Here is a 57671-nt window from a genome sequence, read left to right on the forward strand (position 1 = left end):
ATCGGCTACGGCTCGACGGCAGTGGTCACCGGCGACCTGTCGCAGATCGACCTGCCCAAGCACCAGAAATCGGGCCTGAAGGATGCGCTGGACGTGCTGCGCGGCGTCGAGGGCATCAGCTTCACGTTCTTCACCGCGCGCGACGTCGTGCGCCATCCGCTGGTCGCACGCATCGTCGAGGCCTACGACCTGCGCGACGGCCGCGCCGATCACGAGTCCTGAATGAGCGCGCTCGTCGTCTTCGATCTCGACGGCACCCTGATCCACGGCGACTGCGGCGGTGCGCTGGTCCGCCGGTTGATCGCGCGCCATTCGTGGCGACGGATCGCGGCGCTGCTGATCGCGCCGGTCGCAATGCCGATGATGATGTTTCCGCGAACCCGCCGGCGCGGCGTTTCCGCGTTCCTGTGGCTGGGCACGGTCGGCGTCGCGCCGGCCCTGCTCGACGCGACCATCGCGCGCTTCATCGCCGACTACCCGCTGCGCGAGCTGCCGAGCGCACGCGCCGCGCTCGAGAACGAGCTCGCGCAAGGCCATCGCGTGGTGGTCGCGACCGGCGCGCTGCGGGTGCTGGCCGAGGGCTTCCTGCAACGCCTCGGCGTCGGCGACCGCGTGCTCGTCGCTGCCTCGCGAATGACGCGCTTCGCCGGCGGCCAGATCGCTTCCGTGCAATGCAACGGCCACGAAAAACTGCGCGAGCTGCAACGCCTCGGCCTGCCGACCGATCTGTTGCGCGCCTACAGCGACACCTGGTCGGACTTTCCCCTGTTCGATGCCGCCGCCACGCCGATCGTGATCAACGCGTCGGCGCGCGATCTGCGTCGCCTGCAATCGCGCTATGGCGAACGCCTGCAGATGCTCGCGTCCTGACGCCCTACCCGGCGACGGTCTTCGGCGTTAGGATGCGCCGTCCCACCGACGATGCCCTCGCATGACCCGCGGACCGATCCAGCTCGATCTCAGCGTCAGTTACGGACTGCCGCGCACCGGCCTGCCGGCCGCCGTCAGCTTCAAGCGTTGGGCCGCAGCGGCCTGCGAAGGTCGCATCCGCAAGGCCGATCTCGCGATCCGTCTGGTCGACACCAAGGAAGGCCGATCGCTGAACCGGCACTACCGCGGCAAGGACTACGCAACGAACGTGCTGAGCTTTCCGGCGGAATTGCCCGAAGGCGTCACCCTGCCCCTGCTTGGCGACCTGGTGATCTGCGCGCCGGTCGTGGCCCGCGAGGCACGCGAACAGGGCAAGCAGCTCGCCGCGCACTATGCCCACCTGACCGTGCACGGCGTCTTGCACCTGCTGGGCCTGGACCACGAAAACGACCGCGAGGCCGAAGCCATGGAGTTGCTGGAACGCGAGATTCTCGCGGGCCTGGGCTTCGGCGACCCCTACGAGGACGAATGAATCCGGCGACAGACGGGTTCCGGCGAGGCGGCTGAAACATCGTTTGCGCTAGACTGGCGTCCCGCCGGCCCCCGGCGTCTGCCGCTAGATCATGTCCGAGGACACCGACAGTACCACCCCGCCCGAGCGCCGCTCCTGGCTCGAACGCCTGAGCCTGGCCTTTTCCGGCGAACCGCAAAGCCGCGAGGATCTGGTCGAGATCCTGCGCGACGCCCAGTCCAACGGCCTGGTCGGCGCCGATACCCTGAAGATGCTGGAAGGCGCCCTCGCGGTGTCCGAGCTGCAGGTCGGCGACATCATGATTCCGCGCTCGCAGATGGTTTCCCTGCCGGCCGACTACGCCTTCCTGGATCTGATGAAGCTCGTCGTCGAGACCGGCCATTCGCGCTTCCCGGTGCACGGCGACGACAAGGACGACATTCTCGGCATCCTGCTCGCGAAAGATCTGCTGCGCGGCATCGTCGCCGACGGCGGCCCCGGACAGGTGCGCGAGCTGCTGCGCCCGGCCGTGCTGATCCCCGAATCCAAGCGCCTGAACGTGCTGCTCAAGGAATTCCGCCTGTCGCGCAATCACATGGCGATCGTCGTGGACGAACACGGCGGCGTCGCCGGCCTGGTCACCATCGAGGACGTGCTCGAGCAGATCGTCGGCGAGATCGACGACGAGCACGATGAAGCCGACGAAGAAAAGATGATCGCCGCGCAGGCCGACGGTCAGTTCGCGGTCGACGCGCTGACGCCGATCAGCGATTTCAACGAACAGTTCGGCGCCCAGTTCCCCGACGACGAGTACGACACCATCGGCGGCCTGATCAATGCCGCGATCGGCCACCTGCCCGAGGCGGGCGAGGAACTGACGCTCGACCGCTTCCATTTCCGCGTCGGCCGCGCCGATCGCCGTCGCGTGCATTCCTTCGTCGTGAGCGTGCATGCGCCCGACTAGCGTTGTCGGCGCGCTGCTGATTGCCCTGATGCTGTGCCTGCCAGGCACCGGTCGCGCGCAGACCGGTGCGCCGGCCGACGCGCGCGTCGCCGTCGCCGCACCCTCGGCGCCGCGTATCGGCGTGATCACGATGGAGCCGGGCGAGGCCTTCTGGGAACGCTTCGGCCACGATGCGATCGTCGTCGTGGATGCGGTCACCGGCGAAGCGATCTCGTACAACTTCGGCTTTTTCGATATGTCCGAGCCCGGCTTCGTGGACAATTTCATCCACGGCCGCATGCGCTATCAGCTGGTCGCCTTGCCACTGGAAGACGACCTCGCGAATTACGAAGGCAAAGGCCGCGGCGTGACCATGCAGTGGCTCGACCTCACACCCGCGCAGGCGAATGCACTCGCGGCGGCCCTGGTCGAGAACGCGCGGCCGGAAAACTCCCGCTACACCTACGAATATTTCACCGCCAACTGCGCCACGCGCGTGCGCGACAACCTCGACGCCGTGCTCGGCGGTGCGCTCAAACAACAACTGACCACGCGCTCGCAGGGCAATAGCTATCGCAGCGAGTCGGTGCGCCTGGCCTGGCCGGCGAAATGGATGGCTTTTGGATTTCATCTGGGTCTGTCGGGGGCGGCGGATCGCTCGCTTTCGCGCTGGGAAGAATCCTTCATTCCGATGCGCCTGCGCGATGCGCTGCGCGTGGTGAAGCTCGCCGACGGCCGCCCGCTGGTCCGCGAAGAACTGACCTTGCTACCGCATCGCCTGTCGTCGCCGCCAACGGAAACGCCGCGCTGGCGCGTGCCCGCGCTGTTCGTCGGCATCGCATTCGCGGCCGGCATCCTGCTGCTCGGCCGCCGACATCCGCGCCTGCTCGCGGGCCTGGCTTTGCCGTTCTGGATCGTCGCGGCGGCGCTGGGCGCCCTGATGCTGTTCATCTGGTTCGGCAGCGCGCATGTGTTCGGCTATGCCAACGAGAACCTGCTGCTGCTCAGTCCGCTGTGCCTGGGTTTGCTGCCCGGCGCCTGGGGCGTGCTGCGCGGGCGACCGGCCAGCGTGTTGTTCCAGCGGATGCTGTGGCTGGTCGCCGGCAGTGCCGCGATCGCCGGTTTCCTGAAATTCCTGCCATTCCGGCCGCAGGAAAACGTCGAATGGGTGCTGTTGCTGCTGCCGATGCACTGGGCACTGGCGCGCACGTTCAGCCCGAAGAAGTCCTGAAACTTGCCGCCGATCGCCGCGCTGGCCGATGATGCCGGCATGGATACCGCCCTCGCTCCGCCCGCGTCCCCGATGGTCCGCAACGTTGTCGCCTATTGCAGCGCGGGTAAACGGCGCGCCGACATCAGCCTCGAACAGATCAGCGACGTGCTCGCAGTCGACGACGGCGGCTTCGTCTGGGTCGGGTTGTACGCCCCGGACGAACAGCTGCTGCTGAAGATGCAGGAAGAGTTTTCCCTGCATCCGCTCGCCGTCGAGGATGCGCTGAAGGCGCACCAGCGTCCGAAGATCGAGCTGTACGGCGATTCGCTGTTCATGGTGCTGCATACCGCGCAGGTGGTCGCCGGCCACATCGAGTTCGGCGAAACGCATATCTTCATCGGACCGCGCTATCTGCTGACCGTGCGCCACGGCGCGTCCCTGCCCTTCAGCCCGGCGCGCGAGCGCTGCGAGAAGAGCCCCGATCTCATGAAACTCGGCCCGAGCTACGGGCTGTATGCCGTGCTCGATGCCGTGGTCGACAATTATTTCCCGATCGTCGGCGAGTTCCAGGAGGAGCTCAACGAACTCGAGAAGGACATCTTCGCCGAAGACTACCGGCGCGAAACGGTGCGCCGCCTGTACGAACTCAAGCGCGACCTCACGCAACTGCGTCTGGCGGTCTCGCCGATGCAGGACATGCTCAACCAGCTCATGCAGTTCCACCCGACCCTGATCCGCAAGGAAGTGCGCGTGTACCTGCGCGATGTGCACGACCACGTCGTGCGGGTGAACGAAGCCGTGGACACGATGCGCGAAATGCTGACCGCCGCGATGTCGGTGAACCTGTCCCTGGTCACCGTCGCGCAGGGCGAGATCGTCAAACGCCTGGCCGGCTGGGCCGCCCTGCTCGCCGCCCCGACCCTGCTGACCAGCTGGTACGGCATGAACTTTCATCACATGCCTGAACTGGACGGCCGCTACAGCTACTGGATCATGATCGGCGTGACGGCCGCCGTCTGCGTAGGCCTGTATTTCGCCCTGCGTCGCGCCAAATGGCTGTAATAAAGCGGCCGCGTTGACAAGCGGCCCACGCATTGCGCAGATTAATCACCCCCCAGCGCCTTCGGGCAGACCACGGTTCCGGCCTCCATCGCCGCAGCTGACGATGAAAAGCAGGAAATCCCGATGCGGTTAGCGATTGGCCTGGTGACTTTCAACAACGCGTCCGACGAGTTGGCGACGTTCTTTCGCTCGCTCGCGGCGAGTACCGCCGGTCCCGCGTTCGCTCCCGACACCGTGAAGGTGCTGGTCATCCACAACGGCGATGCCGTGGCGATGCCGGCCGGTGCGCACGCGACCGAATTGCCGGGGCAGGGAAATGTCGGTTTCGCGCGGGCGGTGAATCGCCTGCTGCAGGCCGGGTTCGACGATCCTGCGATCGACGCGGTCGTCTGCGCCAATCCCGACGGCGCCTTCCATCCCGATTGCCTGCGCGAACTCGCCGACCAGGCCGCGCGCCATCCGGCCAGCCTGGTCGAAGCGCGGCAATTTCCCGAAGAACACCCCAAGAACTACGACCGGCGCACGCTCGATACGCCCTGGGCCTCGGGCGCCTGCCTGCTGGTGCCGCGGGCGGTGTACGCGTCGATCGGCGGCTTCGACGAAAATTTCTTCCTGTACATGGAAGACATCGACTATTCCTGGCGCGCCCGCGTGGCCGGCCACAAGGTCAAGCTCGCGCCGAAAGCGCTGTTCTCGCATGACGTTGCCGGACGCCCCGGGGACGCCTTGCGCCTGCGTTACAACCTGGTCAGCCAGCGCTATTTCGCGCACAAATGGGGCAATCCGAGCCAGCGCCAGCGCGTCGAAGCGGAGATGTTCCGCCAGGGCTTCGCTGGCAGCGCCGACGACCTGCCCGCGCTGCCGCCGGTCGCCGCAGTGGGCCAGACTGAATATCTGGTCAGCGATTTCGTCAACGCGGCGCACTACGCGCCCGGACGCTGGTGAGCGCCGCGATGACCGCCGCCCTGCTTGGTGACACGCTCAGCGTTGTGGTGCGCTCGGCCTCGGCCCAGCGCCTGCCCATGCTCGACGAGGCGCTGTTCTCGCTGGCCTGCCAGCGCTGGCAGAAGCTCGACGTGGTGCTCGCGTTGCAGGCGCCGGATGCGGACTTCCTCGCCGCGGCGCAGGCCGTGCTCGCCCGCCAGCCCTGGCGCGAGGGTGTCAGCCATCAGGTGCTCGCGGTCCCGGCCGCGGCGGGTTTCGATGCCCGCGCGCGCCTGCTGACCGAGGGCGCCCGCGTCGCCCGCGGTGAATTCCTGGCTTTCCTCGACGACGACGACATCGTCTACCAGCGCGGCTACGAACGCCTGATCGCCCGCTTGCGTGCGCGTCCCGACGCCGTGCTCGCGGTCGGCGGGACCCGCCTGGCCTTCCTCGACTCCGTCGGCGACTACTACTTCATCCGGCGCAAACAGGACGGCTTCTTCGCCTGGGGCTCGCGCCGTTTCGACCTGTTTCGCGACAATTTCATCCCGATCCACAGCTACGTGCTGGCGCGCACGCGCCTGCCGGCGGACCTGCTGCGTTTTTCCGACGAGCACGTGCCGCTGGAGGACTACGAGTTCCTGCTGCGCGCCGCCACCGTCGGCCCGTTCGAAACCAGCGACCGCCTGTTCCCGGTCGCCGAATACCGCATCCATGCCGGCAATACGATCTGGGACGGCGAGGCCACCCACGCTACCCACAACCCGAACCTGGCGCGCGCCCGAGAGCTCATCGCCCGCGACCAGAAGGCCTTGCGCATGACCATCACCAGCGCCGAATGGCAGGAATTGCAGGCGACCCTGGCACCCCCGCCGGCGCCGGCCGGCGAGCCGGTTATAATGGCCCCGCCCGGCGCGCACCGTTTCCTGCACCGGCGTGCCGACGCGGTCTATCGCCTTTTCGACCGCTTCCCGCGCCTGAGCAATGCCCTGGGCGCCCTGCTTGCCCGCCTTCGCGGCGCCTGACGCGTCCCCTTTCCCGACCGGTTGTCACGGATTCCCCCCATGCATGTTCTGATCACCGGCGGCGCCGGTTTCATCGGCTCCCACTTGCTCGATCGCCATGTCGCCGCGGGCGATACCGTCACCGTGCTCGACGACCTGTCGACCGGCCACCTGCGCAACATCCAGGGGCCGCTGGCCTCGGGGGCCGCCGATCTGGTCCAGGGCTGCGTCACCGATGCGCCCCTGGTCGCCCGCCTCGTCGCCCGCGCCGACTGCGTCTATCACCTCGCCTCCGCCGTCGGCGTGCAGCGCGTGATGACGCAGCGCATCCGCACACTCGATGTCGCCGTCAGCGGCACGCATGCCGTGCTCGACGCCGCCGCGCGCGACGGCACGCCGGTGCTGATCGCCTCGACCTCCGAGGTCTACGGCAAGATCACCAAGATGCCGCTGCGCGAAGACAACGATCCCTGCATCGGTCCGTCGGAAATCGATCGCTGGGGATACGCCTGCGCCAAGCTCGTCGACGAATTCATGGCGATCGCCTATTTCAAGGAACGCGCCCTGCCCGTCGTGGTGGCGCGCCTGTTCAACACCATCGGTCCCCGCCAGATCGGCCAGTACGGCATGGTCGTGCCGCGCTTCGTCGAAGCCGCGCTCGCCGGCCGCGACATCCACATCCACGGCAGCGGCGAGCAGTCGCGCTGCTTCACGCACGTGCACGACGTCGTGCGCAGTCTGTCGGCACTGATGGCGACGCCCGCGGCCTACGGCGCGGTGTTCAACATCGGCAGCAACGAAGAAATCAGCATCAACGCACTCGCGGCGCTGGTGAACGATGTCGTCGGCACGCAGGTGTCCGTGCAGCACATTCCGCATCGCGACGTATTCGGCGATTCCTTCCAGGACATCGAGCGCCGCGTGCCGGATTGCTCGCGTCTGACCAAGATGATCGGCTACGCGCCGTCGACGCCGCTGCGCCAGTCGATCGCCGATGTCGCCGCGGCGATGCGCCCCGCGCTTGCCCTCACCCCCGCCTGATCCCTTCCCGTTTCCGGAGCCCCGTCGTGACCCCGACCGCCCCCCGCTTCGCCTTGCCTGCCCTGTTCAGCCTGAGCCTGCTGATCGCCGCCTGCCAACCTGAGGCCGCGCCGGCACCGACGGTCACCGAACCCGCCCCGGTGGCCGATACCGCGCCCACACCGGCGCCGGCGCCGGCACCCGTGCAAAGCAGCGTCAGCGCGGCCTTCGCGGTCACTGGCGACCACATCAATGCCGGCACCGGCACCCTGCCCGCGGACATCAAGGAATTCGCCGCCGGCGATTCCGTCTATGCGCAGCTCATGCTCGATGGCCATGCCGCCAGCTCGACCGTCACCCTGCACTGGAAAGACGCCACCGGCGCCGAGATCCACACGGCCGAAAAAGCCACGGCGGTCGCAGGCCTGACGCCGGTGATCTTCGATTACCGCCCGGACGCCGGCTGGACGCCGGGCACGTACGCGCTGGTGTTCGACATCGACGGCAAGCCGTCGTGGGAACTGGCCTTCACGATTCGCTAGGCGCGCCGAACGCCGGTCCGGCGGTTGGCCCCGAGGCCGCTGCCGGCACCCCGGCTTGATCGACGTCAAGGCTCGTCCGCCCGGCGGCCGCTAGCCTTGGCGCATGAACAGCATTCCTCCCTTCGACGGCGACCTGTTGCGTCGCTACGACCGTCCCGGTCCGCGCTACACGTCGTATCCGACCGCGCCGCAGTTCAGCAGCGCCTTCGGCGAGGCGCAGCTGCGCGACGTCGCCAAGCTCAGCAACGGCGACCCGATCCCGCGCCGGCTGTCGCTGTATGCGCATATCCCCTTCTGTTTCAGCCCGTGTTTCTACTGCGGCTGCAACCGCATCATCACCCGCGACCATTCGCGCGCGGACGCCTACCTGGCCCGCCTCGTGCGTGAAATCGCCCTGGTCGCGCCGCTGTTCGACCGCGACCGCGATGTGATCCAGCTGCATCTGGGCGGCGGCACGCCCAACTTCCTCAACGCCGGCCAGCTCGGCGAACTCATGGAAAGTTTCAGCCGGCATTTTCATTTCAGCGCTTCCCGCGAGCGCGACTTCTCGATCGAACTCGATCCGCGTTTCGTCGGCGCCAGCGACATCGAGGCGCTGGCCTTCATGGGTTTCAATCGCGCCAGCCTGGGCGTGCAGGATTTCGATCCGACAGTGCAGGCGGCGGTGAACCGCATCCAATCGGTGGAAGAAACCCTCGCCGTCGTCGACGCCTGCCGCAAGCACGGGTTCCGGTCGGTCAACATCGACCTGATCTACGGCCTGCCGGGACAGAACCGCGCCGGCTTCGGCCGCACGCTCGATACCGTCGTCGCGGCGCGTCCCGATCGCTTGGCGATCTACAGCTATGCGCACATGCCGCAGCTGTTCCGCCCGCAGAAACAGATCGACGAGTCGCTGTTGCCCGATCCGGAAGCGAAATTGGGTCTGCTGCAGTTGGCGATCGAAAAACTGTCGGCAGCCGGCTACCGCTACATCGGTATGGACCATTTCGCGCTGCCCGACGACGAATTGTCGCGTGCGCAGGAACACGACGGCCTGCATCGCAATTTCATGGGCTACACCACCCATGCCGACTGCGACCTGATCGGCCTGGGCGTCAGCGCGATCAGCCATATCGGCGACAGCTACAGCCAAAACCCGCGCGACCTGCCCGGTTGGGAAGCGGCGATCGACAGCGGCCGCCTGCCGGTCTGGCGCGGCATCACGCTCGATGCCGACGACGTGCTGCGCGCCGACCTGATCCAGCAGCTGATGTGTCGCGGCGAGATCGACATCCCGGCCCTCGAGCAGCGCCACGGCATCGATTTCGCCGGCTATTTCCACGACGACCTGGCGCGTCTGCGCGAACTGGTCGCCGACGGCCTGGTCGCGATCGAACCGACCCGGATTCTGGCGACCTCGCGCGGCCGCCTGCTGCTGCGTATCATCGCCGCATGCTTCGATCGCTACCTGCATCAGCCGCGGACCGAACCGGTACGGTTCTCGAAAGCGATCTGACGATCTGCGCGAAGAGGGGGCCATGAGCGAACCTGCGCTGCGCCGGCCCCGCCCGGGCCCGATAGCCGACGACGGCGACGCGCTGCGTTTCTGCAGCACCTGCGCGTTTTCCCAGGCCTGCCTGTCGCAAGGCTTCGATAAGAGCTCGCTCAACGACCTGCATGTGCTGGTCGAACACGTCGGGCCGTTTCACGAAGGCGAGCATCTGTTCCGCGAGGGCGACGATTTCACCGCGATCGCGGCCGTGCGCGCCGGCACGGTCAAGACCTACGTGCTCGATCCGTCGGGCCAGGAGCAGGTCCTCGGATTTTTCCTGCCCGGCGAAGTCATCGGTCTCAACGCGATCCATCACGCCCGCTATCCCTGCAATGCCGTCGCGCTGGACACGGTGATGCTGTGCCGTTTTTCGTTTCCGAAAATGGCGCTGCTGGCCACGCGCCTGCCCGGACTGCAGGCGCAGTTGTTCCGCCTGCTCTCGCAGGACATCGGCAAGGCCGCCTTGCTGGCCGGCGACTATTCCTCGGACCAGCGCATGGCGGCGTTCCTGGTGTCGCTCTCGCGCCGGTATGCCGAGCGCGGTTTTTCCCCGAGTCGTTTCCACCTGACGATGGCGCGCACGGACATGGCCAACTACCTGCGCCTGGCGCCGGAAACCGTGAGCCGGGTACTGCGGCGCTTCCAGGACGAAGGCCTGGTGCAGGTCGAACGACGGGAGCTGGAAATCCTCGATGCGGCGCGCCTGGCCGCGCTGGCGCGGCCGGTCCTGCGCGAATAACCACGCGGCTTGCCCGGCACGCCCTGCCCGGTCGGGCCCGGGCGGCGCCGACGGGGTATCATGCGGCCCCCAAACCGGCTCGATTCGTCGCCCGATCCCCGCCAGCCCCGCCTGTGCCGGATCGCGGGACGCGGGACCTCCCCGCCGGGAACACAGGACTGCCCCTTGAATACCCAGGAAAAACCCGTCGCGCCCGCGCCGGACATCGACGACGAGCTGCTGGCGCGTCTGCACGCCGCCACCGATCTGTTGGAAACCGTCTCGCGCAACCGCGCGATGATTGAGGCCCTGCCCGAATTCGAACGCAAGCGCCTACTCGAGGCGATCACGCGCATCCACACGCCCGATCCGATCGCGCACCGGCAGAAACTGCGGCAGATGCGCCGCGAACGCGCGGCGGAAAAAAACCGCAAGGACGATACCGTTCTCAACCAGACGGGTATCCGCGAATTGCGCCGCAAGCCGGTGTTCACCACGCCAAACTATTTCCCGCCGCAGGATTTCGTCGCGCGCGACGGCGACGAGGGCGACTCGGCGCCGCGCGAATCGATCGAGCCGCAGCACTGCTACGTGTGCAAGCAGAAGTATTCGCAGATCCATCATTTCTACGACCAGATGTGCCCGTCCTGCGCGGACTTCAATTTCGCCAAACGTAGCGAAACGGCGGACCTCCGCGGTCGCGTCGCCCTGCTCACCGGCGGCCGCGTCAAGATCGGCTACCAGGCCGGCATCAAACTGCTGCGCGCCGGTGCCCAGCTGATCGTGACCACGCGCTTCCCGCGCGATTCCGCCGCGCGTTATGCCCAGGAACCGGATTTCGCCGAGTGGGGCCATCGCCTGGAAATCTTCGGCCTCGACCTGCGTCACACGCCGAGCGTGGAAGCCTTCTGCCAGACCCTGATCCAGACGCGGCCGCGCCTGGACTTCATCATCAACAACGCCTGCCAGACCGTGCGTCGTCCGCCGGAGTTCTATGCACACATGATGGAAGGCGAGACTGCCGCGCATCACGACATGCCCGAGGACATCCGCAAGCTGCTCGGCAGCTACGAAGGTCTGCGCGGCTACGATCTGCTGCCCGACGGCAATGTTCTGTCGACGCAGGAAAGCCAGCGCCTGGCGCAACAGGCGCCGGGCATGACGCGCGCCGCGGAACTGTCGCAGCTGCCCCTGCTCGCCGACGAACTGCTCGGCCAGAAGCACCTGTTCCCGGAAGGCCGACTCGACCAGGACCTGCAGCAGGTCGACCTGCGCGGACGCAATTCCTGGCGCCTGCTCATGGCCGAAGTGCCGTCGGTGGAATTGCTGGAAGTACAGCTGGTCAACGCCGTCGCGCCCTTCATCATCAATGCGCGCCTGAAGCCGCTAATGATGAAAACGCCCGAACGCGACAAGCACATCGTCAACGTGTCGGCGGTCGAGGGTCAGTTCTACCGCAACTTCAAGACCACGCGGCATCCGCATACGAACATGGCCAAGGCCGCGCTGAACATGATGACGCGCACCGCCGCGACCGACTATCACGGCGACGGCATCCACATGAACAGCGTGGACACCGGCTGGGTCACCGACGAGGATCCGATCGAGATCGCCGAGCGCAAGCAGAAGGAAGAACGCTTCCATCCGCCGCTCGACATCGTCGACGGTGCCGCGCGCATCGTCGATCCGATCATCGCCGGCATCAATACCGGCGAGCACGTCTGGGGCCAGTTCCTCAAGGACTACAAGCCCACCGATTGGTAAGGCTGGCGCCGCGCGGTCACGCCTGCTTAACCCCGATCGGACAACAGCGCACTACCATCGTCTGATGCGATCGAAAGCCCTGCGATGGTTCTGGATCACGAGCGGTCTGCTTGCGCTCGCGCTGGGCGCGATCGGCATCGTCCTGCCGGTGCTGCCGACCGTGCCCTTCGTGCTGCTCGCCGCCTACTGCTTTTCGCGCGGCAGCCAGCGTTGGGAAAACTGGCTGCTCAACCAGCCCACGCTCGGCCCGATGGTGCGCGACTGGCGCGAACACCGCGCCGTGCCGCTGCGCGCCAAGCAACTGGCCACCGTCATGATGACGATCAGCTCCGCGCTGTCGTGGTGGTTCCTGCCGACGAACATCGGCTGGATACCGGCGGCGACCTGCACGCTGGTCGCGATCTATCTGTGGCGGCTGCCGACGCGCTCGGCCCCGACGCGCCAGCCCTCGACCGAGCCCTGAGACCCCGCCCGCCACGCCCGCGCTTGACCTGAGTCAGGGCGGGCGTCGGTTTTTGCGCCGAGCATGACGCCATTCCTAGCGTGGAGAGGCGTCATGTCGCAAACCCGGAAACTGTGGCTCGCCCTCGCGGCCCTATTGGCGGTGTCCTTCACTGCCTTGTTGTGGATGGGCGGCGAGATTCACCGACAGGCGCCGCCGATGCCCGAACGCGTCGTCACGGCGCATGGCGTCACCCTCTACACCCGCGCAGACATCGAGACCGGACGCACGGTCTGGCAAAGCTTCGGCGGTCAGCAACTGGGGTCGATCTGGGGCCATGGCGCGCTCGTGGCGCCGGACTGGAGTGCCGACTGGTTGCACCGCGAAGCCGTCGCCTGGCTCGATCTGCGCGCGCAGCGACAGTTCGGTCAGGGCTACGCGCGCCTGGACGCCGGCACGCAGGCCAAGCTGCAGGCCGAGCTCAAACCCGACATCCGCCGCAACGGCTACGACGCGGGCACGGGCACGCTGACCATCGACGACGAACGCGCCCAGGCAATGGCGCAGGTCGCGGCCCACTACGAAAGCCTGTTCAGCAACGATCCGGCGACCGACAAGCTGCGCGAAACCTATGCGATGAAGGACAACACCGTCGACAGCCCGGAGCATCGCCGGCAACTGACAGCGTTCTTCTTCTGGACTGCCTGGGCCGCCGTTGCCAATCGGCCGGACGCCACGACCTCGTACACCAACAACTGGCCCTACGAGCCGCTGGTAGGCAATGCGCCGACCTCGAGCTCGTTCCTGTGGACGGTGTTCAGCGTGCTCTTCATGATCGCCGGCATCGGTCTGCTCGGCTGGCACTACGCGGTGTATCACGGCAAGGACATCGCACCGACGCCGCCCGCGACCGATCCCTTGCGCGGCATCACGATCACGCCGTCGATGAAAGCGACCGCGAAATATTTCTGGGTCGTGCTGGCCTTGTTCCTGGTGCAGATCCTGCTGGGCGCGACGACCGCACACTTCCAGGTCGAAGGCCGCGAGTTCTACGGATTCAAACTCGCGGAAATCCTGCCCTATGCGCTCACGCGCAGCTGGCACACGCAATTGGCCGTGTTGTGGATCGCCACGGCCTGGCTCGGCACCGGCCTGTACATCGCGCCGGCGATCTCCGGCCATGAACCGAAATTCCAGCGCGCCGGCGTGAACTTCCTGTTCGTCTGCCTGCTGCTGATCGTGGTCGGCGCGTTCACCGGCCAGTGGTTCGCGGTCATGCAGAAACTCGGCCTCGCGAACAATTTCTGGTTCGGCCACCAGGGCTGGGAATACGTCGATATCGGCCGCTTCTGGCAAGCTTTCCTGTTCGTCGGCCTGATGCTGTGGCTGCTGCTGATGGGCCGCGCGCTGTGGCCGGCGCTGGTGCGCAAGGACGAAATGTCCTCGATCGTGGGCCTGCTGTTCCTGTCGACGGTCGCGATCGGCCTGTTCTATGCCGCCGGCCTGATGTGGGGCGAGCACACGCATCTGTCGATGGTCGAATACTGGCGCTGGTGGGTCGTGCACCTGTGGGTGGAAGGCTTCTTCGAAGTCTTCGCCGTGGCAGTGATGTCCTTCCTGTTCGTCAAGCTGGGCCTGGTGCGCGGACGTACCGCGACGGTGAACGTACTGTTCGCGACGGTCGTGTTCATGGCCGGCGGCGTGCTCGGCACCTTCCACCATCTGTACTTCACCGGCACGACGACCGCCGTCGTCGCGCTCGGCGCCTCGTTCTCGGCGCTGGAAGTGGTGCCGCTCGCATTCATCGGCATGGAGGCCTACGAGACCTGGAGCCATAGCCAGGCGACGCCGTGGATGGCGCGCTATCGCTGGCCGATCATGTTCTTCATCGCGGTGTCGTTCTGGAATCTGGTGGGCGCGGGCCTGTTCGGTTTCCTGATCAACACGCCGCTGGCGCTGTACTACATGCAGGGCCTGAACCTGACCGCGCTGCACGGGCACACCGCGCTGTTCGGCGTCTACGGCATGCTCGGCATCGGCCTGCTGCTGTTCTGCGTGCGCGGCCTGCTGCCGGACGCGGACTGGAATGCCAAACCGCTGCGCATCAGCTTCTGGACGCTCAACATCGGTCTGTCGATGATGGCGGTGTTCACGCTGCTGCCGCTGGGTCTGCTGCAGTTGAACGCCGCGCTCGAACACGGCTACTGGTACGCGCGTTCTGCCGAATTCATGGGCCGGCCGATCATCGATGTACTGGTGTGGATGCGCGTGCCCGGCGACACCGTGTTCTCCGTCGGCGCGCTGGCCCTGGCCTGGTTCGTGCTGCGACTGTGGCTGGCACCGAAACGCGCGCCGGTCACGGCCGATGTGCCGGCCGCCCTCATCGAAGGCGGATGAGCATGGACATGCCGGCGCGGATCGACATCGCCACGTTTTCGCCGCGCCTGCTGGCGGCGGCACCGCACCGGCTGCTGTTCTTCGTCGGCGCCGCGAATGTGCTGCTGGCGATGGCCTGGTGGACGCTGTGGCTGGTCAATGCGCGCTGGCCGATGTTTGCGATGCCGCAGCCGTCGATTCCCGCAGGATGGATGCATGCGCTGGTGATGCAGTACCAGGTGCTGACGCCCTTCATCTTCGGCTTTCTGCTCACGGTGTTTCCGCGCTGGATGTCGCTGCCCGCACTGAGTCGCTGGCACTACGTGCCGGTGGGCCTGGGATTGTTCGGCGGCCAATTGCTCACGCTCGCGGGTCTTTGCGGCTTCGCGCCACTGCTGTATCTGGGATTCGTGTTCACGCTCGCCGGCTGGCTGGCGGGACTGAGTTTCCTGATCAAGCTGCTGTGGCAGGACACGCAGATGACCTGGCATGCGATCAGCTGCGCCAGCGCGCTGGTGCTGGGTCTGATCGGACTGGGACTGGTGTTCGGCTATCTGTTCACCGGCAATGCCCGCCTGATGTTCGCGGCGATCAAGTTCGGCAGTTTCGGCCTGCTGCTGCCGGTGTACTTCACGGTCAACCACCGCATGATTCCGTTCTTCGCCAGCGCGGCCCTGCCCGGCTACCGCATGTTCCGGCCGATGCTGTTGCTCGCTGCCTTCTGGGCCTTGACGATGCTGCACCTGGGCCTGGAGCTGGTGCACGGCTATGCCTTCCTGTGGCTCGCCGATGTGCCCCTGGTGGCGATCTGCAGCGTCCTGCTGTGGCGCTGGTGGCCACGCGCGCCGATGCCGGCGCTGCTGCGCGTGTTGCTGCTCGGGTTCGCGTGGTTGCCGATCGCCTTCGCGCTGTTCGCGTTGCAAAGCGCGTGGTTTGCCGCGACCGACCAGTTCGTGCTCGGCCGCGCGCCGGCACATGCGCTGTTCATCGGCTACTTCGGCAGCCTGCTGGTCGCGATGGTCACGCGGGTGACGCAGGGCCATTCCGGACGGCCGCTGGTACTCGGACGCATGGCCGCGTTCGCCTTTGTGCTCGTGCAGTGCGTCGCGGTCGTGCGCATCGTCGCCGAACTGCGTCCCGACGCCCTCGCCTGGCAGGCGGTCGCCGGTCTCGGCTGGCTGTTCGCGTTCACGCCCTGGGTGCTGCGCTCGCTGTCGATCTATGTGCGGCCGCGCGCAGACGGCAAACCTGACTGAGCGCATGATCGAGTTCTACCTGCCGATCAAATCGGTCCACATCGCGGCGGTGATCGCCAGCGGTAGCCTGTTCGCGCTGCGCGGCCTGTGCCTGCTGGCAGGCCGGCAGTGGCCGATGGCCCTGCCTTGGCGCCTGCTGAGCTACGGCATCGACACCGTGTTGCTGACTGCTGCGCTGATGCTCGCGACGATGCTGCACCAGGCTCCGTTTGTCGACGCCTGGCTGACGGTCAAGGTCGTGATGCTGGTCGTCTACATCGTGCTCGGCGCGCTCGCGTTCAAGCGCGGGCGCACGACGCGTGCGCGCTGGTTCGCCTTTGTCGCGGCGCTCGCGGTGTACGGCTTCATCATCAGCGTGGCGCGCGCCCACGATCCGGCCGGCCTGTTGCGCGGACTGCTTTCCGCCGGATAGTTGATTCAGGTCAAGGCAGTCGGGGCGGCCGGGGCGCAGCCTGAGCATCGAAACGGTTTCATTACCTCCGGGGATCCCATGAAACGCATGACGGCTGTCCTGTTGCTCGCCACCACCCTGTTTGCGCTGACCGGCTGCCAGCCCGGTAGCGACGACGCCCGCACCGCGAAAGACACCGGCGGCTCGGCCGCCGGCGATTTCGGCGCGCCGCAGGGCGAACCCATCCACGCCGTGCTGACCTCGCCGCCGCTGGTACCGCCGCCCACGCATCGCAATGCGCCGGCGAAAGTCATCGTCGAGCTGGAAGTGCGCGAGGTCGAGAAGGAAATTTCCGAGGGCGTCAAATACACGTTCTGGACCTTCGGCGGCACCGTGCCCGGCAGCTTCATCCGCGTACGCCAGGGCGACACGGTGGAATTCCACCTCAAGAATCACCCCGATTCGAAAATGCCGCACAACATCGACCTGCATGCGGTCACTGGTCCGGGCGGCGGCGCGGCGTCGAGCTTCACCGCGCCCGGCCACGAATCCCAGTTCACCTTCAAGGCGCTCAATGCCGGCCTGTTCGTCTACCACTGCGCGACCGCGCCGGTGGGCATGCACGTGGCCAACGGCATGTACGGCCTGATCCTGGTCGAGCCGCCGGAAGGCATGCCCTCGGTGGATCGCGAGTACTACGTGATGCAGGGCGACTTCTACACGGTCGGCAAGTATCGCGAGAAAGGCGTGCAGACTTTCGACATGCAGAAGGCGATCGACGAGAACCCGACCTATGTGCTGTTCAACGGCTCCGAAGGCGCGCTGCTCGGCGACCACGCCCTGCAGGCTAAGGTCGGCGAGCGGGTGCGGCTGTATGTCGGCAACGGTGGTCCGAATCTGACCTCGAGCTTCCACGTCATCGGCGAGATCTTCGACAAGGTCTGGTACGAGGGCGGCACGCACTATCAGGAAAACGTGCAGACGACCCTGGTGCCGGCGGGCGGTTCGGCGATCGTGGAATTCCACAGCGAGATTCCCGGCACCGGCGTCATCGTCGACCACTCCCTGTTCCGCGCCTTCAACAAGGGTGCGCTGGGCATGATCCGCACCGAGGGTCCGGAAAACAAAGCCGTGTACTCGGGCAAGGAAGTCGACAGCGTCTACCTCGGCGACAAGGCCGTCAGTGCCGCGCCCGTCGCGGCCGCCGCGAGCGCGCATGCTGCCGGATCGCTGACGCTCGAACAGCAGATCGAAGCGGGCGGCGCCCTGTTCAACGGTACCTGCTCGGTCTGCCACCAGCCCACGGGCACGGGCTTGCCGAACGTGTTCCCGCCGCTGGCCAAGTCCGACTTCCTCGCGCAGGACACCGATCGTGCGATCGGCATCGTGCTCAATGGTCTGAACGGACCGGTCACGGTCAACGGCGCGAGCTTCAATTCGGTGATGCCGCCGATGAGCCAGCTCAACGACGACGAGGTCGCGAACATCCTGACCTTCGTGCTCAACAGCTGGGGCAACAAGGGCGGTCGCGTCAGCGCCGCCGATGTCGCCCGCGTCCGCGCCGCGACCCCGCGACCGCAGGGCGCCGCGCACTGAAATGCGCGCCCTCCTAGTCGCGTTGATCCTGGTACCCGCCGCCGCGACTGCGAGCGGCGGGTATGTGCGCCTTCCGGCGGGCGAAATCAAATCGGTGATCCGCTACGAAGACCAGAAAGGTCCGCAAGCGGTCGCCGCGTTCGAGATGATGAAACAGCCGGTGACGAACGCGGAATTCCTCGCGTTCGTGCAAGGCCATCCCGAATGGCAGCGGGGCCGCGTCCCGCCGGTGTTCGCCGAGCGCAACCACTACCTGTCGCACTGGGCCGGCCCCTTGCAACCGGGCGCCAAGGCGCTGGCGACACAGCCGGTGACCCAGGTCAGCTGGTTCGCCGCCTCGGCATTCTGCGAAGCACAGGGCGCGCGCCTGCCGACCTGGGCGGAATGGGAATACAGCTCGGCCGCCGACACCACGCGCCGCGATGCGCGCGCCGATCCGCAATGGCGCGAATCGATCCTGGGCTGGTATGCCCGTCCGGCCAGCACGCCGATGTCGCCGGTCGGAAAATCGCCGGCCAATGTCTACGGCGTGCAGGACCTGCACGGACTGATCTGGGAATGGACCAAAGACTACGCCGCGATGCTGGTCTCGGGCGACAGCCGCACGCAATCGGACCCGGACCTGCGCCGCTTCTGCGGCGCCGGCGCGCTGTCGATGGACGACCGGGAAAACTACGCGGTCATGATGCGCGTGGCGATGCTGTCCTCGCTCGACGCCGTCAACAGCACGTCGAGCCTGGGCTTTCGCTGCGCGCGCGACGCACATTGAGGAAGACGCGATGAAATGGCCCACCCTGCTTTCCCTGCTGCTGGCACCGGCGCTCGCCTTCGCGGCCACGCAGCTGGCGCCCGATTCCGTGTGGCAGTCTCCCGGCCAGTACACCGCGCAGAACCAACAGGCCTTCCGCCTGGCCGATCGCCGCGGCAGCGCGCAGATCGTCGGCATGTTCTACAGCGCCTGTCCGTACATGTGCCCGCTGATCATCGACACCGGCCTGGGCATCGATCACGCGCTGACGCCAGCCGAACGCACGCGGTTGCGCGTCCTGCTGGTGAGCATCGATCCGGGCCGCGACACGCCCGCGGTGCTGTCGGCGCTGGCGAAAAAGCGCCGGCTCGATACGACGCGCTGGACGCTTGCGCGCACCGACGAGGACAGCGTGCGCAAGCTCGCCGCCGTGCTCGGCGTGCGCTACCGCCGGCTGGCGAGTGGCGACTACAACCACACCAGCGCACTGATCCTGCTCGATGCCGAAGGCCGCATCGTCGCGCGCACCGAACACATGGGCGCGACACCGGATCCGGCCTTCCTCGCCGCCGTGCATCGCACGCTCGCGGCCCGCAGCAAATAGGAAGGCCCGGCGGCACACCGCCGGGCCCGCGATTTCAGCGGCTGTATTCCAAACTGATCCAGGTCTTGCCGACATCGGCGCCGACGTCGTCCGCGCGATAGTCGGCGGCCTTCACGAGCGCATTCCAGTGCGGGGCGAACGCCCAGGCAACCGACGCATCCCATTCGCGACCGTAGTGCACGGCGCCGTGGTCGGCGCGGAAATCATGCCAGGCGAGGTTGGCGGTGACCTTGCCCCATTTGCGATTCCAGCCCAGGTAGCGATCCTGCAGACCGGCCGCCGGGGTGGTGAGAAACCGGTCGGCCCAGCCGTTGAATGCATGCAGTGTCGCCAAGGGTGTCTGGAACGCGGTCTTGCCATCGCCGCCGAGTTCTTCGACGCCGGCTTTCATGGTGTAGCCGTTCCAGACCAGGCCGCCTTCGAGCAGGCGATAGCTCGCGCCGATGCGGCGATCGCCGTCGGCATACGGCGACTGCCGCGCGAACTCCGCCGCCAGCGTCCAACCCAGGCCCGAGGCGACGCCTTGCTTGTCGAAGTCGGCCATGGCCGCATAGCGCAGACCCAGATTGCGATGCGAACTCAAAGGCAGGCTGCGGTTATCGATGAAATGCCCGTAGCCGGTCAGCGTGCCCGGACCACGATGGTAGGCGACGCTGAACAGATGGGCGTCAAGCAGCCAGCGCGCGAGATTGTCCTGACGATTGTCGGCGCCGAAGACCCGCTGCACGCGACCGAGCCAGCTGTAGCGCAGCGCGGTGTGCGTGCCGAGCTTGTGCTGCAGGTCGAGCGCATCGAAGGTCTGTTCGTTCTGACGCCAGCCGCTGTTGCCGATGAAACGCTGGTTGTCATAGACCAGGCGTTGCCGGCCTGCGCGCAGGTGCGTGGCCGGGTCGGGCGCGTAGTCGACATAGGCCTGGTTGATCTCAGCGTTGTCGGGATCGCTGATCGCGGGGAACTCCGTGCGGCCGTTGTCGCTGCTGTTGTAGCGATCGCCGAAAAGATGCGTCGTGCCTTCCGCTTCGATCAGGCTGCTCCAGCCCGAATGCACGGCGCTGCGATAGCCCAGGCGAAGACGCAGCGTGCTCGCGTCGGCGGGTCGGGCGAACAGATCGTCGTCGACGTGTTCGTGCCGCAGGCGGGCGTCGAAAATGGCCGCCGACGCGGTCTGCGCCTGTGCGGCCGGAGCAATGAGGCAGCCCCCGGCGAGGAGCCATGCCGGCCAGCCGGGCCGATGTCTGTTTTTCATGAGGTGCGCTCCCGTGTTGAGGATGGACGCATGATCGGCGCGCCCGGCAGGCGCCGCCTTGATCCAGGTCAGGGCCGGGCCCGAACGTGTCGCAGCGCACATCCCGGCGCGCCGTCGGCGGCGGCGGGCGCGCCGACTTGACCTCGGTCAAAGCCTGCTTCGGCGTCCGTCCCGATAATCGACGCCATGGCGACAAGGGGCATAACGATGGCGCAGACCGCAGTGGCGGAAACCTACAACGACAAGGTCGTGCTTCAGTTCTCGGTGATGACCGTGGTCTGGGGCATCGTCGGCATGCTGGTGGGCGTGTTCATCGCCGCGCAGCTGTACTGGCCGGAACTGGGCATGGGTGTGCCCTGGCTGAGCTACGGCCGGCTGCGGCCACTGCATACCAATGCGGTGATCTTCGCGTTCGGCGGCTCGGGCCTGATGGCCACCAGCCTGTACGTCGTGCAGCGCACCTGCCACGTGCGCCTGATCAGCGACAAACTCGCGGCTTTTGTGTTCTGGGGCTGGCAGGCGGTCATCGTGCTCGCCGCGATCACCCTGCCGATGGGCCTGACCCAGGGCAAGGAATACGCCGAGCTCGAATGGCCGATCGATCTGCTGATCACGGTGGTCTGGGTCGCGTACGCAATCGTCTTCTTCGGCACGATCGGCAAGCGCCGGGTCAGCCATATCTACGTGGCCAACTGGTTCTACGGCGCCTTCATCCTGGCGATTGCCCTGCTGCACATCGTCAACAACCTGGCGCTGCCGGTCAGCGCGGGCAAGTCCTACCAGGTCTACACCGGCGCCGTCGATGCGATGGTGCAATGGTGGTACGGGCACAACGCGGTGGGTTTTTTCCTGACCGCCGGCTTCCTCGGCATGATGTATTACTTCGTACCCAAGCAGGCCGGGCGCCCGGTGTATTCCTACCGCCTGTCGATCGTGCACTTCTGGGCGCTGATCGCCATCTACATGTGGGCCGGTCCGCACCATCTGCAATACACCGCCCTGCCCGACTGGGTGCAGTCGCTGGGCATGGTGTTCTCGCTGATCCTGCTCGCGCCCAGCTGGGGCGGCGCGATCAATGGCGTCATGACGCTGTCGGGCGCCTGGCACAAGCTGCGCACCGATCCGGTGCTGAAGTTCCTGATCGTTGCGATCTCGTTCTACATGATCGCCACCTTCGAGGGGCCGATGATGTCGATCAAGACGGTCAACTCGCTCAGCCACTACACCGACTGGACGGTCGGCCATGTGCATGCGGGTGCGCTGGGCTGGGTCGCGATGATCACGATCGGCTCGCTGTATTCGCTGTTCCCGCGCCTGCTGGGCGTGAACGCGATGTACTCCACACGATTGATCGACACGCATTTCTGGGTACACACGATCGGCGTGGTGTTCTACATCGCCGCGATGTGGATCGCCGGCGTCATGCAGGGCCTGATGTGGCGTGCGACCAACGAGGACGGCACGTTGACGTACACCTTCATCGAGTCGCTCAAGGCGACCTATCCCTACTATTTCGTGCGCATGGCCGGTGGCGTGTTCGTCGTCGCGGGCATGCTGATCATGGCCTGGAACGTCTGGCAGACCTTCCGCATCGCGCAGCGCACCGGCGAAACGCCCGTGCTGGCGCCCGCCGCCGACGCGCACGCCTGAGGACATCGCCATGGCCAATCATTCCCACGAAAAAGTCGAAACCAATATCAGCCTGATGGCGATCCTGATCGCGGTCGTGATCAGCTTCGGCGGCCTGGCCGAGATCGTGCCGCTGATGTACCAGGCCGAGGCGATCCAGCCGCTGCCCGGCGTGGTGCCGTATCCGGCGTTGCAGCTGGCCGGACGCGACGTGTACGTGCGCGAGGGTTGCTACAACTGCCATTCGCAGATGGTGCGCACCCTGCGTTTCGAAACCGAACGCTACGGCCACTATTCGCTGGCGGGCGAGTCGGTGTACGACCGGCCGTTCCAGTGGGGCAGCAAACGCACCGGCCCGGACCTGGCGCGCGTCGGCGGTCGCTATTCCGACGACTGGCACCGCGTGCACCTGAGCAATCCGCGCGATGTGGTGCCGGAGTCGAACATGCCAGCGTATTCCTGGCTGGCGGGAAGCCCGCTCGACGGCCAGAGCGTCACCGCGCACATGCGCGGCCTGCGCGCGCTCGGCGACCCCTATACCGATGCCGACATCGCTGGGGCTGCCGACGCGGTGGCCGGCAAGACCGAACTCGACGCCGTGATCGCCTATCTCCAGGGCCTCGGCAAACATGCACCGCGAGGTTGAACCGATGATCACCGGAATCGTCACCGCCCTGCTGCTCGCCGCGTTCCTGCTCGGCACGGCCTGGGTCTACAGCGGCCGCCAGTCGGCCGACTACGAACGCGCGGCCCGCGTGCCGCTGGAAGGCGACGCGGAGAATGCGCCATGACCTCGGGCTGGTCGGCTTTCATCATCGCGATCGTCGTGATCAACATCGTCGGTTCGGTCTGGCTGCTGTGGTGGACCGCGCGGCGGCGCAGCGGCGATCCCGCCGCCGACAGCACCAGTCACTACTGGGATGGCGACATCACCGAATACAACAACCCGATGCCGCGCTGGTGGATCAACCTGTTCTACCTGACCATCGTGTTCGGCATCGCCTACCTGGTCTGGTATCCGGGCATGGGCGCGTTTACCGGGCGCGGCGGCTGGAGTTCGGCCGGGCAGCTCAAGACCGACCAGGCCGCAGCGGAACGCCTGCTCGCCAGCCACTTCAAAAAATTCTCCGACCTGCCCATCGACCAGATCGCCCGCGATCCGCGCGCGATTGCCACTGGCCAGCGCATCTTCGCCAACACCTGCTCGACCTGCCATGGCTCGGATGCGCGCGGCGGTCGCGGTTTTCCCAATCTCACCGACGACAACTGGCAATGGGGCCACACGCCTGCCGACATCCTGCAGACCGTGCAGGAAGGCCGCCAGGCCGCGATGCCGCCGTTCGCGAGCGCGCTCGGCGATCCGTCCAATGTCGCGGCGACCGCCGTCTATGTGCAGAGCCTGTCGGGCATGAAGGTCGATCCCCTGCTCGCCAACATCGGCAAGCAGAGTTTTTCCGGCATCTGCGCGGCCTGCCATGGCGCCGACGGCAAGGGCAATCCGGCGATCGGCTCGGCCAACCTCACCGACGACTATTGGCTGTACGGCAATCGCATCGAAGACATCCGCGCAGCGATCGAGCAGGGCCACAATGGCCACATGCCCGCGCACAAGGAGATCCTCGGGGAAACCCGCACGCGCCTGGTCGCGGCCTACGTCTATTCTCTGTCGCATCCGAAAAAGTAGGCGGAGTCCGCACATGGCCAAGCTCGAAGCCGAACCCCGGTTCGACCACCCGCCCCGCCCGCTGGTGCAGCGGATCGGCGCGATCCTGTGGCCCTCGTTTTTCTCGGCCGGCGTCGGCACGGCGGTGTTCTTCGCCTTCGTCGACCCGCTGCAACTGCGCGACATCACTTTTCCGGAGGTCGCGATCAGTCGCGAAGCCGGCTACACGATCGCGTTCTTCCTGTTCTGGGCCGCGACCGCCGGATCGAGCCTGTTCACCTGGATCCTGCTGCGCCCTGCCAGCCGCTACAACCAGCCGTTGCCCTGATCGCCGTGGCCAAGGACATCGCCAGTGCGTTGATCGACGAGGGCTCGCTCTACGTCTCCGAACGCAAGGTCTACCCACGTGAAACCGGCGGCCGCTACCAGCGTCTGCGCGTGCTCGCAGTCGTCGTACTGCTGGGCATGTACTACGTGTTCCCGTGGCTGAACTGGAGCGGGCGGCAGGCGGTGCTGTTCGACCTGCCGGCGCGCAAGTTCTACATTTTCGCGCTCGCGTTCTGGCCGCAGGACTTTTTCTTCCTGGCCCTGCTGCTGATCATGGCCGGCCTGTCGCTGTTCTTCTTCACCGCGCTGGCCGGTCGGCTGTGGTGCGGGTATGCCTGCCCGCAGACGGTGTGGACGGAAGTGTTCCTGTGGATGGAGCAGTGGACCGAAGGCGACCGCCATCACCGCATGAAACTCGATGCCGCGCCCTGGTCGGCGAACAAGCTGCGGCGCAAGCTGGGCAAGCATTCCCTGTGGCTGGTGTTCGCCTTGTGGACGGGCTTCACCTTCGTCGGCTTTTTCACGCCGATCCGCGATCTCGCCGCCCGCGTGTCGCCGTTCGCGTGGAGCGGCTGGGAAATCTTCTGGGTGCTGTTCTACGCGCTCGCGACCTGGGGCAATGCCGGCGTCCTGCGCGAGCAGGTCTGCAAGTACATGTGCCCGTACGCGCGCTTCCAGAGCGCGATGTTTGACCGAAACACGCTGATCATCAGCTACGACCCGATGCGCGGCGAACCGCGCGGCCCGCGCAAGAAATCCCAGCTCGCCAGCGTGCTCGAACGCGCGCGCGGCCTGCTGCCGGTGGCGGCGGCAACCCGCGCGGTGATCGCCGCCGCGCAGCGCGGTCGCGCCTCCGATGCACGCGTCACGACCGGACTGATCGTCGATGCGCCGGTCGATCTCACGCCGGCGCCGGGCGTGTCCGCGCCCGAGGACCTCGGCGATTGCATCGACTGCACGATCTGCGTGCAGGTTTGCCCCACCGGCATCGACATCCGCAACGGTCTGCAATACGAATGCATCGCCTGCGCCGCCTGCGTGGACGCCTGCGATGCGGTCATGGACAAGATGGGCTATCCGCACGGGCTGATCCGGCACACCACGCAGAATGCGATCGACGGCAAACCGACCCGTGTGCTGCGTCCGCGCGTGTGGATCTATGGCCTGCTGCTGCTGGCCCTGGGCATCGGCACGATCGCCGGCATCGCCCTGCGCAAACCGCTGATCGTCGACGTGCTGCGCGACAAGCAGCTGTACCGGATCGGCGACGGCGGGCGCATCGAGAATGCCTATACGCTGCGCATCATCAACAAGGACGCCCGCGCCAAGACCTTCGTGCTGAGCATCGACAGCCAAGCGCCCCTGCAGTTGTCGACGGCGCGCGTCGTGCTGCCGGCCGCGTCGGAGGAAGTGCTGACGGTGCCGGTCATGGTCAGCGCGGCACCGGGCACCGTGCACGGCCGCGCCGACCTGCGTTTTGTCGTACGCGAACAGGACGGCAGTCTGCAGCAGGCCGAGGAAGCGCGTTTCTTCGGACCGGTCTCGCCATGAATGCGAGCCCGGCCAGTGCGTGGTACCGGCAGCCGATCCTGTGGCTGGCACTGTTGCTGCCTGCCGCGATCGTGGTCGCCGCGGCGGTCACCTTGGCCATCGCGATGCGCGATGGCAGCAGCGATGCCGCCCCGGACAGCGTTCGCCGCACCGCGCAGACACAAGTCACCGATCTCGCGCCGGATCTGGAAGCGCAGCGGCGCGGCCTGAGTGCCGTACTCGATCGCGATGCCGACGACCACGGCGTTCGGATCACGCTCACCGGTCCGGGCGGCGACCAGGCGTTGACCCTGCATCTGGTGCATCCGGCGCAGGCCTCGCGCGATGTCGAGATCCGCCTGATGCGCACGGGCACGGTCTGGCTGGGCCGCAGTTCCGAGCCGCTTGCCGGCCGCTGGCGATTGCGCCTGCAACCGACCGCGGGCGACTGGCGACTGGTCGGACATCTGCCGGACGACGGCCGCCGCGCCGAACTGCAACCGGCTTTCGCCACGCCATGAACACGATCGCCAGCGACGCCGTCTTCGCCCCGGTCAAAGCGGCCGCGACCTGCTTTCATTGCGGCGAGGACCTGCCTGCGCACGCGCTCGTGATCCGGATCGACGAACGCGAGCATCCGGTCTGCTGCGCCGGCTGCGCGGCGGCGGCGATCTGGATTCGTGATGCCGGCCTGGGCGACTACTACCGGCTGCGCGCGCGCGACGGCAACCGCGTCGATCGCGAGGCCGCCGACTACCGCAGTTGGGATCGCGAGGATGTGCAACGCGAACACGTGCTGAGCACGCCGGCCGGCTGCGAGATCACGCTCGCGGTCGAGGGCCTGCGCTGCGCGGCCTGTGCCTGGCTGATCGATCGCGCCTTGGCGCGCGAGCCCGGCGTCGATCAGGTCAGCGTCAATGCCGTCACCGGTCGCCTGCGCCTGGGCTGGCAACCGCAACGCGTGCGTCTGTCGCAACTGCTCGGGCTCGTCGCCAGCCTGGGTTATCGCCCGCACCTGGCCGGCGGCGCGGCGCGCGAAGCCGCGCGTCGTCGCGAGCGCAATACGCTGCTGCTGCGTCTGGGCCTGGCCCTGCTCGCGGCGACGCAGGCGATGATGTTTTCCGAAGCCCTGTATCTCGATAGCGCGCAGCAGATGTCGCTGGCCACGCGCGATCTTTTCCGCTGGCTGACTTTCCTGGTCTGCACGCCGGTCGTGGTCTATTCGGGCGCACCGTTTTTCACCGGCCTGTGGCGTGAATGGCGCCAGCGGCGCGTGGGCATGGACACGCTTGCGGCCGGCTCGATCGGCCTGGCCTACATCGCCAGCCTGATCGAAACCCTGCGCGGCGGCGCCACGGTCTGGTTCGACGCGGCGGCGATGTTCGTGTTGTTCCTGCTGACCGCACGCGTGCTCGAACGCTTCGCCCGCCAGCGCGCCACCGCGCAACTGGACTTGCTGGCGCGCGCGCAACCCGCGCTCGCGTGGCGACAGCAAGGCACGGACTACACCCAGGTGCCGATCGGCGATCTGCGCGCGGGCGACCTAGTCCGCGTTCCCGCTGATACCGCCGTGCCCGCCGACGGCGAACTGCTCGACGAGGCCGGCGCTTTCAACGAAGCGCTGTTGACCGGCGAAGCCGCACCAAGACCGAAACAGCGCGGCGATCGCGTGTATGCCGGCAGCGTCGCCGGCGGACAGGCGGCGCGTCTACGCATCACTGCGCTTGGCGCGGCAACGCGCCTGTCGCAGATCCAGCGCCTGGTCGAACGCGCCCAGGCGCAGCGTCCGGCGCTTGCCCGCTGGGCGGATCGGCTGGCGTCGCGTTTCGTGATCGGGATGATCGTGGTCGCTGTCGCGGCGTTCGCGCTGTGGTCGCAGCACGACACCTCGCGCGCGTTCGCGATCGCTTTGTCGGTGCTCGTGGCCGCCTGTCCCTGCGCCTTGTCGTTGGCCGTGCCCGCAGCGCTGTCGGCCGCGAACGACGCCCTGGCGCGCGATGGCGTGCTCGTCGTCGGCGATCAGGCACTGGAACGACTCGCCGACATCGACACGATCCTGCTCGACAAAACCGGCACCTTGACCCGCGGCGTCGCCCGCCTGGTTCGTGTCGAGGTCTTCGCCGATATCGATGCGGAAACCGCACGCGCCTGGGCGGCGGCGCTCGAACGCGACAATCGCCATCCCCTGGCGACGGCCTTCGGCCGCTCGACCCTGGACGTGGACGCGCAGCAGTTGCATCCGGGCCGCGGCGTCGAAGGCCGCGTCGCCGGTCGCCACTTGCGTCTGGGCCGTGCGGATTTCGCGGCGGCGCGCACCGACGATGCCGCGATCTGGCTGGGCGACGGCGTGCAGGCGATTGCACGATTCGACATCCGCGACGAAACGCGCGCCGATGCGCCGGACTGCCTGCAGGCGCTGCGCGCGCTGGGGCTGGACATCGCGGTGATCAGCGGCGATGCCGACGCGCGCGTGCGCGAGGTCTGTGCCTCGCTCGACATCGCTGACTACCGCGCGCGGCAGACACCGGAAGGAAAACTCGCGCACATCCGGGCCCTGCAGGCGCGCGGGCACCGCGTACTGATGCTCGGCGATGGCATCAACGATGCACCGGTGCTCGCCGGTGCCGACGTGTCGGTCGCGATGGGCGAAGGCTCGGCGCTCGCGCAAGGCTCCGCCGATCTGCTGCTGCTCGGCGATCAGCTGATGCGCCTGCCGCGGGCCATCGCGTTGGCGCGGCGCACGCGCGCGCTGATCCGGCAGAATCTGATCTGGGCCGGCGCCTACAACGTGCTCGCCGTCGCGGTCGCGGCCGCCGGCTGGATCCACCCCGGTCTCGCCGCCTTGGGCATGGCCGGCTCGTCCCTGCTCGTCACGCTCAATGCCTTGCGGCTGACGCGCCGCCGTGCGGTGACACCATGAATATCCTGCTCGTGCTCATTCCGATTTCGCTGGCCCTGCTGGGCCTGGCGATCGCGGCCTTCTTCTGGGCGGTGCGCCGCGACCAGTTCGAAGATCTCGACAGCGCCGCACTCGATATCCTGCGCGACGATCCCGCGCCGCCGTCGAATCCTCCGACGGACAAGCCCTCATGAAACCTCAGCCGCCATGCCCGTCGACCTGCTGACGCTCGCCGCCGCCTGGCTCAGTGGCCTGTTCGGCGGTGTGCATTGCCTGGCGATGTGCGGCGGCATCGCCACCGGACTGAGCGCGAGTGCGCCGTCGACACACGCGTTTCGCCAGGCCTTACTGCTCAATCTGGGACGCATCGGCGGCTATGCGCTCGCAGGCGCGATCGTCGGCGGCCTCGGTGGCGGCCTGCTGCGTCTGGCGCGTCTCGAGGGCCTCGCCGCGAGTCTGCGCATGCTGCTGGGACTGGTGCTGGTGGTGACGGCCTTGCGCTTGGTGTTTCCCACGCGGCTATCGGGATTGTCGTCATTGGGTCATCGCGTCTGGCAACACCTGCGGCCCTGGCGCGAGCGCGCGATTCCGGCCGGCGGCCTCGCCCGCCCGATCGTGATGGGCCTGTTCTGGGGCTGGCTGCCCTGCGGTCTGAGCACGACCTTGCTGATGGCCGCCTGGCTGGAGAGCAGCGCGCTGCATGGGGGCTTGCTGATGCTGGCGTTCGGCCTGGGCACCTTGCCGCTGATGACGGGACTGAGCTGGAGTGGCGCGCATTTCGCGCGACGCCTGGCGAATCCGCGCTGGCGATTCGCTGCCGCCGCCATGATCGCCGCCGCCGGCGTGGTCACGATCGCTGCCCCTTGGCTGGATCTGCAAGGTCATGCGCACGCCTGGCTGGAAGCACTGGGCTGCCGTTCGCTCGCGTGAGCCCGACCTGCGCTACTGCTGGGCGCGACCGCGTCCGCTGAATTCGTGCGCCAATCCGTTGAGCCGGTCGGCATCGAGGATTTTCACCTCGCGCGCGCGCACGGCGATGATGCCGTCGTCCTGCATCTTGCTCAGGGTGCGACTGACGGTTTCGATGACCAGGCCCAGATAGCTGGCGATGTCCTCGCGGCTCATCGGCAACAGGAAACTGTCGCCCGAGCGACCCAGCGCGCGATAGCGCTCGGCGAGCTGGTGCAGGAAGGTCGCGAGACGCTCCTGGGCATTGCGACGACCGAGAATCTCGATGTGCTGCTGATCGCGTCCCATGCTCTGGCCCATGATGCGCAGCAACTGGTGCTGCAGGCCGGGCACCTGCGACGCGATCGTCTCCAGCTGGGTCAGCGGCACTTCGCAGACATCGGCGCGCGTGAGCGCCTGCGCTTCGCAGGCATGGAAGCCGCTGCCGAGCGCATCGAGTCCCATCAGTTCGCCGGGCAATTGGAAACCGAGTACCTGCAAGTCGCCGTTCTCGTCGGCGGCGACGGTCTTGAACACGCCTTCGCGTGCGACGAACAGCGAACCCAAGGCCTGCCCGGCCCGGAACAGCACCTCACCGCGCGCCAGCGGACGCCGCGCCATCACGATGCGGTCGAGCCGCTCGATGTCTTCGCGGCCGATGCTCGCCGGCAGGCACAGGACCTTCAGCGAGCACAGCGAACAGCTGCGACGCAGCCGGGCGAGGTCGAAGATCGCTCCCGACCCCGCGGCCTCGTTGCCGGGTGCGCTGGACGCAGGCGCTTTGTCTTCAGTCACCGAGGTACTTCTTCAGCCAGGCATTGACCGTGTCGTGCCAGAGCACGCTGTTCTGCGGCTTGAGCACCCAGTGGTTCTCGTCAGGGAAGAACAGCAGCTGGCTGTCGATGCCCTTGCGCTGCAGCGCGGTGAAGGTGCCGATGCCCTGCTCGGCGGGAATGCGGTAGTCGAGCTGGCCTTGCACGACCATCATCGGCACGCGCCATTTCGCGACGTGATTGACCGGATTGAAGCGCTCGACCGCCGCCGGTGCGTCGAAAGGCGTGCCGCCGTTTTCCCAGTCGCTGAACCATTGTTCTTCGGTCGAATACGCCATCATGCGCGCGTCGAACACGCCGTCGTGATTGACCAGGCACTTCCAGGGCTGCGACCAGTTGCCGGCGATCCAGTTGATCATGTAGCCGCCGTAGCTCGCACCGAGGGCGCAGGCTTTGTTGCCGTCGAGGAAAGCGTATTTCTGCTGCGCCGCGGCCCAGCCCTTCTGCAGATCTTCCAGCGGACGATCGCCCCAGTGCTGCGAGATCGCATCGGTGAATGCCTGGCCATAGCCGGTCGAGCCGTGGAAATCGATCATGACGACGGCATAGCCCTGACCGGCATAGGTCTGCGGATTCCAGCGGAAGCTCCAGCCATTGCCAAAGCTGCCCTGCGGGCCACCGTGGATCAGGAACGCGACCGGATATTTCTTGCCCGCGACGTAGTTCGCCGGCTTGACCACGTAGCCATGCACGGTCTCGTTGTTCCAGCCGATGAAGGTGAACTGCTCGAAGTCGCCGAACGCGACATCTTTCAGCGCCTCGGCATTGTTGACGCTGACCTGGCGCGCGGCGCTGCCGTCGGCACGCGCGGCGAACACGTCGCCCGGCGACTTGAGGCTGTTGCGCACGAAGGCCAGGGTGTCGCCGGCCAGATCGAAGTCGGCGATGCTGCCGTCCTTGGCGACGGTCTCGACTTCGCCATTGGCGATGTTCACGCGGAACAGCGGATGCGCGCCCAGTTCCTGCGCCTGCGTGTAGATCCACTGGCCGTCGCCGGACAACGCGATCGTGTCGGCGGAGGCATCCCAACGCGCGGCGATCTCACGCGTTTTGCCGCTCGCCATGTCCATCGCGATCAGGGCGAAGCGGTCGGCTTCGAAACCCGGACGCTGCATCGCGCGGTAGTACAGCGTCTTGCCGTCGGCGCTGAAGACCGGACCGGTGTCCCAGGCTAGGTTTGCAGCGGTCAAATTCTTCGGCGTCGCCTGACCGTCGGCGGGAACGAGATACAGATCGAAATTGGTCGACCACGCTTCCGTGCGTCCGGCAATGCGTACGCCGAACACCAGCGACTTGCCGTCGGGCGCCCAGGTGAACTCGCCGGTGTCGCCGAAGGGCTTGGACGGGATGTCGCCGTCGATGCCGCGCGAGACTTTCACCGGCTCGCCGGCGAGCTTGCCGTCGGCCGCGAATTTTGCGACGTACAGCTGGTTGCGACGGCCATCGGCCCAGGTATCCCAGTGGCGGATGAAGGTCTGCGTGTACAGCTGTCCGCTCGCCTTCTTCGCTGCGGTGTCATCGACGCGTTTCTTGCTGCAGGCTAGGTCGGCGCAGTCGTTGAACACCTCGAACACCACCGCCACCGACTTGCCGTCCGGCGACAGGACGAATCCGCCGACATCGAGCGCGTAGTTGGACACCTGCACGGCATCGCCGCCGGCCACCGGCTGCGACCACAGCTGCATCGAACCGGACTTGGCCGACAGGAAATACACGGTCGCGCCGTCGGGCGAGAACGCGGGGCTGTTGACGTTGAAACCTTCGGCCGTGAAGCGCACCGGCGGCGCAGCGTCGCGCGCGAACAGGTCCTCGATCCACAGACTGGTCTTGCCGCGGTTGGCCTCGAAATCGGTCTGGCGCACGGCGAACACGAGCTTGCGGCCATCGGGCGACAGCACCGGGCTCGACACACGCTCGAGATTGACCATCGTGCGCACATCGAAGGGCTTGCCGGCCTGCGCAGGCGCGGCGGCGAAGCTCGAAAGGGTCGCGCAAAGCAGCGCGGGCAACAGGGCGGAACGGGCGTTCATGGGACTCTCCGACAGCGGACGAGGTAAGGGGTGGCGCCGGACAGACCGGCCGGCTTCCGCCATCGCCACGACCGGGCGATGACGGCGCCGTCAATCAGGGACTCAGGCGGACTTGCCGGACTCGGTCGCGGCGAGTTCGCTCTTGGTGGCGCTGCGATACAGCAGCCAGGCGACGAAGGCGAGCACGATCAGGCCGATCCACTGGCTGAAGTGCCAGGCGGTCGGCAGCGCGAGCACGTCGCCCTTGCCGCTGACCACGATCGGGATCGCGATGAGGATGCCGGTCAACGCCTCGCCGGTGATCAGGCCGGCCGAGAACAGCGTGCCCGGACGGTGAATGCGGTCCTTGGCTTCCTCGTCGTCGGCCTTGAGCTTGTGCGCGCGCTCGACGATGTGCGCGAGCAGACCGCCGAGGAAGATCGGCACCATCAGTTCCAGCGGCAGATAGATACCGATCGCCGCGGCGAGGACGGGCACGCGGAATTTCGAGCCGCGCGATTTCAGCCAGCCGTCGAACGCGATGACCAGGGCACCGACCACGGCGCCGGCGCCGATCATGTCCCAGGGCAATTCGCCGCCGAACATGCCCTTGGCGACCGAGGCCATCAGGGTCGCCTGCGGCGCCGCGAGCGAGTTGGGATGTTCCGCCGTCGGCGGACCGATGCCGTAGGCCGCGGACAACAGGTTCAACACCGGCGCCATGACCAGGGCGCAGGAGAATGCGCCGATGCCGAGCATCAGCTGCTGCTTCCACGGCGTCGCGCCGACGATATAGCCGGCCTTGAGATCCTGCAGATTGTCGCCGCCGACGGCCGCCGCGCAGCAGACCACCGCACCGATCATGATCGCGGCGACGGCGCCGATCGGCGAATCGCGGCCGAGCAGCAGGACCAGCACCACCGACGCGAACAGAATGGTTGCGATCGTGATGCCCGACACCGGATTGTTCGAGGAACCGACCAGACCGGCCAGATAGGCCGAGACCGACACGAACAGGAAGCCGGCGACGATCATGATGACGGTCATCGGAATGCTCACGCCCCACTGGCCGACGATGGTCTGGTACAGGCCCAGCAGCGGCAGGGTGAACAGCACGAGCGCGATCAGCATCCATTTCATGGGCAGGTCGCGTTCGGTTTCGGCGACGATCGCGCCGGTGCCCTTGCGCGCGGCGGCGATGCCGCTCTTGACGCCCGACAGCAGCGAATTGCGCAGCGAGAACAGCGTCCACACGCCGCCGATCAGCATCGCGCCCACGCCCATGTAGCGGATCTTTTCCGCGCGCAGGATGTTGGCCGCATCGACCGCGGTCTGGCCGGCGAGCTGCGCGGCGAGCGCGGGGTCGGAGTCGAGGAAGAACATGTGGTACAGCGGGATCGCGATGTTGTACGAGAAGATCGAGCCCGACACGACCACGATGCCGACATTCAGTCCGACGATGTAGCCCACGCCGAGCAGGGCCGGCGACAGATTCGTGCCCATATAGGCGAGGTACTTGCCGAAGAAACCGCCACTGACCGCGTTGTCGGGGATCAGGCGCAGACCGCTTTCGGCCGCGAACTTGACCACGGCGCCGACGACGGCAGACAGGCCGAGAATTTTCAGGCCCGGGCCGGGGTTCTCACCGGCCTTGAGCACTTCCGCCGCGGCCTTGCCTTCCGGGAACGGCAGCGGATCCTCGACGATCATCGAACGCCGCAGCGGCACCGAGAACAGCACGCCCAGCAGGCCGCCGAGGCCGGCGATGGCCATGACCCAGGAATAGCGGAAGTCCTGCCAGTAGCCGAGGATGATCAGCGCCGGCAGCGTGAAAATCACACCCGCGGCGATCGACGAGCCGGCCGATGCGCCGGTCTGGACGATGTTGTTCTCCAGGATCGTGCCGCCGCCGAGCAGGCGCAGCACGCCCATCGACACGACGGCCGCCGGGATCGCCGTGGCGATGGTCAGACCCGCGAACAGGCCCAGATAGGCATTGGCCGCGGCGAGGATCATCGCGAGGATGATCGCGAGCAATACCGCGCGGAAGGTCAGCTGCGGGGGGGATTGAGAGGTCATGCGGGCTCCGGTCCGGCGAAAACGTGCCCGATGGTGGCATGGGACGCGGTCTTAGCAAAGCCGGCCCGGGCCCCGCGGCTATACTCGGGACCTGCCCCGTTTTCCTGGAATGCGCGTGACCCCAGCCGCCGCCCTGCCCGCCCACGACGAATTCCTCGGCCATCCCAAGGGCGTCTTCGTCTGCTTCTTCACCGAAATGTGGGAGCGCTTCTCGTTCTACGGCATGAAGGCGCTGTTACTGCTGTACCTGCTCAAGTACCACCTGTTCAGCGACGAATCCGGCTACAGCGTCATCGGCGCCTACGGCGGCCTGGTCTACTGCCTGCCGGTCATCGGCGGCCTGCTCGCCGACCGCTACCTGGGCATGCGCAAAGCGGTGATCTTCGGCGGCGTGTTGCTGGTGCTCGGCCACCTGGGCATGGCGGTCGAAGGCGTGCAGGCGCACACGGCCGGCGGCGCGGTTGTGCGCGATGAGCGCGCGCTGTGGGTGTTCTACTTCTCGCTGTCGCTGATCATCATGGGCGTGGGTTTCCTCAAGCCCAATATCTCCACGATCGTCGGCAAGCTCTACAGCGACGACGACCCGCGCCGCGATTCCGGTTTCTCGCTGTTCTACGCCGGCATCAACCTGGGCGCGATGCTCGCGTCCCTGGTCTGCGGCTATCTGGGCGAGCGCTACGGCTGGCGTTACGGCTTCGGCGCGGCCGGTCTGGGCATGATCGCCGGCCTGGCGATGTTCCTGTGGGGCCAGAAATTCCTGCGCGGTCACGGCGCGCCGCCGGAACCGGCGCTGCTGCGCGAAAAATCGTTCGGCCTGCCGCGCGAAATCGCGATCTATCTCGGCGCGATCCTGGGCCTGGTGCCGGTCGCCCTGTTGATGTGGGCCACAGCGAATGGCGCGCTCAAGCTCGGCGGTCTGGAGCCAGCGCTCGCATTGATGCTCGTGGTCATGCTCGGCGTGATCGTGTGGTTCCTGTGGTTCATCCTCAAACAATGCACGCCCGTCGAACGCGGCCGCATGATCGCGCTGATGGCGATGATCGTCATGGCGCTGGTGTATTTCACCCTGTACGAGCAGACCTACGGCTCCTGGGTCACCTTCACCGACCGTCTGCTCACGCATGATTTTTTCCCCTCGCTGGTGCGCCAGGAAAAACTGCCGGTCAGCTACTACCTGGTCGCGCTGCTGATGATGCCGGTGAGCTTCGTGCTCGCCACGGCGATCGGCGAACGTTCGCCGCGCTCGCGCCTGCCCGGCCTGCTGTTCGGTCTCGCCGGTGTGGCGACGATCGTGATGACCTTCGGCATGGCCGTGCTGCAGGCGCAGAACGCCAGCTCGCTGACCTTCATCTCCGGCCCCTTCATTCTGCTGCTGGCGCCGGTGTTTTCCTGGCTGTGGGGTTTCCTGGCGCGTTTCAACGCCGACCCGAGCAAACCGTTCAAGAGTGCACTCGGCCTGGTGTTCGCGGGCCTGGCCTTCGTGCCGATGGCGATGGCAGCGGCACAGGTCGGCGAGAGCAATCAGCTCGCCAGCGTCTGGTGGCTGGTGCTGGCGTATTTCGTGCTCGAGGTCGGCGAGATGTGCCTGTCGCCGGTGGGCCTGTCGGCGGTGACCCAGTTGTCGGTCAAACGCGTGGTCAGCCTGATGATGGGCACCTGGTTCCTGGCGACCGCGTTCTCGGAAACGCTGGCGGCGGAATTCGGCAAGCGCGCGGCGCTGGACCGGTTCGAAGTCGGCAATCTGACCGACCTGTCGGTGGCTGCGGCGAAGTACGGCGAACTGTTCTGGCTGCTGACCAAGATCGGCCTGGGCTGCGGTGTGGTCGCCTTGCTGCTCGTGCCCTTGCTCAAACGCCTGATGCACGGACTCAAATAGTCGCGAACGAGCGCGGCCCGGCTAGCGCAGCAAATCCTTCGCGACGGCCTCGGCGATCTTGATGCCGTCCACGGCGGCCGACAGGATGCCGCCGGCGTACCCGGCGCCTTCGCCGGCCGGAAACAGGCCGCGCGTATTCAGGCTCTGCAGCGTGGCGTCGCGCTTGATGCAGATCGGCGAGGACGTGCGCGTCTCGACCGCCGTGAGCATCGCATCGGGCATCGCGAATCCGCGGATCTGCTTGTTGAACTCGGGGATCGCTTCGCGGATCGCCGCGGTCGCAAATGCCGGCAGCAGGCCGGCGAGATTGCACAGGGTCACGCCCGGTTTGTACGAGGGCTCGACGCTGCCGAGTTCGGTCGTCGGGCGATCGGCGAGGAAATCGCCGACGCGCTGCGCGGGTGCGAGGTAGTCGCCGCCGCCCATCTCGAAGGCGCGTGTTTCCAGTTGCCGTTGCAGCTCGATGCCGGCCAGCGGATGACCGGGATAGTCGGTCGCCGGATCGATGCCGACGACGATCGCGGCATTGGCATTGCGCTCGTTGCGCGAGTACTGGCTCATGCCATTGGTGACGACGCGGCCTTCTTCCGAGGTCGCCGCGACGACGGTGCCGCCGGGGCACATGCAGAAACTGTAGACGCTGCGACCGTTCTTGCCGTGGTGCACGAGTTTGTAGTCGGCCGCGCCGAGAATCTCATTGCCGGCAAAGCGGCCGAAGCGCGCCTCGTCGATGACCGACTGCGGATGTTCGATGCGGAAACCGATCGAGAAGGGCTTGGCCTCGATGTAAACGCCACGGTCGTACAGCATCTGGAAGGTGTCGCGCGCGCTGTGACCGATCGCGAGCACGATATGGCGGCTGGCCAGCGTTTCGCCCGACGCCAAGGTGACGCCGGTCGCGCGGCCGTCCTCGATCTGCAGGGATTCCACGCGCTGGCCGAAACGGATCTCGCCGCCGAGCGCGAGAATGTCCGCGCGCATCTTCTCGACCATGCTCACGAGCTTGAAGGTGCCGATATGCGGCTTGCTCACGAACAGGATTTCTTCCGGCGCGCCGGCTTTCACGAATTCGGCGAGCACCTTGCGGCCGTAGTGGAACTTGTCCTGAATCTGGCTGTAGAGCTTGCCGTCGGAAAACGTGCCGGCCCCGCCTTCGCCGAACTGCACATTGGATTCGGTATTGAGGGTTTTCTTGCGCCACAGACCCCAGGTGTCCTGCGTGCGCACGCGCACGTCCTGGCCACGTTCGAGCACGAGGGGCTTGAGCCCCATCTGCGCGAGCACGAGCGCGGCGAGAATGCCGCAAGGTCCAAAGCCGATGACGAGCGGCCGCTGCTGGTCACCCACCGGAAAATCCGGCCCCGCCTGCGCGACGAATTTGTAGGTCGAGTCGGGGCTGGCGAAGATCTTTGTCGAGCCTTCGTTCGCGGCCAGCACTCGCGCGCGCACGTCATCGGCGAGGCCCACATCGAGACTGTAGATCAGCGTGATCGCGGACTTGTTGCGTGCGTCGTAGCTGCGCTTGTAGACGGCGATGTCGCGGATGTCGCCGGCCTCGAGCCCCAGGGCCGCCGCCACCGCGGCCGGCAGCGCCTCGGGACCATGCTCCAGCGGCAGCTTGATGTCGTTGAGGCGCAGGGTGCTCGGGGCGGGCGGTGTCGTCGGCATCCGGCAATTTTAGCGCAGGCCGCTCTTGGAGGTGCGGGGGTGACCTTGAGACCGCTGCGCAGCCCGTTTTTTGTCCTGCCGCGTCAGTCGCTACCTTCAGCCGTCAATTCGGTTTCCGACTTGTAGGCACTATCCTCGTAGATATAGATCTTCAAGACGGACTTCTTGCTTGAGCCACTAGCTGTGAGGGAAACAAAGGGGATTTCAAGGCGATTTTCATAGCCCCCGTCAGCGCGCTGGCTGGAGACGAGCCGGACGTCGTTGAGCAATGGCCGGCCAACTCCTTCCCGCATCGAAACAGGAATTTCGATGGAACGTCCGCTATGCGATACCGCCAGCGAGCTGAGCTCATGCGCTTGGCTTTGCGCTATGTCGACGCAATAGCCGGTGGAATTGCAAAAAGACAGCTTCGCCCATTCGACCTCTCCCTCCTGGCTCGCATCTGCGAGGGACGGCAGAAAAAATAACGCAACCGCGATCATCTTCCTCAAAGCGAACATCGCATCTCCTCCGACACTCCGATCCACTGCGCCAGTTCCCATCGATGGACAGGCATTTTTGTCTAGAAGATCAGTCAAGCCAGCATTTCCAGCTTTTCATCCATTTTCATGTGCAATCGAAGTGCTTTCCTTCTTGCCCATTTTCCTGATGAGAAAATCCGTCGCCGTCGCCAGAAGAAGTCCGGTAAAAATCGTGACAACTTCGAGCTGTCCCGCCGTTAGTCCCAATCCTGGAATGGATCTGAGCGCTTCGCCCGCTGCCCAGAGGGTTGCACTGAGCAGGAGGCCCAGATAGAAAATCAGGCTCCGCCACCCGCCGACGTCGTAGTCCCATCCGACGAAGTCGATGCCCGTGCTCAAGATGAGACCAAGCAAGGTCACCATCAACACGGGATGTCGCTTGCACCAAGACGACATCATCGAATCCACTGGCTATCCCAACGCAGCTTCAGTTGCTCTTCCGGAATCTTCAATGGCAGGCAAAGCAGGGGCAGCAGCGCCAAGAGCGCTCCGAAACGGACGGGCAGATTCTTCTTCACGACTGGTTCTCCATCGATTCTGCAGCGCAATATCGGCTGCCCCCCCTTGGAGTGCAGGGGTTCCACGATACCAAGTCCCTTGACCGAACCACGAGTATTTTTCCGACTTCGCCGGAATGCCGCTCGCGGTACGGTCATAGTCATGACCAGATACATTCCAGCGATCCTCCTGTTCGTGTTCCTGCTGGCGGGCGTTCCTCTCGCACGGCCGGCTCCGAATGGCCCTGCTAGCAAAGGCGAAAGCGCGCCGAACGCAGGGTCGAACATACCCACGCACGCCACCGAACTGGTTCTGCACAAATGCATCGCACCCGACGGCACGGTCAGTTTCCAGGACAGACCCTGCGCCACGCAGTCGCGGACGGCCTGGTCGCGCGCCGTCCTTCCGGAACACGTCACTCCCGACACGCGTCGACCCACCGGCGAACGGCGTCAACGCGACCCGGGTGCTCGCATCATCGGACGCATGGCCGGATCCGATGGATCCACCGGCCTGACCCGATCCTCCCGCCCGGCAGGCGATCGCGACCCTCGTCTGGCGCGCTGCGCCCATGCCAAGGAACAACGGGACACCACTCTCGCCCGCATTGGGCTGAAGCGAACCTTCGACCTGCTGCGGGCGCTGGACCGGGAGGTCGAGATCGCCTGCCAATGCCTGTGAGCCTTGGGCGCCATGCGCTTTGCATGACGATCCAATGAATATGTGAGCTGCTTCACGGTTACTTACCGCCCAAACCGGTCCAATGCCGCCAGCACCAACGGAGATTTGGGATGAACCGCACACTTGCCGCGCTCGGCCTGTTTTTTGCTCTGGCCGCCGGTCCCGTGCTGGCCGAGGCTCCGCCGCGCTTTCCGCCCGGCAATGTCTGGAACAAGGACATCACCTACGCCCCTCTGCATCCGCAGTCGACGGCCATGATCAATGCCTGGGTTGGCCTGGGCGGTTTTGGCAATGGGCGCATGCAGATCGATTTCGCAATGCGCATCGTGCGTGCGCCGGGCGGCGCACCGACGCGCACGATCGTCGCCTACCCCGATGCCAGCGAATACTATTTCCCCGATTGCGAAGCGGCCGGCACGGCGATGCCGGTGCCCGCGAATGCGATGATCGAAGGGTCTACCAACCTGACCTGCGACAACGCCGGCGAGGATTGCCACCTGCTCGTCGTGCAGGGCAATCGCCTGTACGAGGCCTACCGCGCCAACGGGTCCGGCGCGACCGGGCTGCAGGCGCAGTGCCTGGCGATCTGGAAGCTCGATCGCGTGTATCCCGACAACAACCGCGGCGAACATTGCACGAGCGCCGATGCCGCCGGTTTCCCGATCGCGCCGCTGCTGTTCAATGCCGACGAAGTCTATGCCGCGATGCAGAACATCAACGGCGATCTCGGCCACGCGATCCGCTTCATCCTGCCGAACCCACGCATGGCCTCGACGGTCATCGACGGCGATCGCTACGGCTATTACGTGCACCCGGGCAGCCACGCCGGCGGTCCGACCGGCCCGGAATCGACCGTGCCCTATGGCTCGCGCCTGCGCCTGCGTGCGAATTTCCCGGTCAACAGCTACCCGCCGGCGGCGCAGGTGATCCTGCGCACGATGCAGCGCTACGGCATCGTGCTCGCTGACGGCGGCAACATCGCGCTGACGGCCGAAGACGATGTCTACACGACGCACAAATGGGCCGAGATCGGCATCAGCTCGCGCGTGTTCGACCAGGCCGTGCCGGCCAGTCCGGTGCGCGCGCAGGATTTCGCGATCATCGATACCGGCGCGCGCATCGTCGAAACCTGGGACTGCGTGCGCAATATCGAACCGACGGCGCCCAATCGCCTCGTCGGCACGGTCACCCGCCAGGCCGGCCTGCCGCGGCTGCCGCAGATCGTCGGTCTGACCTGGCAGGACGGCGCCGCGCAGGTCGATGTCTATCGCAACGGCGTGCTGCGCGCGACGCTGGCCAATACCCACGTGTGGTCCGACAAGGCCTTCGCCTTCAACGAGAACAGCGCGAGCTATCTGGTTTGCAATGCCGGTACGGCCGTGTGTTCGAACGCTGCCGTGCCCGCACCGACGCGGACCAACGATCCGCCGCCACCGCGCCCGCCCTCGGTGTACTGACGCGACTTATTCCAGGCACAAAAAAACAGGGCGGAATCCATTCCGCCCTGTCCATCCCCTTCGCCTGTCCGGTATCAGTGATTGATGCCGAAGCTCAGGAAGAAGCCGCGCATGGAGATGTCGGCATTGGCATCGCCAATCGCCGCGTAGTTGGGCACATAGGTCTGGCCGATCGTCGTGCCGCCGCTGGTGCTGGTGAACTGGGTCGTGTCGATGCCGCCGTGGCTCAGGTCCTGATAGCCCAGACTCAGGCTGCCGGTGCCGTTGCCCATCTTGAAGTTGCGGCCGACGGCGACGCGCATCATGCGCTGGGTCACGCCGAGACTGCGGTTGCCCGGGCTCGGTGCCGTGAACGTGCCCGATAGCACGCGGTTGCGGTCGCCATTGGCGCGCGCCTGCTGTACTTCGGCGTTGAAGAACCAGTTCGTTGCGAAGTTCTGCTTGAAGCGCAGGCCCGCGACCCAGCCCGTGTGGCTGAAGTCGGTCGTGATGACCTGGCCGAAGTTGCCGCCGCTGGAAATCGCGTCCACGCCCTGGCGGGTGTCCTGGAACTTCATGCGACGCATGCCGAGATAGGGACTGAAGGTCGAGCGCGTGCCCGGCTGCATGGTCCAACCGACGATCAGGTCGATGTTGCGGCTCTCGTAGTCGGATGAGAACCGGCTGTTGAGCGAGCAGATGTCGTCGTTGAAGTTGTTCGCCGCGATGCAGGGCGTGGACGCCGCACCGGCCAGCGCATTCGGTCCGCCGTCGGCATCGGCATTGTTGAACGCCAGCTCCACGAACAGATGTGCATCGAAGCGCAGACCCAGACGCAGCGCCCCGCTGTTGCCCGAATCGAAATCGGTGCCCGGCAGCGGCGCGAACTGCGTGCCGGTGGCATCGACGGAAAATTCATGCACGTATTCGGCATCGCTGGCGTCGTTATGGCCGTATTCGATGCTGCCGTAGAAGGTCGGCGAAGAAGCGAACGCGGCGGGCGCCATGAGGCAAAGGCCGAGGCCGGTCGCGAGAGGCAAAGCGAGGGTATTGCGATTCACGGAAGGCCTCCTGCACGTCGAAGGTGTTCGACATCGGCAGGATTAACGCAGCCGTCTGCCGGTCGAGGACAGACCGGCAAAAAAAACCGCCCGGGTCAGGAACCCGGGCGGCGTTCTCTTGCACAGCGAGGCGACTCAGCGCTGCGTGGTGATGCTCCGGACACCGGTCGTCGTGGCCGGTGTGCCGGCCTCGCTGCCGTCCGCGTCCGCGGCGTTCAGGGCCTGTGCGCCCGGAACCGGCACGGCATGGCCGAAGTCGTAGCTGATCTGGAAGCCGAAGGTCTTGTGGCTGCCGGTGCCCATCGCGGTTTCATGACGGAACAGCGTGGTCAGGGTCCAGCCGTTGGCCAGGTCCAGATCGACGCCGAACCCCGCCAGCCAGTTGCGCTGCGCGGCCGTGTCGAGGGCGAGGTGGTAGTTGGTCGCGGCCGGCAAGGTCACGTAGTTGATGTCGACATCGCTGCGACCACCGAGGTCCTGGCGATACTCGAGCATCCAGTACGGACGCACCGAGCCGGTCGACAGCGCGTGGAAATAGCTGCCTTCCACGCCGAGGGCGAGCATCGAGTTGTCGACATGCTGACGACCGTAGCGCAGGTTGTAGATGCCCGCGCCCGCTTCCTGATAGGCATCGAGCGTGGTGCGGCTGGCATCGAGGCGACCGTAGCTCGACAGGGACATCGCTTCGTTGCGATGTTCGTAGCCGAAGGTCAGCGAACCGAACTGCTGCTTGCCGTCGCGCTCGGCCAACGCCATCGTGCCGGCGACCGAACTCCAGCGACGCAGGTCGAAACCGATGTCGCCCACCCCGAGCATCGCATCGGCGAACAAGTGATCGCCATCGCGCCACAGGCCGTAGACGCTCAGCGAGCGGTACTGGCCATTCACTTCCGACCCGTTCACGCCGATGTTGCTGTCGCTCCAGCCCATGCCGGACGCAAAACCGATCAGCCAGGACTTGCCGACGCGGCGGTCGGCACCAAAGCTCAGGCCTTCGGCATGGAAGTCGAAGCCGCTGTTGCCCAGCGCGCCGTCACGATCGCCCAGCGAGACGCGGCCACCGCTCCACAGACCCCAGCCACCGAAGGTCGCCGCGTCGTCGCCGTTGAGCAGCGCGCCCGGGGCAAGATTGATGCTCGGACCGAAGCCCGAGAACAGGCTGACCTGCAGATTGTTGTCCGAACCATCGCCACTGCGGTTGCGCTGCTGACGCAGGCGCTCGCGGATGTTGTCCTGCTGCGCACGTGCGAAACGCACGCTGGCATCGACCTGCGCCTGCAGACTTCCGACCACTTCCGGATCCTTGGTCGGATCGGGACGTCCGGACACCGTCAGCGTCGCGGTCACGCTCGCCGACGCGTAGTTCGCGGTCGCGGCCTGCGTCGCCGTCAGCGTGGTCACGCCCGCGCCGGTCATCGTCACCGTGCGGCCGCTGATCGTCGCCACGGCGGCGTCGGAGCTGCTGAAGGTGAAAGCGCCGGTGCTGTTGCTGGTTGGGTCGACGAGATCGAAGGCCGCTTCGCCGTAAACCTTCACGAGGTTCGCGAAGCCGGTGATCGTCGGGATCGCCTGGTTGACGGTCAGCGTCGCGGTGATCGTGTCGCTGGTGTGATTGGCATCGGCCGCCTGGGTGGCGGTGATCGTGGTCGCGCCCGCACCAACGATGGTGACGACATCGCCGCTGACCGTGGCTACCGTCGGATCGGAACTCATGTAGGTGAACGCGCCGGTGCTGCTCGTGCTCGGCGGCGTCAGGGTGAACGCGGCATCGCCAAAGGTTTTCACCATGTCGGAGAAACCCGACAAGCCCGGCGCGGCCTGCGCGACGGTGAGGTCGGCGGTGATCGTGCCGCTGGTGAACGCCGCTGTTGCGGCCTGCGTGGCGGTGATCGTGGTGGTGCCGGTGCCGACGATCGTGACGACATCGCCGCTGATCGTGGCAACCGTGGTATCCGAGCTCTGGTACGAGAACGCACCCGGGCTGTCGCTGGTCGGCGGCGTCAACGTGAAGTCGGCATCGCCATAGGTCGCGTTCAAGTTCGGGAAATTCGACAGCGTCGGCGGACCGACCGGAACGACGGCATTCGACGGACCCGAGGGCAGACTGTCGCCCACGGCATTGGTGGCGACGACGGTGAAGGTATAGCTGACGCCATTGGTCAGGCCGTTCACGGCGATCGGAGTACCCGCGCCGGTGGCGACGATGTTGCCGGGCGTGGAGGTCACGGTGTAGCTGAGGATCGGGCTACCGCCATCGTTGAGCGGCGCGGAGAACGTCACGGTCGCGGTCGTGTTGCCCGCAGTGGCGGTGCCGATGGTCGGCGCGTCCGGCACCGTGGTCACGGGCAACGCGTCGGCCATGTACACGATGCGTTCGAAGCCGTTGTTGCCATTGAGGGAGTCGTTGGTGCCGCACCGCCAGCCGCCGTTGAGCACGCCGCCGCCGGTGTGGATGCACAGGCGCAGCGGTCCGGAGGTGCCGGGTCCGCCATACGCACCGAAGGAGGAGTCCATGATGTCGCAGGAGTTCTTGCTGGCACCCACGCCGCCCGGTCCAAAGCCCCAGGACCAGCTGCTGTTGTAGTACCAATCCGAGCCGTTCGCGGTGTGCACCGTCGCCGAATCCGTACCGGTATCGAACAGGACATCGGCACGCGGGGCCTGCGCGAGCAGGGTCAGGGTCGGGTTGCCCGTCGGACGGCAGGCCAGCATCAACCGGCCGCCGTTGCAGGCGGCCTGGATGCTCGCCAGCGACGCGCCGCTCGAGCCGTAGGTATCGCGATGGCACTCGGTCCAGCCACCGGCGGTGACGGTCGCGACGGCGACATTGGTCTGCGGACCGACCGGTACATAGGTCGGCGGTGCAGCGATCGCGGACTGACAGGCGATCAGCACGAAGGCCAGCGCGAGCAGCGACTGCCAGATCAGGCGAAGAGACGGGGCCAGTGGCCGGGAAGGTGTAGTGACGTGCAGATTCGCGCGCACAGGCGCGAGTCCGGCACCAGATACCGATTCAGACCACATAGCGATGTCCCCTGTTTATGTCGTCGCCCGGGCCGGCATGGCCTGGGGACAGTCGATCAAGCGTCCTTGCGATCCCTCTCGCGACGACACTGCACACGCGCCTGCCAGCAATGCTGTCCTGGACAGCGCGAGTAACAGCAGTCTAGGGGTTAGGACAAGTCGCGGGCAAGCGCCGCGATGTGACGGAGCGTGCAGAACGACATCGCCGACACGCGTTCGCGCGTGATTTCCAGCAAAAAGAACGGCGCCCGCAGGCGCCGTTCTTGGCAAGCATCGCGACCCTCAATGACGCGCGGCGGCGTCGCCCGAGGTCGGCTGGCCGACGTCGACCTTGCCCGCGCCGGCGCCGATGTACTTGTCGAAGAAGGCCAGCATCTTCGTGTACAGCGCCAGGTTGTTGGCCTCGTTGTAGAAGCCGTGGCCCTCGCCCGCCTGGATGATGACCACTTCCGGCGGATGGCCCGCGGCGACCAGCGCATCGCGCATCGCCTCGGTGTGCTCGCGCGGCGCGCGGCGATCCTTCTCGCCGGCGATGAGGAAGACCGGGATCTTGATCTTCGCGGCCAGGTGCACCGGCGAACGCCGCTGCAGGTCGGCCTTGTCGCTGCCGATCGTGCGCTCGAGGAAACGCCGGCCGCTCTCGGTTTCGGGGATGTCGCCTTTCTTGTACATCATCTCCAGGTCGTACACGCCGACATAGCCGACGGCGCATCGGTACAGATCGGGCTCCTTCGCCGCACCCATCAGCGAGGCATAACCGCCATAACTGCCGCCGTAGATGCAGATGCGACTGGCGTCGGCATAGCCTTTCTTGATCGCCCACTGGGTCACGTCGGTGAGGTCGTCCTGCATTTTCTCGCCCCACTGGCGATGACCGGCGTCCTGGAAACCGCTGCCGAAGCCGCCGGAGCCGCGGAAATTCAGCTGCAACACGAGATAGCCGCGACTGGCGAGCAGCTGCGTCTCCCAGTTGAAACCCCAGTCGTCGCGCGGACCGATCGGACCGCCATGCGGGTTGACGATCATCGGCAGGTTTTCGAGCTTCGCGCCGTTCGGCACGGTCAGGTAGCCGTGCAGGGTCAGGCCGTCGCGCGTGGTGAACGAGAACGGACGCACGCTCGCCATCTTCTCGCTGTCGAGCCAGTCGCGGTCGCGGATCAGGAAACGCGCCTTGCCGGTGTCGCGATCATAGAGATACAGCTCTTCGGGCTGCCGGTCGCTGCCCACGGCGACGACGATCTGCTTGCCGTCCGTGGTGGCCGTGGAGAAGTTGACGAATTTGCCGGGAAACGCATTCGCGAGCGAGGCGTAGATCGCGGTATCGGGCGAATCCTTCTCGATCAGCTCCACACGCGGCGCACCGGTACGGCTGACGATGCCGAGGATCGTCGCGCCGTCCGATCCGACAATGTATTCGGACGGTGCCGACACCGGATCCTGGAACAGCGGCTTGAACTCGCCAGTCGCCTGATCGAGCAAGCCGAAAGCCGCCGGGGCCTTGCCGTCGTCGGACTGCGCGTAGATGCGTCCGTCCTTCGCCGAACCGACCACCACGATGCGGCGGCCGTTGGCCTTGGAGCGATTGACGAGGGTCCATTCGCCGTTCGCCTCGCGGCGATACAGGTCGGTGAGTTCGGCGTAGTTGCCGGCATCGTCCTTGCTCACGAAACAGTCGGCGAAGCGCGGCTCCTTGTTGGCATCCAACGCGATCGAGCAGTTTTTAGCGGGCGCGCGCGTGATCACGCGGCGCTGGCCGGTCAGCGTATTGATCGACACGATCTCGGTATCGACCCCCTCGCCGCCGCCGCTGCTGTTGACCATCATCAGCGCGCGCGTTTCGTCCTCAGGCAGGGTTTCCATCATGTTGAATGTTTCGGAGTAAGACACCGCCTTGCTGCTTTGCGTCGCGTCCTTGGTGCCGTAGGAGATCAGGGTGCGCGAGCGCGAACCGTCGGCATCCATCGCGAACCACTCGCCGGTGTTGAACGGCGCGGCGAAGCGACCGAAATTACGCACGGCGGTGAACATCAGGCGCTTGGCGCCGACCCAATTGAACGCGCCAACGCTCTTGTCGTCGGGCAGCACGGTCTGCTTGAGCAGGCTCATGTCCTTGAGGTCGAGCACGGCCAACGCGAACTGGTCGCCGCGCTGCACGGTGATCGCGAGGTAGCGGCCGTCCGGAGAAATCTTCGCGGCACTGAACTCGGCGTGGCGCACGAAATCCTGGATCGGGATCGGACCAGCTGCGGGCGCGGCGGCCTCGGCGGCCTGCGCGACAGGCGCCAGTGCCACGGAGACGAGCATGGAAGACGCCAACATCAAGCTGCAAACAAGGTCACGGGAGGTCATCGGATTTCCTTCGAAAAAGCCTGTTGTGGGGGCTTGCAGAACAGCAAAGATTGAACGGTCGGACTCAGGCGCGCGCCTCGGCGAGTTCGCCGATGACTTCGCGCAGCCCGATGCGCCAGTCGGGCAGCGCCAGGCCGAAGTCGGCGGCGAACTTGCTGCAATCCAGGCGCGAATACGCGGGACGTTTGGCTTTGGCCGGATATTCGCTGCTCGGGATGCCGACCAGGCGCGGCGCACGTTCGATGATCTTCGCTGCCAGCGCTTCGGAATAGATCGCCGCGGCGAACTGGAACCAGCTGCATTCGCCGCCGGACACGACATGCCAGGTGCCGTCGGAGGCTTTCTCGCGCGCCAGCGCCAGGGCCGTGCTCGTGGCCAGCCAGCGCGCGGGCGTGGGCGAACCTATCTGGTCGTGCACGATGCGCAATTCGTCGCGTTCCTTCGCCAGCCGCAGCGCGGTGCGCAGGAAGTTCTGTCCACGCGAGGCATACACCCAAGCCGTACGCAGGATCATGTGCCGACAACCGCTGGCGCGCACGGCGTCCTCGCCGGCGAGTTTGCTGCGGCCGTACACCGCCAGCGGCGCGGTCGCATCGTCTTCGCGCCACGGGCGCGTGCCGTCGCCACCGAACACATAGTCGGTCGAATAGTGCACCAGGCGCGCGTCGATCTGCCGGCAGGCCTGCGCGAGTTCGCCGACGGCTTCGGCATTGATGCGCTGCGCGAGCGCGGGCTCGTCCTCGGCGCGATCCACAGCTGTATGCGCGACGGCGTTGAGCACCAGTTGCGGGCGCTGCGCGTCGATGAGTGCAGCCAGGGCGCCGGGCACGGCGAAGTCGATCTGTCCGCAGCGCTGGTTGCCGGGCAAGGCGCCGGTGTAGGTGTACGGCAGGATCTCGCCCAGGGGGGCGCAAGCACGGTGCAATTCATAGCCCAACTGACCATCGGCACCGAGCAGCAGGATCTTCATGCGGAAAACTCCGGCAGGCGCTCGGGGGAGATATCGGCGAGGAAAGGCGCGCGTTCGTCCTTGTCCGACAATGCCGGCGCGCTGACCGGCCAATCGATCGCGAGCTGACCGTCGTTCCAGCGGATGCCGGCGTCGGCCTCGCGCACGTACGGCGCGGTGCACAGATAGTGGAACACCACGCGTTCGGACAGCACGACGAACCCGTGCGCGAAGCCCTCGGGAATCCACAGTTCGCGTTTGTTCTGCGCACTGAGCACCGCAGCCGTCCAGCGCCCGAAATGCGGCGAGCCGCGACGGATATCGACGGCGACGTCATACACCTCGCCTTCGAGCACGCTGACCAGCTTTCCCTGCGGCTGCGGCCACTGATAGTGCAGGCCGCGCAACACGCCACGTTCGGAAATCGAGACGTTGCTCTGCACGAAGTTCAGGTCGAGGCCGGCCTGCGCCCAGCGCGGCTTGTTCCAGGATTCGTAGAACGCACCGCGGCTGTCGCCGAACACCTGCGGTTCGATGAGCTTGCAGCCCGGCAGGTCGGTGTCGTGGATTTTCATTCGACGCGCGCGTGCTCGAGCAGACTCAGCAGGTATTCGCCGTAGCCGTTCTTGGCCAGCGGCCGGGCCAGCTCGCGCAGCTGCGCGGCATCGATCCAACCGTTGAACAGCGCGATCTCTTCCGGACAGCACACGCGCAGCCCCTGACGCGCCTCGATGGTCTCGATGAAATTCGAGGCCTGCAGCAGCGATTCATGCGTACCGGTGTCGAGCCAGGCATAACCGCGCCCGAGCCGCTCCAGATGCAAGGCCTCTTCAGCCAAATAGGCACGATTGAGATCGGTGATCTCAAGCTCGCCACGCGGCGACGGCGTGAGCTTCGCCGCGAACGCCGGCGCGCGGCCGTCGTAGAAATACAGGCCGGTGACGGCGTACTGGGATTTCGGTTTCGCCGGTTTTTCTTCCAGACCGATCACGCGGCCGGCCGCGTCGAATTCGGCGACGCCGTAGCGCTCGGGATCCTTGACCCAGTACCCGAACACCGTCGCGCCTTCGGTGCGCGCATCGGCGCGTTGCAGCAATTCGGTCAGGCCCTGGCCATGGAAGATGTTGTCGCCGAGCACCAGACAACTCGGCGCGCCGGCGAGAAACTCGCGGCCGATCAGGAAGGCCTGCGCAAGCCCGTCGGGACTGGGCTGCACGGCGTACTCGATCTTCATGCCCCACTGCGACCCATCGCCGAGCAGGCGCTGGAACAGGGCCTGCTCATGCGGCGTGTTGATGATCAGCACCTCGCGGATGCCGGCCAGCATCAGCACGCTGAGCGGGTAATAGATCATCGGCTTGTCGTACACCGGCAACAGCTGCTTGCTGATGCACTGGGTGATGGGATACAGGCGCGTGCCGGAACCGCCGGCGAGAACGATGCCCTTGCGCTTCATGCCGCGACTCCCTGGCCGATGCGTTCGAGCCGATAACTGCCATCCAGGACGCGCTGCGTCCAGTCTTCATGCGCGAGATACCAGTCGACGGTGCGCGCGATGCCCTCTTCGAAGGCGACCTCGGGTGCCCAGCCCAGCTCGCGCTTGAGCTTGCTCGCGTCGATCGCGTAACGGCGGTCATGACCGGGTCGATCGGCGACAAAACGGATCTGCGCCTCACGCGGCTGGCCGTCGCCGCGCGGGCGGCGCGCATCGAGCAGGGCGCAGATGGTTTTCACCACGTCGATGTTCATGCGCTCGGCATCGCCGCCGACGTTGTAGGTTTCGCCGATGCGGCCGGCTTCCAGCACACGCCGGATCGCCGCGCAGTGGTCGCTGACGTACAGCCAGTCGCGCACGTTGCGGCCGTCGCCGTAGACCGGCAAGGCGTCGCCGGCGAGCGCCTTGAGGATGATCAGCGGAATGAGTTTTTCCGGAAACTGGTACGGCCCGTAGTTGTTCGAGCAGTTCGTCGTCAGCACCGGCAGACCGTAGGTGTGATGAAAGGCGCGCACCAGATGATCGGAAGCCGCCTTGCTGGCCGAGTACGGCGAGTTGGGTGCGTAGGGCGTTTCTTCGGTGAAAGCGCCGGACTCGCCGAGCGAGCCGTAGACCTCGTCGGTCGAGACATGCAGGAAGCGGAAGGCGTCGCGCTCGCCGTCGGGCAGCGTGCGCCAGTGGTCGCGCACGGCCTCGAGCAGGGCCAGCGTGCCGACGACATTGGTCTGCACGAAGGCCGCAGGTCCGTCGATGGAGCGGTCGACATGGCTTTCGGCGGCGAAGTTCACGATCGCGGCCGGGCGGTGTTCGGCGAGCAGGCGCGCGACCAGGGCCGCATCGCCGATGTCGCCGCGCACGAAGACATGCTGCGCATGACCATCGAGGGCCTTGAGCGTGTCGGGATTGCCGGCATAGGTCAGGGCATCGAGGTTGACGATGCGCACGCCCGCCGCGACCGCCGACAGCACGAAATTGCCGCCGATGAAGCCGGCGCCGCCGGTGACCAGCCAGGTCTGCATGTCGATCCTTCGAATTCCCTTGCCCGCAAGGATATCGGATGCGGCAGAGGCTGCGAACCCGGCGCGGGCGGGGGTGTCGGAGGCGGCGCTTGCCGCAATGCAACAGGCCCGCGCAAGGCGGGCCTGTTGGTACGGCGAAACGCGGTAACGAATCAGAACGGAATATCGTCGTCCGGGAACGGTTCGTCGTTGCGGCTGGGTGGCATCGGCGCGTTGCCGCCGCTGCTGCCGCCACCGCGCGGTGCACCGCCACGGGAACCGCCGCCGTAGCTGTCGCCGCCCGATTCACGCGGGGCGCGCTCGCCGCCGCCTTCCGACTTGCCGCCGAGCATCTGCATGTCGCTGGCGATGATATCGGTGCTGTATTTCTCCACACCCGACTTGTCGGTGTACTTCTCGGTGCGCAGCGAGCCTTCGATGTAGACCTGGCCGCCTTTCTTGAGATATTCGCCAGCGATGTCGGCCAACTTGCCGAAGAACTTCACCCGGTGCCACTCGGTGCGTTCCTGTTTTTCGCCGTTCTTGTCCTTCCACGATTCGTTGGTCGCGACCGAGACGGTGGTCAGCGTCGTGCCGCTCTGCGAGTACCGCACTTCCGGGTCGCGGCCGAGCGTGCCGACCAGAATCACCTTGTTGATGCCACGTGCCATGTCGTTTCCTTCCTGAACTTTCCGAGCCGGGGTCGAGCAATCCTGAAGTATACGCAGGGGCCGGGGGCAGCCGGAATCCGCCGCTGGCCCGGGTCAGGCAAGGCCGCGTTCCGGCCCCCGGAGCGCCTCATGCCGCACCAGCATGAGCACATGGCGAAACGCCATAACCAATTGTTTTATATGGGATTGACGGTCAATCCAGGGGAACTCTATAAGTTCAGTGTGATTTTCGTCCCCGGCCCGCCATGCTGACCATGAAAGCCAAATACGCCCTGCGCGCCCTGTGCGCCCTGACCCGGTCCGATCCCGACCGGCGCATGGCGCGCGAGATCGCCCGCGACGCCGCCGTGCCGGAGAAATTCCTCGAAGCCATCCTGGTCGAGCTGCGCAACGGCGGGCTCGTCGAGAGCAAGCGCGGACTGTCCGGCGGCCACCGGTTGGCGCGCCCGGCCGACCGGATCAGCGTGGGCGACATCGTGCGCCTCATCGACGGCCCGATCGCACCGATCCGCTGCGCCTCGGTCACCGCCTACAAGCCCTGCGAGGATTGCCCCGATCCGGACCGCTGCGCCCTGCGCGCGCTCATGGGCGAAGTGCGCACGGCGATATCCTCGGTGATCGATCAACGCACGCTGCGCCAACTTAGCGACGACGTCCGCCGGCAGACCCCGTCCCCGTCCGAGGAGGTCTCATGGACCCGCGCCCGTCTTTGAACGACCGCGTCGCGCGGACACCGCATCCCTGCCAACCCGACGACGGGAGGCGTCCCATGAAATCCGCCACTTCCGGAGCTCCGATGTCACGCCCTTCGCTCTCCCTCGCGGCCCTGCTTGCCGCCCTGCCCCTGCAGACCTTCGCCGCGCCGGCATCGCTGGCCACCGCCGCCCCCAGCGCAGCCGAAGAACCCGCCGATGCCGCCACGCTGCGCGCGCTGTCCGAGCGACTGCGCGCACTCGAACAACGCCTGGGCAATCCCGTCACGACTGCCGACACCACCGCCAGCAACGATGGCCTGGCGACGCTGGACCAGCGCCTGCGCGTGCTCGAACGCAAACTCGAACTGCAGCAGGATGACGCGACCGCGAAGGCGCAGTCGGCGCCCGTAATCAGCCTCGGCGAAAAAGGCTTGGCGGTGCGTAGCGCCGACACCCAGTTCGAGATCAAGCTGCGCGGCACCGTGCAGGCCGACCTGCGCCAGTATTCGGGCGACGACGGCGCGGCGGTGAACGACACCTTCCTGTTCCGGCGCATCCGTCCGACGCTGGAAGGCTCGCTCGGTCCCTTGCTCGGATTCCGCCTGACACCGGAGTTCGCCGGCGACAGCGCCACCGTCATCGATGCCTACATCGATGTGCGCTTCAATCCCGCGTACACGCTGCGCGTGGGCAAGCTCAAGGGACCGATCGGTCTCGAACGCCTGCAATCGGCGAACGCGATCGCGCTGATCGAACGCGGCTTCCCGACCGAGCTCGCGCCCAACCGCGATATCGGCGCGCAGTTGCAGGGCGAGCTCGCGGCGGGTCGCGTCAACTACGCGATCGGCGTGTTCAACGGCGCCCCCGATGGCCGCGACAGCCCCACCGTCGATGCCGACGACAACGTCGAATACGCCGGTCGTGTGTTCTTCGAGCCGTGGAAAAACAGCGCGAGCGGCTTGTCCGGCCTGGGCTTCGGCCTGGCCGCGAGCAGCGGCGTCAAGGAAGGCAGCGGCAACAACTTCCTGCCGCGTTATCGCACGCCGGGACAGAACACCTTCTTCAACTACCGCGCCGCGGTGACGGCCGACGGCAAGCACACCCGCCTGTCTCCGCAGGCCTACTACTACCGCAACGCGTTCGGCCTGCTCGGCGAATACATCCGTTCCGAACAGGAAGTGTGGCTGCCGGGCAATGCCGCCTCGCGCATCGACCTCGAGAACACCGCCTGGCAACTCACCGGCAGCTGGGTGCTGACCGGCGAAGACGCCAGCTACAAAGGCGTGGTTCGCCCAGCGCATCCCTTCGTGCCCGGCGGCGACGGCTTCGGCGCGCTGGAACTGGTGGCGCGCTACGGCGAACTCGATGTCGACGACGACGCGTTCCCGCGCTATGCCGACCGTTCGCTGTCCGCAACGCGCTCGCGCGCCTGGGGCGTGGGCCTGAACTGGTATCTGAGCGCGAATCTCAAGCTCGTCTTCAACCACACGCGTGCCAGTTTCGACGGCGGCGCGCCGCTTAGTGCCGATCGCCCCGACGAGAAGACCTTCTTCTCGCGCGTCCAGGTCTCGTTCTGATTCTGTGCCCCACGGAGCCAAAAAATGAATCGCCTTTCCAGCTTTTTCCTCGCCACAGCCCTCACGCTCGGCACCGGTCTGGCCGCCGCCAAGGGCGGCACCTTGCTCAACGTGTCCTACGATCCCACACGCGAGTTCTATCGCGAGGTCAACACCGCCTTCGCCGCGCAATGGCAGGCGCAGACGAAACAGACGCTCGACATCCAGACCTCGCATGGCGGCTCGGGCAAACAAGCCCGCGCCGTCATCGACGGTCTCGAAGCCGACGTGGTCACGCTGGCACTCGCCGCCGACATCGATTCGATTTCCGACAAGGCCAAATTGCTGCCGCCGAACTGGCAGACGCGCCTGCCCAACAACAGCACACCGTACCGGTCGACGATCGTGTTCCTGGTGCGCAAGGGCAATCCCAAGGCGATCAAGGACTGGGACGATCTCGTACGCCCCGGCATATCGGTGATCACGCCCAATCCCAAGACCTCCGGCGGCGCACGCTGGAACTATCTCGCGGCTTGGGCGTTCGCGGCCAAGCGCTTCGATGGCGACGGCGGCAAGACCAAGGACTTCCTTGCACGCCTGTACGGCAATGTGCCGGTGCTCGATACCGGCGCGCGCGGCTCGACCACGACCTTCATGAACCGCGGCATCGGCGATGTGCTGATCGCCTGGGAAAACGAGGCGTTTCTCGCGCTCGACGAGCCCGAAGGCAAGGATTTGCAGATCATCGTGCCCAGCCTGAGCATCCTCGCCGAGCCGCCGGTCGCGGTTGTCGACAAGAACGTCGATCGCCATGGCACGCGCAAGGCCGCCGAAGCCTATCTGGCCTTCCTGTATTCCGCGCAGGGCCAGCAGCTCGCGGCCAAGCATCACTTCCGTCCCTCGCGTCCGGACCTCGTGCCGGCGGCGGCGCTGGCGAAGTTCCCGACAGTCACCACGGTCACGATCGACGGCGCGTTCGGCGGTTGGAAAAGAGCGCAGGCGTTGCACTTCGCCGATGGCGGCCTGTTCGACCAGATCTACAAGCCTGCGCGTTGATGACGTCCACCCTCGCCCATTGGCAGCACCGATGGCGCCAGGCCGGGCCACTGCCCGGCCTGGGCCTCACGCTGGGATTGAGCCTGACCTGGCTCAGCCTGATCGTGCTCATTCCTCTCGCCGCGCTGTTGCTCAAGGCGGCGGGCGTGGGTCCGGCGGGCTGGTGGGCGATCATCAGCGATGCGCGCGTGTTCGCCGCGCTCAAACTCAGTTTCGGCACCGCCCTGCTCGCCGCATTCATCGATACCTTCATCGGCGCGCTGATCGCGTGGGTGCTGGTGCGTTATCGCTTTCCGGGCCGCCGCGTGTTCGATGCTTTCATCGACCTGCCGTTCGCCCTGCCGACCGCCGTGGCCGGCATCGCGCTTACCGCTATTTATGCAGGCAACGGCTGGATCGGCCAATGGCTGGCTCTGGTCGGCATCAAAGTCGCGTATGCGCCGGCCGGCATCGTCATGGCCCTGCTGTTCATCGGCCTGCCCTTCACCGTGCGCACGGTGCAGCCCGTGCTGGAAACCCTGCATGTCGAGCACGAGGAAGCCGCAGCCTCGCTTGGTGCAAGCCGCTTCACCACGCTCTGGCGCGTGCTGCTGCCGCAGGTACTGCCGGCGATGCTCACCGGCTTCGCGCTCGCGTTCGCGCGCGGCGTCGGCGAATACGGCTCGGTGATCTTCATCGCCGGCAACCTGCCCTATGTCTCCGAGATCGCGCCGCTGCTGGTGGTGATCAAGCTCGAGGAGTTCGACTACGGCGGCGCCACGGTGATCGCGACGCTGATGCTGGCGACCTCGTTCCTGATCCTGTTCCTGATCAACCTGCTGCAGCGGAGGCTCGCCCGTGGCCAATCGCACTGAACCCCGGCTCGCGGCCACGACCGAACCGGCCTGGCTGCGCTGGTTGCTGACGCTCGCGGCGATTGCACTGATCGCGTTCGTGGTGCTGTTGCCACTGGCCGTGGTGATCGTCGAAGCCGCGGCGGAGGGCTGGCAGGCTTATGTCGCTGCCATCGCTGACGGCGAAACGCGATCCGCAATCGGACTGACCCTGCTCGTTGCCACGCTGTGCGTGCCCGCGAACGTGGTGTTCGGCGTCGCGACGGCCTGGGCGATCACGAAATTCCGCTTCCCGGGCAAACAACTATTGTTGACCTTCATCGATCTGCCGTTCTCCGTCTCACCCGTGGTCGCGGGCCTGGTGTTCGTGCTGATTTTCGGTGCGCAGGGCTGGTTCGGCCCCTGGCTGCGCGAGCACGAAATCAAGATCATTTTCGCGACGCCCGGCATCGTGCTGGCGACGTTCTTCGTCACGTTCCCCTTCGTCGCGCGCGAACTCATCCCGCTGATGCAGCAGCAAGGTCAGGATCAGGAAGAAGCCGCCGCGTCGCTCGGCGCGGGCGGCTGGCAGGTGTTCTGGCGCGTGACCTTTCCGAACGTGCGCTGGGCGCTGCTGTACGGCGTGCTCCTGTGCAATGCCCGCGCGATGGGCGAGTTCGGCGCTGTATCGGTGGTCTCCGGGCACATCCGCGGACTGACCAACACGCTGCCGCTGCAGGTGGAAATCCTGCACAACGAATTCAACACGGCGGCCGCGTTTTCAGTCGCCTCCCTGCTGACCCTCTTGGCCCTGGTGACCTTGGGCCTGAAACTTTGGCTCGAACGCCGGCATGGCCACGAGCTCGCGCGCACCGCGCGTTCCCACTGACGGAGACCCATGGACATCCTGATTGAAGGCGTCGGCAAGCAGTTCGAAGGCTTTGCCGCGCTCAACCCGATCGACCTGGCGATTCCCTCGGGACAGCTGGTCGCCCTGCTCGGCCCCTCGGGCTCGGGCAAGACAACCCTGCTGCGCCTGATCGCGGGCCTGCTGCCGGTCGATGGCGGTCGCATCGTGTTCGGCGGTCGCGATGCGACGCGCCTGAGCCTGCGCGAACGTCGCGTCGGTTTCGTGTTCCAGCACTACGCGCTGTTTCCGCACATGAGCGTATTCGAGAACGTCGCGTTCGGCCTGCGCTCCAAGCCGCGACGGGAGAGACCGGCCGAGCCGGCGATACGTGCGAGCGTCGACAAGCTGCTCGAACTCGTACAGATGGCCGCGCTGCGCGACCGGTTGCCGGCACAACTGTCCGGCGGCCAGCGCCAGCGCGTGGCCCTGGCGCGCGCGATGGCGATCGACCCGACCGTACTGCTGCTCGACGAACCCTTCGGCGCGCTCGACGCGAAAGTGCGCGTCGAGCTGCGCCGTTGGCTGCGCACCCTGCACGACGAAACCGGCCTGACGACGGTGTTCGTCACCCACGATCAGGAAGAGGCGCTCGACCTGGCCGATCGCGTGGTGGTGATGAATCGCGGCGCGATCGAACAGGACGACGTGCCCGACCGCGTCTATGGTCATCCGGCCTCGCCCTTCGTGTTCGACTTCATCGGTCGTTCCAATCAGATCGAGGGCGAGGTGCGCGA

General features: G+C 66.3%; 55 protein-coding genes (2 of these 55 only partly in view). 39 read left to right on the forward strand and 16 right to left on the reverse strand.

Features of this window, described 5'->3' with window-relative positions:
- The 20 genes from G467_RS0107695 to G467_RS0107790 form a co-directional block, all read left to right on the forward strand.
- Positions 1-222 carry the final stretch of a PhoH family protein gene (locus tag G467_RS0107695; RefSeq protein WP_022969156.1) on the forward strand. It extends 759 nt beyond the left edge of the window, so 222 of the gene's 981 nt are visible here — the last part of the coding sequence; its start codon lies off the left edge, out of view; the stop codon is at positions 220-222.
- Positions 223-870 (forward strand): HAD-IB family phosphatase, encoded by a 648-nt coding sequence (locus tag G467_RS15925; protein ID WP_022969157.1) that lies wholly within the window; start codon positions 223-225, stop codon positions 868-870.
- A 61-nt stretch (positions 871-931) separates the two neighbouring features.
- Positions 932-1402 carry an rRNA maturation RNase YbeY gene (gene ybeY, locus G467_RS0107705; protein ID WP_022969158.1) on the forward strand — a complete coding sequence of 157 codons (471 nt, stop codon included), beginning with the start codon at positions 932-934 and terminating at the stop codon, positions 1400-1402.
- Between the two features lie 91 nt (positions 1403-1493).
- Entirely contained in the window at positions 1494-2345 is an 852-nt protein-coding gene (locus G467_RS0107710; RefSeq protein ID WP_022969159.1) for a CorC family transporter, read from the forward strand.
- The gene (locus G467_RS0107715; RefSeq protein WP_022969160.1) at positions 2332-3555 is read left to right on the forward strand and encodes a lipoprotein N-acyltransferase Lnb domain-containing protein; all 1224 of its coding nucleotides are present in this window, start codon (positions 2332-2334) and stop codon (positions 3553-3555) included. The genes G467_RS0107710 and G467_RS0107715 overlap by 14 nt, the downstream gene beginning before the upstream one ends.
- 39 nt (positions 3556-3594) lie before the next feature.
- Positions 3595-4599, forward strand: coding sequence for a magnesium/cobalt transporter CorA (gene corA / locus G467_RS0107720; protein WP_026802477.1), 1005 nt, complete (start codon positions 3595-3597; stop codon positions 4597-4599).
- A gap of 123 nt (positions 4600-4722) precedes the next feature.
- Positions 4723-5544 carry a glycosyltransferase family 2 protein gene (locus tag G467_RS17445; RefSeq protein WP_022969162.1) on the forward strand — a complete coding sequence of 274 codons (822 nt, stop codon included), beginning with the start codon at positions 4723-4725 and terminating at the stop codon, positions 5542-5544.
- An 8-nt stretch (positions 5545-5552) separates the two neighbouring features.
- Complete coding sequence (locus tag G467_RS0107730; protein WP_155844849.1) at positions 5553-6548, forward strand: glycosyltransferase family A protein; 996 nt, start codon at positions 5553-5555, stop codon at positions 6546-6548.
- Positions 6549-6587: 39 nt separating this feature from the next.
- Entirely contained in the window at positions 6588-7568 is a 981-nt protein-coding gene (locus G467_RS15935) for an NAD-dependent epimerase/dehydratase family protein (protein ID WP_022969164.1), read from the forward strand.
- A gap of 26 nt (positions 7569-7594) precedes the next feature.
- Positions 7595-8089: a hypothetical protein gene (locus tag G467_RS15940; protein WP_022969165.1), complete on the forward strand. Its 495-nt coding sequence runs from the start codon at positions 7595-7597 to the stop codon at positions 8087-8089.
- A 103-nt stretch (positions 8090-8192) separates the two neighbouring features.
- On the forward strand, positions 8193-9587 hold the full coding sequence (hemN, locus tag G467_RS0107745) for an oxygen-independent coproporphyrinogen III oxidase (protein WP_022969166.1): 1395 nt from the start codon (positions 8193-8195) through the stop codon (positions 9585-9587).
- Between the two features lie 22 nt (positions 9588-9609).
- Positions 9610-10362, forward strand: coding sequence for a helix-turn-helix domain-containing protein (locus G467_RS0107750; RefSeq protein WP_022969167.1), 753 nt, complete (start codon positions 9610-9612; stop codon positions 10360-10362).
- Positions 10363-10527: 165 nt separating this feature from the next.
- Positions 10528-12105, forward strand: a complete 1578-nt coding sequence (locus G467_RS0107755; RefSeq protein WP_022969168.1) for an SDR family NAD(P)-dependent oxidoreductase — start codon at positions 10528-10530, stop codon at positions 12103-12105.
- A 64-nt stretch (positions 12106-12169) separates the two neighbouring features.
- Entirely contained in the window at positions 12170-12568 is a 399-nt protein-coding gene (locus G467_RS15945) for a YbaN family protein (protein WP_022969169.1), read from the forward strand.
- Positions 12569-12661: 93 nt separating this feature from the next.
- Positions 12662-14944: a nitric-oxide reductase large subunit gene (locus G467_RS0107765; RefSeq protein ID WP_022969170.1), complete on the forward strand. Its 2283-nt coding sequence runs from the start codon at positions 12662-12664 to the stop codon at positions 14942-14944.
- A gap of 8 nt (positions 14945-14952) precedes the next feature.
- Positions 14953-16179 (forward strand): NnrS family protein, encoded by a 1227-nt coding sequence (locus G467_RS0107770; protein ID WP_022969171.1) that lies wholly within the window; start codon positions 14953-14955, stop codon positions 16177-16179.
- Positions 16180-16183: 4 nt separating this feature from the next.
- Positions 16184-16591, forward strand: coding sequence for a SirB2 family protein (locus tag G467_RS0107775; protein WP_022969172.1), 408 nt, complete (start codon positions 16184-16186; stop codon positions 16589-16591).
- Between the two features lie 78 nt (positions 16592-16669).
- A complete protein-coding gene (nirK, locus tag G467_RS0107780; RefSeq protein ID WP_022969173.1) occupies positions 16670-18166 on the forward strand; it encodes a copper-containing nitrite reductase in 1497 nt (498 codons plus the stop codon).
- Between the two features lies 1 nt (position 18167).
- The gene (locus G467_RS0107785) at positions 18168-18935 is read left to right on the forward strand and encodes a formylglycine-generating enzyme family protein (RefSeq protein ID WP_026802479.1); all 768 of its coding nucleotides are present in this window, start codon (positions 18168-18170) and stop codon (positions 18933-18935) included.
- Between the two features lie 10 nt (positions 18936-18945).
- The gene (locus G467_RS0107790) at positions 18946-19518 is read left to right on the forward strand and encodes an SCO family protein (RefSeq protein WP_022969175.1); all 573 of its coding nucleotides are present in this window, start codon (positions 18946-18948) and stop codon (positions 19516-19518) included.
- A 34-nt stretch (positions 19519-19552) separates the two neighbouring features.
- On the opposite strand, the gene G467_RS0107795 is transcribed toward G467_RS0107790, so the two are convergent.
- The gene (locus tag G467_RS0107795) at positions 19553-20764 is read right to left on the reverse strand and encodes an alginate export family protein (protein WP_026802480.1); all 1212 of its coding nucleotides are present in this window, start codon (positions 20762-20764) and stop codon (positions 19553-19555) included.
- 207 nt (positions 20765-20971) lie between these two features.
- Between G467_RS0107795 and ccoN the strand changes: the two genes are divergently transcribed.
- From ccoN to G467_RS0107845, 10 genes are read left to right on the forward strand one after another with little or no spacing between them, the layout of a single operon-like run.
- Positions 20972-22414, forward strand: a complete 1443-nt coding sequence (gene ccoN, locus G467_RS0107800) for a cytochrome-c oxidase, cbb3-type subunit I (protein WP_022969177.1) — start codon at positions 20972-20974, stop codon at positions 22412-22414.
- Positions 22415-22424: 10 nt separating this feature from the next.
- Entirely contained in the window at positions 22425-23039 is a 615-nt protein-coding gene (ccoO, locus tag G467_RS0107805; protein ID WP_022969178.1) for a cytochrome-c oxidase, cbb3-type subunit II, read from the forward strand.
- Positions 23040-23043: 4 nt separating this feature from the next.
- Positions 23044-23184: a cbb3-type cytochrome c oxidase subunit 3 gene (locus G467_RS17800; RefSeq protein WP_245559043.1), complete on the forward strand. Its 141-nt coding sequence runs from the start codon at positions 23044-23046 to the stop codon at positions 23182-23184.
- On the forward strand, positions 23181-24077 hold the full coding sequence (ccoP, locus tag G467_RS0107815; RefSeq protein WP_026802482.1) for a cytochrome-c oxidase, cbb3-type subunit III: 897 nt from the start codon (positions 23181-23183) through the stop codon (positions 24075-24077). The genes G467_RS17800 and ccoP overlap by 4 nt, the downstream gene beginning before the upstream one ends.
- Before the next feature lie 13 nt (positions 24078-24090).
- Positions 24091-24384 (forward strand): hypothetical protein, encoded by a 294-nt coding sequence (locus tag G467_RS0107820; RefSeq protein ID WP_033397430.1) that lies wholly within the window; start codon positions 24091-24093, stop codon positions 24382-24384.
- 5 nt (positions 24385-24389) lie between these two features.
- On the forward strand, positions 24390-25934 hold the full coding sequence (locus tag G467_RS17450) for a 4Fe-4S dicluster domain-containing protein (protein ID WP_051130416.1): 1545 nt from the start codon (positions 24390-24392) through the stop codon (positions 25932-25934).
- On the forward strand, positions 25931-26434 hold the full coding sequence (locus G467_RS0107830) for a FixH family protein (protein ID WP_022969180.1): 504 nt from the start codon (positions 25931-25933) through the stop codon (positions 26432-26434). The genes G467_RS17450 and G467_RS0107830 overlap by 4 nt, the downstream gene beginning before the upstream one ends.
- Entirely contained in the window at positions 26431-28833 is a 2403-nt protein-coding gene (locus tag G467_RS0107835; RefSeq protein ID WP_022969181.1) for a heavy metal translocating P-type ATPase, read from the forward strand. The genes G467_RS0107830 and G467_RS0107835 overlap by 4 nt, the downstream gene beginning before the upstream one ends.
- On the forward strand, positions 28830-29006 hold the full coding sequence (gene ccoS, locus G467_RS0107840; protein ID WP_022969182.1) for a cbb3-type cytochrome oxidase assembly protein CcoS: 177 nt from the start codon (positions 28830-28832) through the stop codon (positions 29004-29006). Before G467_RS0107835 ends, ccoS begins: the two co-directional genes overlap by 4 nt.
- Positions 29007-29019: 13 nt before the next feature.
- Complete coding sequence (locus G467_RS0107845; RefSeq protein WP_022969183.1) at positions 29020-29742, forward strand: sulfite exporter TauE/SafE family protein; 723 nt, start codon at positions 29020-29022, stop codon at positions 29740-29742.
- 12 nt (positions 29743-29754) lie between these two features.
- Here G467_RS0107845 and G467_RS0107850 read toward each other — a convergent pair whose 3' ends face one another.
- From G467_RS0107850 to G467_RS0107860, 3 genes are all read right to left on the reverse strand, one after another.
- Complete coding sequence (locus G467_RS0107850) at positions 29755-30555, reverse strand: helix-turn-helix domain-containing protein (RefSeq protein WP_022969184.1); 801 nt, start codon at positions 30553-30555, stop codon at positions 29755-29757.
- Positions 30548-32623: an alpha/beta hydrolase family protein gene (locus G467_RS0107855; RefSeq protein WP_022969185.1), complete on the reverse strand. Its 2076-nt coding sequence runs from the start codon at positions 32621-32623 to the stop codon at positions 30548-30550. The genes G467_RS0107850 and G467_RS0107855 overlap by 8 nt, the downstream gene beginning before the upstream one ends.
- A gap of 102 nt (positions 32624-32725) precedes the next feature.
- On the reverse strand, positions 32726-34681 hold the full coding sequence (locus G467_RS0107860; protein ID WP_022969186.1) for an OPT family oligopeptide transporter: 1956 nt from the start codon (positions 34679-34681) through the stop codon (positions 32726-32728).
- 109 nt (positions 34682-34790) lie between these two features.
- Here G467_RS0107860 and G467_RS0107865 point away from each other — a divergent pair, with 109 nt between their 5' ends.
- A complete protein-coding gene (locus G467_RS0107865; protein ID WP_022969187.1) occupies positions 34791-36557 on the forward strand; it encodes a peptide MFS transporter in 1767 nt (588 codons plus the stop codon).
- Between the two features lie 21 nt (positions 36558-36578).
- Here G467_RS0107865 and G467_RS0107870 read toward each other — a convergent pair whose 3' ends face one another.
- The 4 genes from G467_RS0107870 to G467_RS18415 all read right to left on the reverse strand — a co-directional run bounded on the left by G467_RS0107870 (position 36579) and on the right by G467_RS18415 (position 39264).
- Positions 36579-38225, reverse strand: coding sequence for an NAD(P)/FAD-dependent oxidoreductase (locus G467_RS0107870; protein WP_022969188.1), 1647 nt, complete (start codon positions 38223-38225; stop codon positions 36579-36581).
- Between the two features lie 83 nt (positions 38226-38308).
- A complete protein-coding gene (locus tag G467_RS0107875) occupies positions 38309-38803 on the reverse strand; it encodes a hypothetical protein (RefSeq protein WP_155844851.1) in 495 nt (164 codons plus the stop codon).
- A gap of 18 nt (positions 38804-38821) precedes the next feature.
- Entirely contained in the window at positions 38822-39154 is a 333-nt protein-coding gene (locus tag G467_RS0107880; protein WP_155844852.1) for a hypothetical protein, read from the reverse strand.
- The gene (locus G467_RS18415; RefSeq protein ID WP_281166669.1) at positions 39142-39264 is read right to left on the reverse strand and encodes a hypothetical protein; all 123 of its coding nucleotides are present in this window, start codon (positions 39262-39264) and stop codon (positions 39142-39144) included. The genes G467_RS0107880 and G467_RS18415 overlap by 13 nt, the downstream gene beginning before the upstream one ends.
- A 142-nt stretch (positions 39265-39406) precedes the next feature.
- On the opposite strand from G467_RS18415, the gene G467_RS0107890 reads away from it, so the two are divergent.
- Positions 39407-39925 (forward strand): hypothetical protein, encoded by a 519-nt coding sequence (locus G467_RS0107890; protein WP_026802485.1) that lies wholly within the window; start codon positions 39407-39409, stop codon positions 39923-39925.
- 110 nt (positions 39926-40035) lie between these two features.
- Positions 40036-41382 carry a hypothetical protein gene (locus G467_RS15955; protein WP_022969192.1) on the forward strand — a complete coding sequence of 449 codons (1347 nt, stop codon included), beginning with the start codon at positions 40036-40038 and terminating at the stop codon, positions 41380-41382.
- Between the two features lie 74 nt (positions 41383-41456).
- Here G467_RS15955 and G467_RS0107900 read toward each other — a convergent pair whose 3' ends face one another.
- From G467_RS0107900 to ssb, 8 genes are all read right to left on the reverse strand, one after another.
- Positions 41457-42422: an outer membrane beta-barrel protein gene (locus G467_RS0107900; RefSeq protein WP_026802486.1), complete on the reverse strand. Its 966-nt coding sequence runs from the start codon at positions 42420-42422 to the stop codon at positions 41457-41459.
- Between the two features lie 135 nt (positions 42423-42557).
- Positions 42558-45407, reverse strand: coding sequence for an autotransporter domain-containing protein (locus G467_RS0107905; protein ID WP_022969194.1), 2850 nt, complete (start codon positions 45405-45407; stop codon positions 42558-42560).
- Between the two features lie 321 nt (positions 45408-45728).
- Positions 45729-47750 carry an alpha/beta hydrolase family protein gene (locus G467_RS15960; protein ID WP_051130417.1) on the reverse strand — a complete coding sequence of 674 codons (2022 nt, stop codon included), beginning with the start codon at positions 47748-47750 and terminating at the stop codon, positions 45729-45731.
- Positions 47751-47859: 109 nt separating this feature from the next.
- Complete coding sequence (gene rfbD, locus G467_RS0107920; protein WP_022969196.1) at positions 47860-48765, reverse strand: dTDP-4-dehydrorhamnose reductase; 906 nt, start codon at positions 48763-48765, stop codon at positions 47860-47862.
- Positions 48762-49319, reverse strand: coding sequence for a dTDP-4-dehydrorhamnose 3,5-epimerase (rfbC, locus tag G467_RS0107925; protein ID WP_022969197.1), 558 nt, complete (start codon positions 49317-49319; stop codon positions 48762-48764). Before rfbC ends, rfbD begins: the two co-directional genes overlap by 4 nt.
- Positions 49316-50200, reverse strand: coding sequence for a glucose-1-phosphate thymidylyltransferase RfbA (gene rfbA, locus G467_RS0107930; protein WP_022969198.1), 885 nt, complete (start codon positions 50198-50200; stop codon positions 49316-49318). Before rfbA ends, rfbC begins: the two co-directional genes overlap by 4 nt.
- A complete protein-coding gene (rfbB, locus tag G467_RS0107935) occupies positions 50197-51258 on the reverse strand; it encodes a dTDP-glucose 4,6-dehydratase (RefSeq protein ID WP_022969199.1) in 1062 nt (353 codons plus the stop codon). The genes rfbA and rfbB overlap by 4 nt, the downstream gene beginning before the upstream one ends.
- Positions 51259-51410: 152 nt before the next feature.
- Complete coding sequence (gene ssb / locus G467_RS0107940; protein ID WP_022969200.1) at positions 51411-51908, reverse strand: single-stranded DNA-binding protein; 498 nt, start codon at positions 51906-51908, stop codon at positions 51411-51413.
- Between the two features lie 245 nt (positions 51909-52153).
- On the opposite strand from ssb, the gene G467_RS0107945 reads away from it, so the two are divergent.
- From G467_RS0107945 to G467_RS0107970, 6 genes are all read left to right on the forward strand, one after another.
- A complete protein-coding gene (locus tag G467_RS0107945) occupies positions 52154-52621 on the forward strand; it encodes an RrF2 family transcriptional regulator (protein WP_022969201.1) in 468 nt (155 codons plus the stop codon).
- An 83-nt stretch (positions 52622-52704) separates the two neighbouring features.
- Positions 52705-54180 (forward strand): OprO/OprP family phosphate-selective porin, encoded by a 1476-nt coding sequence (locus tag G467_RS0107950; RefSeq protein ID WP_022969202.1) that lies wholly within the window; start codon positions 52705-52707, stop codon positions 54178-54180.
- Positions 54181-54204: 24 nt separating this feature from the next.
- Positions 54205-55215, forward strand: coding sequence for a sulfate ABC transporter substrate-binding protein (locus G467_RS0107955; protein WP_022969203.1), 1011 nt, complete (start codon positions 54205-54207; stop codon positions 55213-55215).
- Positions 55216-55265: 50 nt separating this feature from the next.
- Positions 55266-56069, forward strand: a complete 804-nt coding sequence (cysT, locus tag G467_RS0107960) for a sulfate ABC transporter permease subunit CysT (RefSeq protein ID WP_211214056.1) — start codon at positions 55266-55268, stop codon at positions 56067-56069.
- Positions 56053-56916: a sulfate ABC transporter permease subunit CysW gene (gene cysW, locus G467_RS15965; protein WP_022969205.1), complete on the forward strand. Its 864-nt coding sequence runs from the start codon at positions 56053-56055 to the stop codon at positions 56914-56916. The genes cysT and cysW overlap by 17 nt, the downstream gene beginning before the upstream one ends.
- Before the next feature lie 9 nt (positions 56917-56925).
- Positions 56926-57671, forward strand: partial view of a sulfate/molybdate ABC transporter ATP-binding protein gene (locus G467_RS0107970; RefSeq protein WP_022969206.1) — the 5' portion only. The gene runs 304 nt beyond the window's last position; the window shows 746 of its 1050 coding nt (coding positions 1-746); the start codon lies at positions 56926-56928; its stop codon lies beyond the right edge, outside the window.

The sequence above is a fragment of the Arenimonas oryziterrae DSM 21050 = YC6267 genome (assembly GCF_000420545.1).
In the GTDB taxonomy this organism is placed as follows: Bacteria; Pseudomonadota; Gammaproteobacteria; order Xanthomonadales; family Xanthomonadaceae; genus Arenimonas; species Arenimonas oryziterrae.

Excerpts from the sequence above, each read along its gene's own strand:
- G467_RS15925 (WP_022969157.1), top strand. The coding sequence starts at position 223 with ATGAGCGCGCTCGTCGTCTTCGATCTCGACGGCACCCTGATCCACGGC.
- ybeY (WP_022969158.1), top strand. The coding sequence starts at position 932 with ATGACCCGCGGACCGATCCAGCTCGATCTCAGCGTCAGTTACGGACTG.
- G467_RS0107710 (WP_022969159.1), top strand. The coding sequence starts at position 1,494 with ATGTCCGAGGACACCGACAGTACCACCCCGCCCGAGCGCCGCTCCTGG.
- G467_RS0107715 (WP_022969160.1), top strand. The coding sequence starts at position 2,332 with ATGCGCCCGACTAGCGTTGTCGGCGCGCTGCTGATTGCCCTGATGCTG.
- corA (WP_026802477.1), top strand. The coding sequence starts at position 3,595 with ATGGATACCGCCCTCGCTCCGCCCGCGTCCCCGATGGTCCGCAACGTT.
- G467_RS17445 (WP_022969162.1), top strand. The coding sequence starts at position 4,723 with ATGCGGTTAGCGATTGGCCTGGTGACTTTCAACAACGCGTCCGACGAG.
- G467_RS0107730 (WP_155844849.1), top strand. The coding sequence starts at position 5,553 with ATGACCGCCGCCCTGCTTGGTGACACGCTCAGCGTTGTGGTGCGCTCG.
- G467_RS15935 (WP_022969164.1), top strand. The coding sequence starts at position 6,588 with ATGCATGTTCTGATCACCGGCGGCGCCGGTTTCATCGGCTCCCACTTG.
- hemN (WP_022969166.1), top strand. The coding sequence starts at position 8,193 with ATGAACAGCATTCCTCCCTTCGACGGCGACCTGTTGCGTCGCTACGAC.
- G467_RS0107750 (WP_022969167.1), top strand. The coding sequence starts at position 9,610 with ATGAGCGAACCTGCGCTGCGCCGGCCCCGCCCGGGCCCGATAGCCGAC.
- G467_RS15945 (WP_022969169.1), top strand. The coding sequence starts at position 12,170 with ATGCGATCGAAAGCCCTGCGATGGTTCTGGATCACGAGCGGTCTGCTT.
- G467_RS0107765 (WP_022969170.1), top strand. The coding sequence starts at position 12,662 with ATGTCGCAAACCCGGAAACTGTGGCTCGCCCTCGCGGCCCTATTGGCG.
- G467_RS0107770 (WP_022969171.1), top strand. The coding sequence starts at position 14,953 with ATGCCGGCGCGGATCGACATCGCCACGTTTTCGCCGCGCCTGCTGGCG.
- G467_RS0107775 (WP_022969172.1), top strand. The coding sequence starts at position 16,184 with ATGATCGAGTTCTACCTGCCGATCAAATCGGTCCACATCGCGGCGGTG.
- nirK (WP_022969173.1), top strand. The coding sequence starts at position 16,670 with ATGAAACGCATGACGGCTGTCCTGTTGCTCGCCACCACCCTGTTTGCG.
- G467_RS0107785 (WP_026802479.1), top strand. The coding sequence starts at position 18,168 with ATGCGCGCCCTCCTAGTCGCGTTGATCCTGGTACCCGCCGCCGCGACT.
- G467_RS0107790 (WP_022969175.1), top strand. The coding sequence starts at position 18,946 with ATGAAATGGCCCACCCTGCTTTCCCTGCTGCTGGCACCGGCGCTCGCC.
- G467_RS0107795 (WP_026802480.1), bottom strand. The coding sequence starts at position 20,764 with ATGAAAAACAGACATCGGCCCGGCTGGCCGGCATGGCTCCTCGCCGGG.
- ccoN (WP_022969177.1), top strand. The coding sequence starts at position 20,972 with ATGGCGCAGACCGCAGTGGCGGAAACCTACAACGACAAGGTCGTGCTT.
- ccoO (WP_022969178.1), top strand. The coding sequence starts at position 22,425 with ATGGCCAATCATTCCCACGAAAAAGTCGAAACCAATATCAGCCTGATG.
- G467_RS17800 (WP_245559043.1), top strand. The coding sequence starts at position 23,044 with ATGATCACCGGAATCGTCACCGCCCTGCTGCTCGCCGCGTTCCTGCTC.
- ccoP (WP_026802482.1), top strand. The coding sequence starts at position 23,181 with ATGACCTCGGGCTGGTCGGCTTTCATCATCGCGATCGTCGTGATCAAC.
- G467_RS0107820 (WP_033397430.1), top strand. The coding sequence starts at position 24,091 with ATGGCCAAGCTCGAAGCCGAACCCCGGTTCGACCACCCGCCCCGCCCG.
- G467_RS0107830 (WP_022969180.1), top strand. The coding sequence starts at position 25,931 with ATGAATGCGAGCCCGGCCAGTGCGTGGTACCGGCAGCCGATCCTGTGG.
- G467_RS0107835 (WP_022969181.1), top strand. The coding sequence starts at position 26,431 with ATGAACACGATCGCCAGCGACGCCGTCTTCGCCCCGGTCAAAGCGGCC.
- ccoS (WP_022969182.1), top strand. The coding sequence starts at position 28,830 with ATGAATATCCTGCTCGTGCTCATTCCGATTTCGCTGGCCCTGCTGGGC.
- G467_RS0107845 (WP_022969183.1), top strand. The coding sequence starts at position 29,020 with ATGCCCGTCGACCTGCTGACGCTCGCCGCCGCCTGGCTCAGTGGCCTG.
- G467_RS0107855 (WP_022969185.1), bottom strand. The coding sequence starts at position 32,623 with ATGAACGCCCGTTCCGCCCTGTTGCCCGCGCTGCTTTGCGCGACCCTT.
- G467_RS0107860 (WP_022969186.1), bottom strand. The coding sequence starts at position 34,681 with ATGACCTCTCAATCCCCCCCGCAGCTGACCTTCCGCGCGGTATTGCTC.
- G467_RS0107865 (WP_022969187.1), top strand. The coding sequence starts at position 34,791 with ATGCGCGTGACCCCAGCCGCCGCCCTGCCCGCCCACGACGAATTCCTC.
- G467_RS0107870 (WP_022969188.1), bottom strand. The coding sequence starts at position 38,225 with ATGCCGACGACACCGCCCGCCCCGAGCACCCTGCGCCTCAACGACATC.
- G467_RS0107890 (WP_026802485.1), top strand. The coding sequence starts at position 39,407 with ATGACCAGATACATTCCAGCGATCCTCCTGTTCGTGTTCCTGCTGGCG.
- G467_RS15955 (WP_022969192.1), top strand. The coding sequence starts at position 40,036 with ATGAACCGCACACTTGCCGCGCTCGGCCTGTTTTTTGCTCTGGCCGCC.
- G467_RS15960 (WP_051130417.1), bottom strand. The coding sequence starts at position 47,750 with ATGCTCGTCTCCGTGGCACTGGCGCCTGTCGCGCAGGCCGCCGAGGCC.
- rfbD (WP_022969196.1), bottom strand. The coding sequence starts at position 48,765 with ATGAAGATCCTGCTGCTCGGTGCCGATGGTCAGTTGGGCTATGAATTG.
- rfbC (WP_022969197.1), bottom strand. The coding sequence starts at position 49,319 with ATGAAAATCCACGACACCGACCTGCCGGGCTGCAAGCTCATCGAACCG.
- rfbA (WP_022969198.1), bottom strand. The coding sequence starts at position 50,200 with ATGAAGCGCAAGGGCATCGTTCTCGCCGGCGGTTCCGGCACGCGCCTG.
- rfbB (WP_022969199.1), bottom strand. The coding sequence starts at position 51,258 with ATGCAGACCTGGCTGGTCACCGGCGGCGCCGGCTTCATCGGCGGCAAT.
- ssb (WP_022969200.1), bottom strand. The coding sequence starts at position 51,908 with ATGGCACGTGGCATCAACAAGGTGATTCTGGTCGGCACGCTCGGCCGC.
- G467_RS0107945 (WP_022969201.1), top strand. The coding sequence starts at position 52,154 with ATGCTGACCATGAAAGCCAAATACGCCCTGCGCGCCCTGTGCGCCCTG.
- G467_RS0107950 (WP_022969202.1), top strand. The coding sequence starts at position 52,705 with ATGTCACGCCCTTCGCTCTCCCTCGCGGCCCTGCTTGCCGCCCTGCCC.
- G467_RS0107955 (WP_022969203.1), top strand. The coding sequence starts at position 54,205 with ATGAATCGCCTTTCCAGCTTTTTCCTCGCCACAGCCCTCACGCTCGGC.